Source organism: Halalkalibacter kiskunsagensis, assembly GCF_037027555.1.
Classification (GTDB): domain Bacteria; phylum Bacillota; class Bacilli; order Bacillales; family Bacillaceae_D; genus Halalkalibacter; species Halalkalibacter kiskunsagensis.
On record NZ_JAXBLX010000037.1, the window covers coordinates 1 to 45,561 of the forward strand.

48 protein-coding genes, 2 pseudogenes and 1 other annotated feature are annotated in these 45,561 nt (G+C 38.0%); of the genes and pseudogenes, 34 read left to right on the plus strand and 16 right to left on the minus strand.

The features are described 5' to 3' along the window. The first annotated feature begins 186 nt into the window (after nucleotides 1-186). From SLH51_RS18240 to SLH51_RS18330, 19 genes are all read left to right on the plus strand, one after another. Nucleotides 187-1,347: a cysteine desulfurase family protein gene (locus SLH51_RS18240; RefSeq protein ID WP_335962892.1), complete on the plus strand. Its 1,161-nt coding sequence runs from the start codon at nucleotides 187-189 to the stop codon at nucleotides 1,345-1,347. 69 nt (nucleotides 1,348-1,416) lie between these two features. Next, a complete protein-coding gene (gene mnmA, locus SLH51_RS18245) occupies nucleotides 1,417-2,520 on the plus strand; it encodes a tRNA 2-thiouridine(34) synthase MnmA (protein WP_335962893.1) in 1,104 nt (367 codons plus the stop codon). A 61-nt stretch (nucleotides 2,521-2,581) separates the two neighbouring features. After that, on the plus strand, nucleotides 2,582-3,235 hold the full coding sequence (locus SLH51_RS18250) for a tetratricopeptide repeat protein (protein ID WP_335962894.1): 654 nt from the start codon (nucleotides 2,582-2,584) through the stop codon (nucleotides 3,233-3,235). Between the two features lie 27 nt (nucleotides 3,236-3,262). Further along, complete coding sequence (recD2, locus tag SLH51_RS18255; protein ID WP_335962934.1) at nucleotides 3,263-5,551, plus strand: SF1B family DNA helicase RecD2; 2,289 nt, start codon at nucleotides 3,263-3,265, stop codon at nucleotides 5,549-5,551. Nucleotides 5,552-5,590: 39 nt separating this feature from the next. Next, the gene (locus tag SLH51_RS18260; protein WP_335962895.1) at nucleotides 5,591-6,076 is read left to right on the plus strand and encodes a PRC-barrel domain-containing protein; all 486 of its coding nucleotides are present in this window, start codon (nucleotides 5,591-5,593) and stop codon (nucleotides 6,074-6,076) included. A 15-nt stretch (nucleotides 6,077-6,091) separates the two neighbouring features. Continuing rightward, on the plus strand, nucleotides 6,092-6,280 hold the full coding sequence (locus SLH51_RS18265) for a hypothetical protein (RefSeq protein WP_332690687.1): 189 nt from the start codon (nucleotides 6,092-6,094) through the stop codon (nucleotides 6,278-6,280). 264 nt (nucleotides 6,281-6,544) lie between these two features. Further along, nucleotides 6,545-7,609, plus strand: a complete 1,065-nt coding sequence (locus SLH51_RS18270; RefSeq protein WP_335962896.1) for an AI-2E family transporter — start codon at nucleotides 6,545-6,547, stop codon at nucleotides 7,607-7,609. A 57-nt stretch (nucleotides 7,610-7,666) separates the two neighbouring features. Further along, nucleotides 7,667-7,873 (plus strand) — a binding site (T-box leader). Nucleotides 7,874-7,980: 107 nt separating this feature from the next. Beyond that, entirely contained in the window at nucleotides 7,981-10,620 is a 2,640-nt protein-coding gene (gene alaS / locus SLH51_RS18275) for an alanine--tRNA ligase (RefSeq protein ID WP_335962897.1), read from the plus strand. A 71-nt stretch (nucleotides 10,621-10,691) separates the two neighbouring features. After that, nucleotides 10,692-10,964 carry an IreB family regulatory phosphoprotein gene (locus SLH51_RS18280; protein WP_335962899.1) on the plus strand — a complete coding sequence of 91 codons (273 nt, stop codon included), beginning with the start codon at nucleotides 10,692-10,694 and terminating at the stop codon, nucleotides 10,962-10,964. Further along, nucleotides 10,961-11,380 (plus strand): Holliday junction resolvase RuvX, encoded by a 420-nt coding sequence (gene ruvX / locus SLH51_RS18285; protein WP_335962900.1) that lies wholly within the window; start codon nucleotides 10,961-10,963, stop codon nucleotides 11,378-11,380. Before SLH51_RS18280 ends, ruvX begins: the two co-directional genes overlap by 4 nt. A 132-nt stretch (nucleotides 11,381-11,512) precedes the next feature. Continuing rightward, entirely contained in the window at nucleotides 11,513-11,806 is a 294-nt protein-coding gene (locus SLH51_RS18290; protein ID WP_335962901.1) for a DUF1292 domain-containing protein, read from the plus strand. Between the two features lie 127 nt (nucleotides 11,807-11,933). Then, entirely contained in the window at nucleotides 11,934-13,088 is a 1,155-nt protein-coding gene (mltG, locus tag SLH51_RS18295; protein WP_335962902.1) for an endolytic transglycosylase MltG, read from the plus strand. Nucleotides 13,089-13,161: 73 nt separating this feature from the next. Further along, complete coding sequence (locus SLH51_RS18300; protein ID WP_335962935.1) at nucleotides 13,162-13,806, plus strand: O-methyltransferase; 645 nt, start codon at nucleotides 13,162-13,164, stop codon at nucleotides 13,804-13,806. 15 nt (nucleotides 13,807-13,821) lie between these two features. Continuing rightward, entirely contained in the window at nucleotides 13,822-14,754 is a 933-nt protein-coding gene (locus SLH51_RS18305; protein WP_335962903.1) for a peptidase U32 family protein, read from the plus strand. 16 nt (nucleotides 14,755-14,770) lie between these two features. After that, a complete protein-coding gene (locus SLH51_RS18310) occupies nucleotides 14,771-16,033 on the plus strand; it encodes a peptidase U32 family protein (RefSeq protein ID WP_335962904.1) in 1,263 nt (420 codons plus the stop codon). After that, complete coding sequence (gene udk / locus SLH51_RS18315) at nucleotides 16,033-16,668, plus strand: uridine kinase (RefSeq protein ID WP_335962905.1); 636 nt, start codon at nucleotides 16,033-16,035, stop codon at nucleotides 16,666-16,668. Before SLH51_RS18310 ends, udk begins: the two co-directional genes overlap by 1 nt. A 136-nt stretch (nucleotides 16,669-16,804) precedes the next feature. Beyond that, nucleotides 16,805-17,281: a transcription elongation factor GreA gene (gene greA / locus SLH51_RS18320; protein ID WP_335962906.1), complete on the plus strand. Its 477-nt coding sequence runs from the start codon at nucleotides 16,805-16,807 to the stop codon at nucleotides 17,279-17,281. Nucleotides 17,282-17,473: 192 nt separating this feature from the next. Continuing rightward, nucleotides 17,474-18,052 (plus strand): YrrS family protein, encoded by a 579-nt coding sequence (locus SLH51_RS18325; protein WP_335962907.1) that lies wholly within the window; start codon nucleotides 17,474-17,476, stop codon nucleotides 18,050-18,052. Between the two features lie 143 nt (nucleotides 18,053-18,195). Then, nucleotides 18,196-19,488: an amidohydrolase family protein gene (locus SLH51_RS18330; RefSeq protein WP_335962908.1), complete on the plus strand. Its 1,293-nt coding sequence runs from the start codon at nucleotides 18,196-18,198 to the stop codon at nucleotides 19,486-19,488. A 305-nt stretch (nucleotides 19,489-19,793) separates the two neighbouring features. Here the strand turns inward: SLH51_RS18330 and SLH51_RS18335 are convergent, their stop codons facing one another. Then, nucleotides 19,794-21,044 (minus strand): adenosylhomocysteinase, encoded by a 1,251-nt coding sequence (locus SLH51_RS18335; RefSeq protein WP_335962909.1) that lies wholly within the window; start codon nucleotides 21,042-21,044, stop codon nucleotides 19,794-19,796. A gap of 195 nt (nucleotides 21,045-21,239) precedes the next feature. Here SLH51_RS18335 and SLH51_RS18340 point away from each other — a divergent pair, with 195 nt between their 5' ends. Both SLH51_RS18340 and SLH51_RS18345 read left to right on the plus strand, forming a co-directional pair. Then, the gene (locus tag SLH51_RS18340; RefSeq protein ID WP_335962910.1) at nucleotides 21,240-21,482 is read left to right on the plus strand and encodes a YrhC family protein; all 243 of its coding nucleotides are present in this window, start codon (nucleotides 21,240-21,242) and stop codon (nucleotides 21,480-21,482) included. A 220-nt stretch (nucleotides 21,483-21,702) separates the two neighbouring features. Then, the gene (locus SLH51_RS18345; RefSeq protein WP_335962912.1) at nucleotides 21,703-23,217 is read left to right on the plus strand and encodes an MDR family MFS transporter; all 1,515 of its coding nucleotides are present in this window, start codon (nucleotides 21,703-21,705) and stop codon (nucleotides 23,215-23,217) included. Between the two features lies 1 nt (nucleotide 23,218). Here SLH51_RS18345 and SLH51_RS18350 read toward each other — a convergent pair whose 3' ends face one another. After that, entirely contained in the window at nucleotides 23,219-23,839 is a 621-nt protein-coding gene (locus tag SLH51_RS18350; RefSeq protein WP_335962913.1) for an NUDIX hydrolase, read from the minus strand. A gap of 415 nt (nucleotides 23,840-24,254) precedes the next feature. Between SLH51_RS18350 and SLH51_RS18355 the strand changes: the two genes are divergently transcribed. Beyond that, on the plus strand, nucleotides 24,255-25,394 hold the full coding sequence (locus SLH51_RS18355) for a M20 family metallopeptidase (protein WP_335962914.1): 1,140 nt from the start codon (nucleotides 24,255-24,257) through the stop codon (nucleotides 25,392-25,394). 227 nt (nucleotides 25,395-25,621) lie between these two features. Continuing rightward, entirely contained in the window at nucleotides 25,622-26,329 is a 708-nt protein-coding gene (gene sigK, locus SLH51_RS18360) for an RNA polymerase sporulation sigma factor SigK (RefSeq protein ID WP_335962915.1), read from the plus strand. 100 nt (nucleotides 26,330-26,429) lie between these two features. Here sigK and SLH51_RS18365 read toward each other — a convergent pair whose 3' ends face one another. Next, nucleotides 26,430-27,560, minus strand: a complete 1,131-nt coding sequence (locus tag SLH51_RS18365) for a histidine kinase N-terminal domain-containing protein (RefSeq protein ID WP_335962916.1) — start codon at nucleotides 27,558-27,560, stop codon at nucleotides 26,430-26,432. Between the two features lie 209 nt (nucleotides 27,561-27,769). Then, the gene (locus SLH51_RS18370; protein ID WP_335962917.1) at nucleotides 27,770-28,648 is read right to left on the minus strand and encodes an SDR family oxidoreductase; all 879 of its coding nucleotides are present in this window, start codon (nucleotides 28,646-28,648) and stop codon (nucleotides 27,770-27,772) included. Between the two features lie 200 nt (nucleotides 28,649-28,848). Between SLH51_RS18370 and SLH51_RS18375 the strand changes: the two genes are divergently transcribed. Further along, entirely contained in the window at nucleotides 28,849-29,301 is a 453-nt protein-coding gene (locus SLH51_RS18375) for a DUF2269 family protein (protein ID WP_335962918.1), read from the plus strand. A 55-nt stretch (nucleotides 29,302-29,356) separates the two neighbouring features. Here SLH51_RS18375 and SLH51_RS18380 read toward each other — a convergent pair whose 3' ends face one another. From SLH51_RS18380 to pssA, 4 genes are all read right to left on the minus strand, one after another. After that, nucleotides 29,357-30,796, minus strand: coding sequence for a carbon starvation CstA family protein (locus SLH51_RS18380; protein ID WP_335962919.1), 1,440 nt, complete (start codon nucleotides 30,794-30,796; stop codon nucleotides 29,357-29,359). A 244-nt stretch (nucleotides 30,797-31,040) separates the two neighbouring features. Continuing rightward, the gene (locus SLH51_RS18385; RefSeq protein WP_390184060.1) at nucleotides 31,041-31,844 is read right to left on the minus strand and encodes a DUF2935 domain-containing protein; all 804 of its coding nucleotides are present in this window, start codon (nucleotides 31,842-31,844) and stop codon (nucleotides 31,041-31,043) included. A gap of 120 nt (nucleotides 31,845-31,964) precedes the next feature. Then, nucleotides 31,965-32,240, minus strand: coding sequence for an HU family DNA-binding protein (locus tag SLH51_RS18390; protein WP_034625140.1), 276 nt, complete (start codon nucleotides 32,238-32,240; stop codon nucleotides 31,965-31,967). A 275-nt stretch (nucleotides 32,241-32,515) separates the two neighbouring features. Next, the gene (gene pssA / locus SLH51_RS18395; protein ID WP_335962921.1) at nucleotides 32,516-33,055 is read right to left on the minus strand and encodes a CDP-diacylglycerol--serine O-phosphatidyltransferase; all 540 of its coding nucleotides are present in this window, start codon (nucleotides 33,053-33,055) and stop codon (nucleotides 32,516-32,518) included. Between the two features lie 139 nt (nucleotides 33,056-33,194). On the opposite strand from pssA, the gene SLH51_RS18400 reads away from it, so the two are divergent. From SLH51_RS18400 to SLH51_RS18430, 8 genes and pseudogenes are all read left to right on the plus strand, one after another. Continuing rightward, nucleotides 33,195-33,989 carry a phosphatidylserine decarboxylase gene (locus SLH51_RS18400; RefSeq protein WP_335962922.1) on the plus strand — a complete coding sequence of 265 codons (795 nt, stop codon included), beginning with the start codon at nucleotides 33,195-33,197 and terminating at the stop codon, nucleotides 33,987-33,989. Then, on the plus strand, nucleotides 33,986-34,444 hold the full coding sequence (locus tag SLH51_RS18405) for a sugar diacid recognition domain-containing protein (RefSeq protein WP_335962923.1): 459 nt from the start codon (nucleotides 33,986-33,988) through the stop codon (nucleotides 34,442-34,444). The genes SLH51_RS18400 and SLH51_RS18405 overlap by 4 nt, the downstream gene beginning before the upstream one ends. Before the next feature lie 2 nt (nucleotides 34,445-34,446). Beyond that, on the plus strand, nucleotides 34,447-34,632 hold the full coding sequence (locus SLH51_RS18410; protein WP_335962937.1) for a hypothetical protein: 186 nt from the start codon (nucleotides 34,447-34,449) through the stop codon (nucleotides 34,630-34,632). Nucleotides 34,633-34,656: 24 nt separating this feature from the next. Beyond that, on the plus strand, nucleotides 34,657-34,881 hold the full coding sequence (locus tag SLH51_RS18415) for a CdaR family protein (RefSeq protein WP_335962924.1): 225 nt from the start codon (nucleotides 34,657-34,659) through the stop codon (nucleotides 34,879-34,881). Continuing rightward, nucleotides 34,878-35,114: a PucR family transcriptional regulator gene (locus SLH51_RS18420; protein ID WP_335962925.1), complete on the plus strand. Its 237-nt coding sequence runs from the start codon at nucleotides 34,878-34,880 to the stop codon at nucleotides 35,112-35,114. Before SLH51_RS18415 ends, SLH51_RS18420 begins: the two co-directional genes overlap by 4 nt. 229 nt (nucleotides 35,115-35,343) lie before the next feature. After that, nucleotides 35,344-35,466, plus strand: a complete 123-nt coding sequence (locus SLH51_RS24510) for an FAD-binding protein (protein ID WP_418770266.1) — start codon at nucleotides 35,344-35,346, stop codon at nucleotides 35,464-35,466. Then, a pseudogene (locus tag SLH51_RS18425) lies at nucleotides 35,459-35,953 on the plus strand (FAD-linked oxidase C-terminal domain-containing protein); the annotation flags it as partial. The gene SLH51_RS24510 and the pseudogene SLH51_RS18425, both read left to right, overlap by 8 nt. Then, a pseudogene (locus SLH51_RS18430) lies at nucleotides 35,922-36,878 on the plus strand ((Fe-S)-binding protein); the annotation flags it as partial. The pseudogenes SLH51_RS18425 and SLH51_RS18430, both read left to right, overlap by 32 nt. Before the next feature lie 69 nt (nucleotides 36,879-36,947). Here SLH51_RS18430 and mnhG read toward each other — a convergent pair. From mnhG to SLH51_RS18465, 7 genes are read right to left on the minus strand one after another with little or no spacing between them, the layout of a single operon-like run. Beyond that, a complete protein-coding gene (gene mnhG / locus SLH51_RS18435) occupies nucleotides 36,948-37,307 on the minus strand; it encodes a monovalent cation/H(+) antiporter subunit G (RefSeq protein ID WP_335962927.1) in 360 nt (119 codons plus the stop codon). Next, on the minus strand, nucleotides 37,294-37,569 hold the full coding sequence (locus tag SLH51_RS18440; RefSeq protein WP_335962928.1) for a Na(+)/H(+) antiporter subunit F1: 276 nt from the start codon (nucleotides 37,567-37,569) through the stop codon (nucleotides 37,294-37,296). Before SLH51_RS18440 ends, mnhG begins: the two co-directional genes overlap by 14 nt. Beyond that, entirely contained in the window at nucleotides 37,569-38,045 is a 477-nt protein-coding gene (locus SLH51_RS18445) for a Na+/H+ antiporter subunit E (RefSeq protein ID WP_335962929.1), read from the minus strand. The genes SLH51_RS18440 and SLH51_RS18445 overlap by 1 nt, the downstream gene beginning before the upstream one ends. A 5-nt stretch (nucleotides 38,046-38,050) precedes the next feature. Continuing rightward, on the minus strand, nucleotides 38,051-39,532 hold the full coding sequence (locus tag SLH51_RS18450) for a Na+/H+ antiporter subunit D (protein WP_335962930.1): 1,482 nt from the start codon (nucleotides 39,530-39,532) through the stop codon (nucleotides 38,051-38,053). Further along, the gene (locus SLH51_RS18455) at nucleotides 39,525-39,863 is read right to left on the minus strand and encodes a Na(+)/H(+) antiporter subunit C (protein ID WP_332690789.1); all 339 of its coding nucleotides are present in this window, start codon (nucleotides 39,861-39,863) and stop codon (nucleotides 39,525-39,527) included. The genes SLH51_RS18450 and SLH51_RS18455 overlap by 8 nt, the downstream gene beginning before the upstream one ends. After that, complete coding sequence (locus SLH51_RS18460; protein ID WP_390184058.1) at nucleotides 39,863-40,300, minus strand: Na(+)/H(+) antiporter subunit B; 438 nt, start codon at nucleotides 40,298-40,300, stop codon at nucleotides 39,863-39,865. Before SLH51_RS18460 ends, SLH51_RS18455 begins: the two co-directional genes overlap by 1 nt. After that, on the minus strand, nucleotides 40,297-42,714 hold the full coding sequence (locus SLH51_RS18465) for a Na+/H+ antiporter subunit A (protein WP_335962931.1): 2,418 nt from the start codon (nucleotides 42,712-42,714) through the stop codon (nucleotides 40,297-40,299). The genes SLH51_RS18460 and SLH51_RS18465 overlap by 4 nt, the downstream gene beginning before the upstream one ends. A 343-nt stretch (nucleotides 42,715-43,057) precedes the next feature. On the opposite strand from SLH51_RS18465, the gene SLH51_RS18470 reads away from it, so the two are divergent. Beyond that, on the plus strand, nucleotides 43,058-43,279 hold the full coding sequence (locus SLH51_RS18470) for a hypothetical protein (protein ID WP_335962932.1): 222 nt from the start codon (nucleotides 43,058-43,060) through the stop codon (nucleotides 43,277-43,279). 103 nt (nucleotides 43,280-43,382) lie between these two features. Here the strand turns inward: SLH51_RS18470 and SLH51_RS18475 are convergent, their stop codons facing one another. Beyond that, on the minus strand, nucleotides 43,383-43,523 hold the full coding sequence (locus SLH51_RS18475) for a sporulation histidine kinase inhibitor Sda (protein WP_332691367.1): 141 nt from the start codon (nucleotides 43,521-43,523) through the stop codon (nucleotides 43,383-43,385). A 709-nt stretch (nucleotides 43,524-44,232) separates the two neighbouring features. Here SLH51_RS18475 and yqeH point away from each other — a divergent pair. After that, nucleotides 44,233-45,342, plus strand: coding sequence for a ribosome biogenesis GTPase YqeH (yqeH, locus tag SLH51_RS18480; RefSeq protein WP_335962933.1), 1,110 nt, complete (start codon nucleotides 44,233-44,235; stop codon nucleotides 45,340-45,342). Nucleotides 45,343-45,561 lie beyond the last annotated feature (219 nt).

The window sequence follows — 45,561 nt, forward strand, 5'->3', positions numbered from 1 at the left end:
TCTCGAAGCAATCAGCGGAGCCACTGCCATCTTTTAAGCCCTTTATGAGTGGGTTTCTCATAAAGGGTGCGCAGTGAAGGAAGCGATTGCCTTCCAAGAGTTACAGAAGAAGCTTGTAAGAAAAAAGGTTGAACTTTACCTTTTTTCTTATTCTCGATAACAAAGCAAAAAAGAAGGTGTGCAAAATTGGAGATCATTTACGTCGATCATGCTGCTACGTCTCCGCTTCATCCAGAAGTACTTGATGCGATGCTGCCTTATTTTGAATCTCATTTTGGGAATCCATCAAGTATTCATCAAATTGGAAGACAGGCGAGGCATGCTCTTGATCAAGCAAGGAAGAGTATTGCAGAGTCGCTTCGTGTTAGTGAGCAAACCGTTGTTTTTACAAGCGGAGGGACAGAAGCTGATAATATGGCGATTATTGGATATGCACTTGAACATGAAAACAAAGGTAAACATATCATTACATCGAAGGTCGAGCATCATGCCGTATTACATGCCTGCCAAGAACTTGAGAAGCGTGGTTTTGAAGTGACCTATCTTCCAGTAGATGAAACAGGAAGAGTAAAGCTAAATGATGTACAAGCGGTGCTGCGTGATGATACAATCCTTGTTACGTTGATGTTTGGAAATAATGAGGTAGGAACGATTCAACCTATTAAGGAAATTGGAGAGCTCCTCTACAAACATCAGGCAGTTTTTCATACTGATGCAGTTCAAGCTTGTGGGGCAGTTAACTTGAATCTGGCTGAACTCCCGGTCGATATGCTATCGATTTCTGCTCATAAAATTAATGGCCCTAAAGGAATTGGATTACTTTACGTTCGTGAAGAAATCAAGTTACGACCTGTACTTTACGGGGGGGAACAAGAACGCAAGCGCCGTGCTGGGACAGAGAATGTTGCAGCCATTGTTGGATTTGCAAAAGCAATCCATTTAGCAGCGCAAACACTCTCAGAACGACAGGAGCGTTACCATCAATTTGCTCAAGTTCTAATAGATACTTGGATGAGGGAAGAAGTTGAATTCTACCTAAATGGTCATCAGACGAAAAGGTTGCCTCACGTACTAAATGTAAGTTTTCCTGGTGTGAATATAGAGTCATTATTAATGAATTTAGATATAGTTGGTGTTGCAGCATCTAGTGGATCAGCTTGTACAGCTGGTTCAATTGAACCGTCGCACGTCCTTGTCGCAATGTTTGATCAAGCCAAGGAACGAATTCAGACTGCCATTCGGTTTAGTTTTGGGCTAGGGAATACAGTGGAACAAATAGAGCGGGTAGCAATTGAAACAGCTAAAGTTGTAAAAAGGCTCAAGCAACAGGAAGAATTTATCAACTAGAAGAGGTGGTTATAAAAGGGTAATTTCCCCTTTTTTGACTAACCTCGAAGGATCGAAGGTGGTGAAAAAATGAAAAAGCGACCAGAAGACACAAGAGTTGTTGTCGGAATGTCTGGTGGTGTAGATTCATCCGTTACTGCTTTGCTTCTAAAAGAACAAGGTTATGACGTGATCGGAATATTTATGAAAAATTGGGATGATTCCGATGAGAGTGGCTTTTGTACAGCGACAGAGGATTATGAAGATGTCATCCGAGTTTGTAATCAAATTGGAATTCCTTATTATGCGGTTAACTTTGAAAAACAATATTGGGACAAGGTTTTTACGTACTTTTTAGAGGAGTACAAAGCTGGTCGTACACCAAATCCTGATGTAATGTGTAACAAAGAGATTAAATTTAAAGCTTTTTTAAATCATGCGATGTCACTTGGTGCTGATTATGTAGCTACAGGACATTATGCGCGTGTTGAGGAAAAAGAAGGACAATATCTCTTGCTACGTGGTGTTGACGATAACAAAGATCAAACGTATTTTTTGAATGCCTTATCGCAGAAGCAGTTGTCTAAAACAATGTTTCCAATTGGACATTTGCCGAAAAAAGAGGTCCGTGAGCGTGCTCTTGCGGCTGATTTGGCAACTGCTAAAAAGAAAGATAGTACAGGGATCTGTTTTATCGGCGAGAGAAATTTCAAAGAATTTTTAAGTGAATTCTTACCTGCACAGCCTGGTGACATGCAAACAGTCGATGGAGAAGTGAAAGGGCAACATGATGGATTGATGTACTATACATTAGGGCAACGACAAGGTCTTGGTATTGGTGGGGCTGGTGAGCCGTGGTTTGTCATTGGAAAAGATCTAGAATTCAATGTTCTAATTGTTGGTCAAGGGTTTCATCATGAAGGTCTTTATTCAGAAGGGTTAGATGCAATCGGTATGAATTGGATTGTATCACTTCCTGGAACGAAGGAATTCACTTGCAATGCTAAACTGCGCTATCGTCAATCAGATCAAGCTGTTACCGTATATCCAGGAGAAAATGGCACGACTCGTGTTTTCTTTCATGAACCACAACGTGCTGTAACACCTGGGCAAGCGGTTGTTTTCTATGATGGAGATGTTTGTCTTGGCGGAGGAACAATTGATCATGTCATTAAAAAGTGGGAAAATGCCTAATCGGTATTTTCCTTTTTCCGTTATAATTATATTAGTAGATACAATGTGAGGAGGCATATTGATGTTTAATGAAAAAGGTATAGAATTTATGAATGAGCAAAAATACGAAGAAGCTGCAAAGATGTTTAATGATGCAATAGAAGAGAATCCAAAAGATCCAACTGGTTTTATTAACTTTGGTAATCTGCTCGGTGTTTTGGGAGACTATGACAGAGCTTTGACGTTTTTTGATAAGGCAATTGGTCTCGATGAGCATGCTGCTACGGCCTATTATGGCGCTGGAACGATTTATTATAAGCAAGATCAATTTGAAGAAGCAGTAAAAATGTTTAAGAAAGCGCTCATTGAGAAATTAGACGAATCGGATGTACATTTTATGCTAGGTATGAGTTATTACCAATTAGGAGCACTTCCGCACGCACTGGCATCTTTTAAACGAACGGTAGAACTTCATCCAAATGATATTGACGGTAGATTTCATCATGGATTATGCTTAGCACAACTAGAGCAAATTGATGATGCAATAATTGAATTAGAAAAAGTGGTTGAATTAGATGAACAGCATGCTGATGCTTTCTTTAATTTAGGTGTTGCGTATGCTTATAAAGAGCGTGCTCATGATGCGTTATCTGCTTTTCAACAAGCACTTGCGATACAGCCGGATCATGCACTAGCTGCAAACGGAAAGAAAACAATTGAACTAGCCATCAAGTAAGGGTGATGACATGTGAAGGAACAATCGATGTTGCCTGAAGACGAAACAACAATTGACCGTGGATACATAAAAGGAAATGTGATTCACATTGTTTTTCGTAACGAGGAGAATTTTTATACGGTGGCGCTAGTTCGTGTCGCACAGACAAATGAGGAATTAAAGGAGAAAAAGGTAACAGTTGTTGGAATGCTACCAAAGTTAGAGCAAGATGAAACCTTTTTGTTTTTTGGTCGTTTAATTGATCATCCAAAATTTGGCGTTCAGTATCAAGTAGAACAATTCAGAAGGGACTTACCCCAGACAAAGCATGGGATTGTTCACTATTTATCCAGTGGACGTTTTCCAGGAATCGGGGTAAAGACGGCTGAAACGATTGTAGAGGTACTTGGTGAACGAGCGATTACAAAAATTGTGGAGCATCGATCTGTTTTAAATGAGGTTCCAAAGCTTTCACAGGAAAAAGCGGACATGTTGTATGAACAACTCGTTGATCAGCAAGGTGTAGAACAAGTTTTAATGACCTTGTCCAAACACGGATTTGGTGTGGAGTTATCCATGAAAGTGTATCAAGCTTATGGGCTTCAAGCTCTTGATATCATACAGTCGAATCCATATCAATTAATTGCTGATGTAGAAGGAATTGGGTTTAGGAGAGCAGACCTCTTAGGTGCTGCAATTGGAATTACGGGGAATCACCCTGACCGAATTCGTGCTGGGTGTTTATTCCTTATTCAAGAATTGTGTCTTCAAGAAGGACATGTTTACCTTGAGAAAGCAACGCTTACCCCTCATGTTATTTCATTATTGTCTTCTTACGATTGTCAAATTGAGCAACAGCAAGTGGAAGAACAATTCCTTCTTATGCAGGAAGAGGATACTATTTATATTGAAGATGACCGTGTATATATGAAGACACTCTATTTTGCAGAAAAAGGAATTGTGACAAGTGTTCGCCGACTGTTAAGTGAAGAAATAGAAGACGAGTTCCCGGAAGCTGAGTTCTTAAAAGCATTAGGGAAACTCGAGGAAGAACTGAAAATGGAATATGCTCCTTCGCAAAAGGAAGCTATTCAAACGGCGCTATCGTCTCCGTTAATGATCTTAACAGGTGGGCCTGGAACAGGAAAGACAACCGTTATTAAAGGAATAGTGGAACTATATGCACGTTTACATGGACTAGCATTAGATGAAAAAACTTATACAAAAAGCAATCCATTTCCAATTTTGCTTGTCGCACCAACAGGAAGAGCGGCTAAGCGAATGAGTGAAGCAACAGAATTACCAGCGACAACAATCCATCGCCTTTTAGGTTGGAAAGGTGGAACGGGCGGGTTTGAAAAAGGTGATCATGAGCCGCTCGAAGGGGAGCTTTTAATTGTCGATGAAAGTTCAATGGTGGACATTTGGTTAATGAATCAACTGTTAAAATCAGTGCCAAAAGGAATGCAAGTGGTGCTAGTAGGTGATCAAGATCAGTTGCCTTCTGTCGGACCGGGTCAAGTACTTCGCGATTTCCTTGAATCGACGGTGATACCGACTGTCCCATTAGTTGACATCTATCGCCAAGCTGAAGGTTCATCAATTATTGAGTTAGCTCATGCGATGAAGCAAGGAACAATGCCAGCTAATTTACCTGAACCGCAGGCAGATCGACGCTTTTTCCCGTGTCAAGTCGATCATGTCGGACAAGTCGTTTCACAAATTTGCGAAAATGCAATGAAAAAAGGATATACAGCAAAAGAAATTCAAGTGCTTGCCCCGATGTACAAAGGGAGTGCAGGAATTACAGAATTAAATAATATGCTTCAAAATTTGTTTAATCCGAAAACAGAGCAAAGGCGCGAAATTGGATTCGGGGATGTGGTCTACCGGACAGGTGATATAGTTTTGCAGCTTGTGAATAATCCAGATGAAAACGTCTATAACGGAGACCGCGGAGAGATTGTCGCGATTTTTTATGCGAAAGAAAATCAAGAACGACAAGATCAATTAGTCATTTCGTTTGATGGAACAGAAGTGGTCTACTTAAAAAAAGATTTAAATCAAATTACCCATGCTTATTGTTGCTCGATTCATAAAGCTCAAGGTAGTGAATTTCCCATTGTTGTTATGCCCATCGTGCGCAATTATGCAAGGATGCTTAGAAGGAATTTATTATATACCGGCATCACACGGGCTAAACAGTATTTATTATTATGCGGTGATCTTAAAGCTTTCCACACTGCAATTACACAAAAAGAAGAATTAATTAGAAATTCGAAGTTACAGGAAAAGTTACAATTAATCACAACCAATGGGAACAGCCAACCAACATAATTCAATAAGAATCACCACACACTAAAAATGTTCGGAGGGGTGGCGATTTCTTTGCGAACTTTTTCAACAGTAGAAGGATTACCGGTAATTTCACTATCTACTGCTAAGGAATGTGGACATGTCTTAGATTTGTTGTATGAGAATGGATCTGTAACAGGGTTTATTATTGACCCTAAAGGTTGGTTCCAAAAGCACTTATTTTTGCCGGTCTCTTATGTAGCAAGCATTGGTAGCGACGGAGTCATGATAGAGGACACAAATATGCTTAAACCCTATTCTGCTAAAGAAAAAGAAGCCTTTCCGCTAAAAAATGGGAAGCGTCGTCTGCAAGGAATTGCGTTGTTAACAGCAGAAGGAGAAAAATTAGGGTTGCTTGAGGACGTATATTTTTTGGAAGAGATGGGCACGATTGTAGGGTATGAAGTCACGGAAGGATTGGTAGCTGACTTAGTAGAGGGACGAAGAGTTGTCAAGTGCAATTCTAAGTTAACAATCGCTGGAGGTCGTGCCATCCTCACGGAATAGAAGGGAGCCTTTATCATGCGTTGTCCAAATTGCCAGAGCAAAGATATCGGAAAGATCGGAACGAACCAATACTATTGCTGGAATTGTTTTGTAGAAATGAGTTTGTTGAAAGGAAGGCTATCCATGCATCAAGTTGAGGAAGACGGTTCACTTAGCTCATTGGATGATTTGTTTGAGGATGAGGACCTTCAAATTGGAATGTAAACTGAAATAATGGTTCGACATTGAATAGGATAAGTTGTCTATAGAAATTGCTTTTGCTTATTCTAGTGGTGCATGGGATATTTGAATGATTTTCCACAAGAAAGTCTTCATGAAAACGAAGAGAGTGACGGTCATTCTAACTTTATGTTAGATGAAATGTCTCTCTCTTTTTTTTAGCGAATACTAAAAGGTTCAGTAACGCATGTGCTCAACTTGTATGGATATGGAATCTGTGCACACACTATAGATTGGGAGGTGTGTAATATGGACAAAGGAATGCAGCAAAAATGGTTGAATAGACTTGTATTTACCCTGCTTACATTACTAATTATCTTTATGATTATTCAGCTAGCGCCATTGTTCTCTCCTATAGGAGCTGTATTTAGAGCATTGGCTTTACCAGTAGGGATTGCTGCCCTTTTGACCTATTTGCTCCATCCATTAGTTGAAAAAATGCACGATTCTGGGTTAGCACGTCCTATTGCCGTTCTTTTAATCTTTTTGTTGATCGTATTTGTGTTTGGGTTCCTTCTAACCATTGGTTTACCTGCATTTATTAAGCAAATACAGCACGCTTTTGAGACGATTCCAGCTCAAATTAATGAAATAGAGAAAGAAACGGCTCGAATCGAAAGGTATATAGATACTCTTCCTGCACCAATGCAAACACAAACTCAAGAGTGGAGAGTACAGCTTGAAGAAATGGGTGAGGGCGTTTTTGACCAAGTAGAAGCGGTAGCCTTGTTTCTGATTAAGTCGCTTTTTTCATTTATTGTTATTCCTTTTCTTGTTTTCTTTTTGTTAAAAGATCATGAGCTCATAAGAAAATTGTCTTGGTATTTAACTCCGCGGAGATGGAGAGATCCATTAAAGCGTTATATAAAAGATGTCGACCATACTTTTGGAAGCTATATTCGAGGGCAATTGCTTGTTTCCTTGTCTGTCTTTATTATTTCTACAATTGGTTTATGGCTACTTGGTGTCCCTTATCCAATCTTACTCGGATTATTTATGGGAGCAATGGACTTAATTCCTTATTTTGGGCCATTTATTGGAGCGGTACCGGCTGTCATAATTGCTTTTTTGCAATCATGGCAATTAGGGATTGCCACAATTATTCTTATTTTTGTTATTCAACAGATTGAAGGGAACATTCTTTCACCTGTTATCGTTGGGAAGACGCTCCATTTGCATCCTGCACTAATTATTCTTGCTTTGTTGGTTGGAGTGGAGGTAGGCGGGTTTATTGGAATGCTTATCGCTGTCCCTGTTTTAGCGATTGGAAAAGTAACACTAGTGCACCTTCGTTTGCATTTCATGAAAGATTGACATTTGAATCATGGATTTCTATAATATATGTGTGTTCAAAAAGATGAATAAAGTAATTTAAAAGCGTTGAAGGAACGAGTATGAAACAGTCCGTTTAAAGAGAGGTGTACCATAAGCTGAAAAGTACACTAAGCGAAGGGTTTCAGAAAGCTACTCCCGAGTGCAGATAATCTCTGACGTTAAGTCGCGTTAAGACTTTTAAGTGATAGGCAAATTATTGTCTATAATTAGGGTGGTACCGCGTGATAAACTCTCGTCCCTTTTAGGGATTTGAGGGTTTTTTTATTTTGCTCAGTAGCGTGTTTAAAAAGGAAAAACCAACCTTATGGAACAAACTCAGTACTAAGTTTACATAATAAGGAGAGATGAAAATGAAAAAACTTACATCTGCACAAGTTAGACAAATGTATTTAGACTTTTTTAAAGAAAAAGGACATGATATTGAACCAAGCGCATCTTTGGTTCCACATGAAGACCCAACGCTGCTCTGGATTAATAGTGGGGTAGCAACCTTAAAGAAATACTTTGATGGACGTGTTATCCCAGAAAACCCTCGTATTACAAATGCTCAAAAATCAATTCGGACAAATGATATTGAAAATGTTGGAAAGACAGCTCGTCATCATACGTTTTTTGAGATGCTTGGGAACTTTTCCATTGGTGATTATTTTAAAGAAGAAGCAATTGAATGGGCTTGGGAGTTTTTAACGAGTGAGAAATGGGTTGGATTTGATCCAGAGAAGTTATCGGTAACTGTTCATCCTGAAGATGATGAAGCATATGCCTACTGGCAAAAAAAAATCGGAGTTCCAGAAGAACGTATTATTCGTTTAGAAGGAAACTTTTGGGATATAGGAGAAGGCCCAAGTGGACCGAATACAGAAATCTTCTATGACCGCGGCCCTAGTTATGGAAGTGATGAAAAAGATCCAGAACTTTATCCAGGTGGTGAAAATGAACGGTACTTAGAGGTGTGGAATCTTGTCTTTTCTCAATTTAATCATAATCCAGATGGCAGCTATACACCGCTGCCAAAGAAGAATATTGATACAGGTATGGGTCTCGAACGAATGGTTTCAGTTATCCAAGATACTCCAACTAATTTTGAAACGGACTTATTTATGCCAATTATTAAAGCAACAGAAGAAATTTCTGGTGTGAAATATGGGGAAAAGAAAGAAACTGATGTAGCGTTTAAAGTAATTGCCGATCATGTACGAACAGTAACGTTTGCTGTTACTGACAGGGCTCTACCTTCGAATGAAGGGCGTGGGTATGTCCTGCGAAGATTATTACGTCGTGCAGTACGCTATGCAAAGTTAATTAATATACACCGTCCTTTTATGTATGAGTTAGTTCCGGTTGTTGGGGAGATTATGGTAGACTTCTATCCGGAAGTGAAAGAAAAAACAGAATTTGTACAAAAAGTTATGAAAAATGAAGAAGAGCGTTTCCACGAAACATTACATGAAGGATTAGCGATTCTTGAAAAAATACTAGCTGATGCAGAAGCATTAGGAAAAAAGATAATCGATGGTGCTGATGTGTTCCGTTTGTATGACACATACGGATTTCCAGTCGATTTAACGGAAGAATATATACAAGAAAAAGGCTTAGACATTGACCGGGCAGGCTTTGAACGTGAAATGGAAGGGCAACGCGCGCGTGCTCGTTCTGCTCGTCAGGAATCAGGATCCATGCAAGTGCAAGATGAAGTACTTGGACAAATTACAACAGAAAGTACATTTGTAGGGTATGATCGTCTAACAACAGATGCAAAAGTGGAAGTACTTATTTCTGATAAAGAGCTTACGGATAGCGTGCAAGCAGGTAATACTGCTCAAGTGATTTTAAATGAAACACCATTTTATGCTGAAAGTGGTGGGCAAGTTTCTGACGCAGGAACGCTTCGAGGTGAAAATCTAGTGGCTGACGTTACAGGTGTTAGCAAAGCACCGAATGGACAGCACCTCCATACAATTGTTGTAAAAGAAGGCGTGCTTGAAAAAGGAACAACGGTTACGTGTGTTGTGGAAGAAACGGAACGAATTTCAATTGTAAAAAACCATACGGCTACCCACCTTTTGCACCAAGCACTTAAAGATGTTCTTGGAGCGCATGTAAATCAGGCAGGTTCATTAGTTTCTGAGGAACGATTGCGTTTTGACTTTTCTCATTTTGGTCAAGTAACAACAGAAGAATTGACAAAGGTAGAAGAGATTGTAAATGAACAGATTTGGAATGCACTTCAAGTAGATATTTCTTTGAAGAAGCTTGATGAAGCAAAAGAAATGGGCGCAATGGCGCTGTTCGGAGAGAAATATGGAGAGACGGTCCGTGTTGTAAAAGTAGGCGACTATAGTTTAGAGTTATGCGGCGGTTGTCACGTGCGTAACACAGCTGAAATTGGCCTATTTAAACTTGTTTCTGAATCAGGGATTGGTGCAGGTGTACGCCGTATTGAAGCAGTGACGGGCAAAGCGGCTTATGAACATATGAATAGTCAGATTCAATTGCTAAAAGATGTGGCAACTAATTTAAAAGTCAAACGTGTGCAAGACGTCCCGGCTAGAATTGATGCTACGCAGCAACAAATTCGTGAATTACAACGAGAAAATGAATCATTAACGGCGAAGTTGGGCAATATGGAAGCTGGGAATCTTGTTAATGAAGCCATAAAGGTAAATGGTGTTACCGTGTTATCGAAAAAAGTAGATGCAGCTGATATGGATGGACTTCGTGGAATAGTGGATACATTAAAACAAGATTTATCGTCTGGAATTATTGTATTAGGGGCTGTTTCCGGTGAGAAAGTAAACATAGTTGCTGGTGTAACGAAGGATTTACTTGATCAAGGCTTCCATGCAGGAAAGCTTGTGAAGGAAGTTGCTACTCGTTGCGGCGGCGGTGGCGGCGGTCGTCCTGATATGGCCCAAGCTGGCGGGAAAAATCCGGCAGAATTAGAAAAAGCTCTTGCTTTTGTAGAAGAGTATGTAAATACGATTTCCTAATTGAACTTTTTTGGTGTACAATGGAAATAAGACAAGCTGTTAGACAGCAATGAATGAAAGAGGTGTTTGTGATGAGCTCTATGGACAAAACGATGCAATTTAACTTTCCTGATGACACGGTTGAAGTTGATGTCCAAGAGGTGCTCCTTTCTGTATATGAGTCACTTGAGGAGAAAGGCTATAACCCCATTAACCAAATTGTTGGCTATTTACTGTCAGGAGACCCTGCGTACATTCCGCGTCATAAAGATGCGCGTACACTCATTCGTAAGCTAGAACGTGACGAACTAATTGAAGAGTTAGTAAAATCATATTTATCACAGCACCGTAAGGAGAATGAATGAGAGCACTTGGATTAGATGTCGGTACGAAAACAATTGGTATAGCACTAAGTGATGAGCTTGGCTGGACGGCACAAGGTTTAACGACACTTAAGCGTGAAGAAAGTGATGAAGAAAAAGACTTTAAAGCGATTGCCAGCCTTGTTGAAGAACATGGTGTAGATTCGATTGTTATTGGTCTACCTAAAAATATGAATGGAACGATCGGACCTAGTGGTGAGCGTAGCCAAGTTTTTGCGGATACATTAAGTCAGTATGTTTCGTGCACGATAAAGATGTGGGATGAGCGTTTAACGACCGTCGCTGCGGAGAAAATGCTTATTTCGGCTGATGTTAGTCGCAAAAAAAGAAAAAAGGTCATCGATAAGATGGCTGCGGTCATGATATTGCAAGGATATCTTGATCATAAAGGAAACTAATCGTACTAAAAAAGGTCAATTTTCCCTTTTTATAGCACGATAAAGCAATGAGTGAAGCCACTGCCATTATTGTGCAGCATTGCTCCTTGTTTACCAAACTAATCTAACATTACTACAAAGAGGTGCAATCAAATGACTGAACAAGAAAAAGAGCGTATTGTGATCCCTGATGAAAATGGGGATGAGCATCTTTTTGATGAATTATTCAGATTCCATGTTGATGCAACAGAAAAGTCATATATCTTAGTGACTCCTGTTGGAGCAGATGAAGATGATGAGGAAGAAGAAGTGGAAGTATTTGCTTTCCGTTACGAAGATCGTGAAGGTGAAGAAGACGACATTGCTTTATTCCCAGTTGAAACTGACGAAGAGTGGGAAATGGTTGAGGAAATGTTAAATACATTCCAACCGGAAGAAGAGGAGTAAGTTAGTCCTTTTAGCTACCAAAAGCAGCTAGCCTCCGGAGGAAAAACAGCTACCAAAAACAGGTAGCTGTTTTTTTTTCTTTATCTTTAGTCGAAATGTAGTATAATATAACGGTGGAAGGAGGAGAATGATGTCTAATTCCAGCGAAAAACCACGAAATGCATTGTATGAAGAGCGAGTTTCTCAGGCGAGGGTTGTGAGGAAAATCGTCTTTTTTAGTGTTATTGGATTATTTGTTATTGGTATCATTTTTTCTATTAGCGCTTATTTTTATGTGAAGAATACATTAGGACCAGTTGATGTAGACAATCCGGAAGAAGTCGAAGTAACAATTCCGATTGGTTCAACTGCCAATCATATTGGAACGATACTAGAGGACGAGGGACTTGTACGAAATGGTACGATGTTTCGTTATTATGTTCGTTACAAAAATGAATCAGGATTTCAAGCAGGTGATTACGCTCTTTCAACTTCGATGACCATGGATGAAATCATTCAAGAATTGAAAGAGGGAAAAGTGTTGCAAGAACCAGAACTAGTTTTTACTGTACCTGAAGGTAGATGGCTTGAAGATATTGCGGGAATTATTGCAACTGAAACGGATCATAGTGAAGAAGAAGTGATGGACATGTTAACAAATGAGGAGTATATAGAAAGTTTAATTGATCAATACTCAATGTTAACAGATGATATTTTAGATAATGATATTCGTTATGCATTAGAAGGATATTTATTTCCAGCACGTTATGATTTTATGGAAGAGCAGCCATCGATTGAAACGATCGTTGAGGCGATGCTGAATGGGACGCAAGCGGTATTAAATGAGTTTACTTCGGAGATCGATGAAAGTGAATATACTATCCATGAATTACTCACGCTAGCTTCGATCATTGAAAGAGAAGCTCAAAAAACAGAAGATCGCTATCTTATTTCTGGGGTACTTTATAATCGGTTAGAGAGAGGAATGAGACTTCAAGTCGACCCAACAGTTTCTTATGCAATTGGTGAGCACCGTTATATGACAACTTATGCAGATACGGAAGTTGATTCACCATATAACACTTATCGATATGCAGGGATCCCAATTGGACCAATAGCAAGTCCGGGGAAAGATTCAATTAAAGCAGCATTACAACCAGAAGCGACAGATGCACTTTACTTTTACGCTCGTTACAATGGTGAAGTAATTTACAATGAAACGTATGAGGAGCACAATCGTACACATCAAGAGTATCGCAATGAATGGGTTGAAGCTCAAAGTCAAGAGGTTGAAGATGATTAGTAAGTAGTAAGGGGGATGTGTTACTATAAAACACGCCCTCTTTTCTATGTTCTTAGTAGAATGGAGTGGTATGATGATAAAGAGACAAGTAGAGGACTATTTAAAGTCCCTTGTACCCACTCGTGAAAAAAGAGTGGAAGAAATAGAAGAATATGCTATCGTGCATCAAGTTCCTATTATGGATTTAGTAGGGATGGAAAGTCTCCTGCAGCAGTTAAAATTACATGAGCCTAAGCGGATACTAGAGATTGGAACGGCCATTGGTTATTCAGCCATTCGAATGGCTCAAGCCTTACCAAATGCTAGTATTGTAACGATTGAACGTGATGAAGTGCGGTATGAGGAAGCGAAAAAGAACATATCTTCTTTAGGCTTAGCGAACCGTATTGATGTTAGATTTGGTGATGCTTTGGATTTGGCTCAAACACTTGAATCAGAACCCCTTTTTGATGTATTATTTATTGATGCCGCAAAAGGACAGTACAAACGTTTTCTTAATATATACGGTCAATTTATTAAACATGGCGGTGTGATCTATTCAGATAATGTGTTGTTCCGTGGGTTAGTGGCGGAAGAGGACATAGAAAATAAACGCTTGCGACAGATCGCAAATAAAATAAAAAGCTATAACGAATGGCTAATGAATCATCCAGAATATGAGACGAGAATCTTGCCAGTAGGAGATGGATTAGCTGTTAGTATTAAACGGAAAATGTAAGAGGAGGATAACAAAATGGGAAAGAAGCCGGAATTACTAGTGACCCCAAAAGATATAGATGCTGTGAATAGACTGTTTAAGGCGGGGGCAGATGCGATTGTCATTGGTGAACAACGTTACGGTTTGCGTCTAGCTGGTGAATTTACACGAGACGAAGTGAAGGAAGCAGTGAATATTGCTCACGAACAATCGAAAAAAGTATACGTTGCTATGAATGCTCTTTTTCACAATGACAAAGTAGATGAATTAGCAGATTATGTGAAATTTTTACGCGAAGCAAATGTTGATGGAATTACATTCGGAGACCCTGCTGTATTAATGACGGTTCGTGAGGTAGCTCCCGATCTGAAGTTGCACTGGAACACGGAACAAACAGTTACCAATTGGTTCACTGCGAATTATTGGGGGCGAAAAGGTGCAACTCGTGCGGTTTTAGCTCGTGAAATTAATATGGATGCGATTGTTGAAATTAAGGAAAATGCAGAGGTTGAAGTCGAAGTTCAAGTTCATGGAATGACAAGTATGTTCCAATCAAAGAGAACATTAATTGGCAACTATATGCAGTTCCAAGGGAAGAACTTAGAAGTTGAGAAGCGTGATAAGGAGCGTAATCTGCATTTGTTTGATCCAGAGCGTGATGCTAGGTATCCGATTTTTGAAGATGAGAATGGAACTCACATTATGAGTCCAAATGATATTTGTATTATTGATGAACTAGAAGAGATGATCGATGCTGAAATTGATAGCTTTAAAATCGATGGCCTGCTAAAGTCGACAGAATATATGGAAATAGCAACAGCTTTGTATCGAGAAGCCATTGACTTTTGTGCTGATGCTCGAGATGAATATGAAGAGCGTAAAGAAAATTATTTAGCGAAATTAGAAGAAATTCAACCAGAAAACCGCAAGTTAGATACAGGATTTTTCTTCAAAGAAACGGTCTATTAAGAAAGGAGGATATGCTATGACGACTATTGCTGAACGTACGAATGAGGGGAAACGAATCATTACAAAAAAGCCAGAATTATTAGCTCCTGCAGGTAGCTTAGAGAAGTTAAAAATAGCTGTTCACTATGGTGCAGATGCGGTGTTTATTGGCGGACGTGAATTTGGCCTTCGCTCAAATGCTGATAATTTCTCTCTTGAGGAAATGAGAGAAGGAGTAGAATTTGCAAATAAATATGGTGCGAAAATCTATGTCACGACAAATATTTTTGCTCATAATGAAAATATGGATGGTCTAGAAGAGTATTTAGAATCTCTTCAAGAAGTTGGCGTGACAGGGATTATTGTTGCAGACCCATTAATTATTGAAACGTGCAAGCGTGTTGCTCCTAAGGTAGAAGTCCATCTTAGTACTCAACAATCGTTAAGTAACTGGCTTTCTGTGAAGTACTGGAAAGAAGAGGGACTTCATCGTGTTGTATTAGCTAGAGAAGTTGGTCTTGAGGAAATGCTTGAAATGAAAAAGAAAGTAGACATAGAAATTGAAGCATTCATTCACGGTGCAATGTGTATTTCTTACTCTGGACGTTGTGTACTAAGTAACCATATGACAGCGCGTGATTCGAATCGTGGTGGTTGCTGTCAGTCCTGTCGATGGGAATATGATTTATATGAAACGAATGAAAACGGCGAAAAGGCTCTTTTTGAAGAAGGCGATGCTCAGTATACGATGAGCCCGAAAGATTTAAACCTTGTACAAGCGATTCCAAAGATGATCGAAGCTGGAATTGATAGTCTAAAGGTTGAAGGACGGATGAAGTCAATTCATTACGTTGCGACGGTTACAAGTGTATATCGTAAGGTCATTGATGCCTATTGTGCAGATCCAGACAATTTCAAAATAGATAAAGCTTGGTTGGACGAGTTAGAGAAATGTGCCAATCGTGATTTTGCCCCACAATTTTTCGAAGGGCAACCAACATTTGAAGAGCAAATGTACGGGAAAACTGCGAAACGTACAAAGTATGATTTTGCAGGATTAGTACTTGAATATGACGTGGAAACATCAATGGTAACTTTGCAACAACGTAATCACTTTAAGCCTGGAGATGAAATTGAATTTTTTGGTCCGGAAATTGCAAACTTTGTTCAAAAGGTCGAAACGATTTGGGATGAAGAAGGCAATGAGATCGATGCAGCAAGACATCCATTACAAGTTGTTCGTTTTAAAGTAGATAAGCCGGTTTATCCTCAAAACATGATGCGTAAAGAGGTAAGATAATGTCTAAAAAACCTATTGTTATCGGTGTAGCCGGTGGAACAGGATCTGGTAAAACAACGGTAGCTAAAGAAATTTTTTATCAATTTAATGAACAATCAATTGTATTAATTGAACAAGATGCATATTATAAGGATCAAAGTCACTTAAGTTTTGAAGAACGATTGCAAACCAATTATGATCATCCATTAGCATTTGACAATGATTTATTGCTTGAGCATTTGCAATTGCTGTCAGCGGGCAAAGGAGTCGAAAAGCCTGTGTATGATTATAAAGCTCATACAAGGTCAAGTGATGTTATTGTGATTGACCCGAAGGATGTTATTATTGTTGAAGGTATTTTAATTCTTGAAGATGAGCGTCTTAGAGAGATGATGGATATTAAGTTATTTGTTGATGCTGATGCTGATATACGAATTATTAGAAGGTTAGTGAGAGATATTGAGGATAGGGGTCGGTCAATTGAGTCTGTAATTGATCAATATACTTCCGTTGTAAGACCGATGCACTTGCAATTTATTGAACCAACAAAGCGTTATGCGGATGTAATTGTACCAGAAGGCGGGCAGAATCGTGTCGCTATTGATCTAATGGTGACAAAAATTCGCACAATTATTGAAGAGAAAGCGATTTTGTAATAGCATAAGGAGTAGGTTTACTTAAACCTTGCTTGTAAGGATTTTATAAACTCGGATTTACCGAGTTTTTAGTCTACATAGTATTATATTTATCGCATTTATTTTATTTGATTGTAGCAGATGAGGAGTGAAAGACATGGCAGAAGAGAAAAAGCATTATATGACAATGGATGGAAAGAAAAAGTTAGAAGAGGAAGTAGAATATTTAAAGACGGAACGACGCAAAGAAGTCGTTGAACGTATAAAGATTGCACGTAGTTTTGGTGACCTATCAGAGAACTCTGAATATGATTCTGCAAAAGAAGAGCAAGCGTTTGTTGAAGGACGTATTGCTCAACTTGAGAAGATGATTCGTAATGCGGTCATGATTGAAGAAGAAGAGGGTGCAGCAAATGTTGTGTCTCTCGGTAAGACGGTTAAGTTTATTGAACTTCCAGATGGTGATGAAGAAGAGTACACGATTGTTGGAAGCGCAGAATCAGACCCCGCAGAAGGAAAGATTTCAAATGATTCTCCAATGGCTCAAAGTTTACTTGGACGAGGTATTAATGATAAAGTGTCTGTTAATACCCCAGGTGGAGAAATGGAAATTCAAATTACCGATATTCGTTAATGTTTACGTAGGATGCTTGAAAAGGGAAAGATCAACCTTTTCAAGCATCCTTTTTTAAAAGGCTAGGTGTACCTCCTGTTTGACAAGAGGTGATCTCTCTAAAATTATGTAAGATCTTGTATGAAGCCTTTCTCGCGCTTTTAAAAAAGATCTTGTATAATAACGAAAGAGAATTAGAAAGGGAGTGGAGAAATGCAAGGATATCGTTATGAGCAACGGAAGAAGAAACGTGTGAATCGTATTTTAAATGTGGCGATTGGTATAGTAACCATTCTTATCATAGTATTTGCTGTACAAATTTTCTTTAGTTCGACTTCAAGTGAAGAAGTACTCACAGAAGTTGACCAAAACGGGGAAATAGAGGAGAATGAACCTGAATCAATAGCTGATCCAGTAGAGAAGAATAAAGAGAATAACCAGAGTGAAGCAGTAGAAGAAAATGAGCACGAATCGACTGAGGAACAACTTGATGAAGAAGAGCTAGAGCCAGTTCCAGACGGAGAGTGGGAACCAGTTGGTACGTCACAAACGGGTGAATTCACACCTGACTTCAATGAAGGAAGCACAAACTGGAATGAAATGGTCAAAGCCCTCCAATATGCTACTGGAATTGATGACATGATAGTTTGGTGGATTGGAAACGGTGGTTCTGCTACAAGAGCACGTGGAGAAGTTGCTCCTAGAGGAAATCCAAATGAAAAATATGAAGTGTATATTGAATGGATTGATGGCCAAGGCTGGATGCCAGTAGAGAAAAATAAACTTAATTAATCAAATGGGTGAGAGGCTGTCCCAAAAGCCATAAAAAGAGCGGCAGCGGCTCAGCTAATTGCTTAGAGGTTGTTTCGAAAGGTCAAAAAGCAACCTTTTGAGACAACCTCTACTAATGTATGAACAGAAAGGAATTTAAAAGAATGTCAAATACGATTCTCGTTAACGGAACGATCATTACAATGGACGCTAAACAGCAGGTATTCAAGAAAGGAGCCATTGCTTTTGAAAACGAAAAAATTACATATGTAGGGGAGGTTCCTAGTGACCTATCGATTTACGATGAAGTTGTCGATGTGAAAGGTGATTATATTTTGCCGGGTTTAGTTAATACACATGGGCATGCATCGATGTCATTACTAAGAGGCTATGCGGATGATCTTCCTTTGCAGCAGTGGTTAGAAGAAAAGATGTGGCCGATTGAGGCAACATATACGAAAGACCATGCAAAATGGGGAACATATTTATCTATTATTGAAATGCTACGTACTGGAACAACGACGTTTGTTGATATGTACGACAATATGGATGAGGTGGCTATGGCCGTTGACGCATCAGGTGCTAGAGCTAGACTTTGTAGAGGAATGATTGGATTTGGTTCTGAAGAACTTCGCCAAAGCAAGTTAGAAGAAGCATCGAACTTTGCGAGAAACTGGAACAATCAAGCGAATGGACGAATTACGACGATGATGTCACCTCATTCTCCATATACTTGTACACCTCAATTTATTGAGCAAATTGTTTCAAAAGCTGTTGAACTCAATTCCCCAATTCATATTCATATGTCAGAAACTCGTTCTGAAGTTGAGTTGAATGTAAGTGAGTATGGAGAACGACCGGTTAAACATCTTGAGAAATTAGGTATGTTCGAGCAACCTACATTAGTTGCTCATGCTGTCCATCTAGAAGAATGGGAACTTGATATCTTAGCCAAATACGATGTCAAAGTTTCAAATAACATCATAAGCAACCTGAAGTTAGCAAGTGGAATTGCACCTGTACCTGCGATGTTAGAAAAGGGAATCACCGTTTCCCTTGGAACAGACAGTTCTGCTTCTAACAACAATTTAGATTTATTTGGAGAGTTAAACCAAGTGGCTCTTCTTTATAAAGGTGTTCACAATGATGCTACGTTGATTCCGGCAGAAAAAGCATTGCAAATGGCGACGATACATGGGGCAGAGGCAATATGGTTAGAAGATCAAGTGGGGAGTCTTGAAGTAGGCAAAGAAGCGGATCTGATCGTGTTAAATACGAAGCAAGCATTTTATCAACCAGCACACAATCCTATTTCTCATATTGTCTACTCTGGAAGTGGAAGAGATGTGAAAGATGTGTTCGTCCAAGGGAAACAGGTTGTGAAAAATGGTGAGTGCTTAACGGTTGACGAAGAGAAAGTAATTTTTGAAGTGAATCGTTTAAGTGAAAAGTTCTAAATGATAGTGGAGGCTATCTTAATTGGGTTTTAACCCTTGAGAGATAGCTTTTTTCTTTTGATAAAAGTGTCCTTAGTGCCTTTTTCACGGTTTACACAACCACATGGCGACCTCTAAACGGGCGGAAATCAAGAAGAGGGATTCAACCGGGCTCAATGATGTCCTAAAAGGTTGCAGAGAAAGAGGGATAAAAAGGAGCTCAATGATGTTGAAAATACGAAAAGAGTAAGAGACCAAATGATGATTTGGTCTCTTACTTTTTTAAGTTCATTTGGTTTTTACAGGCTATATAAAATCAAGTGATTCTAGTCGATCTTCCAGCTTTCAAGATAGACTTTTTGCTCGTCTGTTAACGAGTCAATGCCGACACCAAGTGCCTCTAACTTTAATTGGGCTACTTTTTGATCTAATTCATAAGGAACTGTAATAATACGGTTACCTATTTCACTATATTTTTCATTCACATACGCAAGAGAAACGGCCTGAAGGGCAAATGTCATGTCCATAATTTCAGCAGGATGACCATCACCAGCTCCAAGGTTAACTAAACGCCCCTCTGCTAGTAAGTAGAGCTTGCGACCATCTTCTAAGACATATTCCTCAATATTTTTACGTACTTCTCGTTTGGACGTCGATAAAGCTTCAAGATCATGCTTATTAACCTCTACATCAAAGTGACCAGCATTAGCAAGGATCGCACCATCCTTCATATTTTCAAGGTGCTCACGACGAATAACGTATTGATTTCCTGTAACAGCGATAAAGTAATCACCTCTTTTTGCTGCTTCCTTAAGTGGCATCACTTCAAATCCGTCCATATATGCTTCAATAGCTTTAATGCTATCGACTTCAGTCACGATGACCTTTGCTCCAAGTCCCTTAGCACGTAGCGCCACACCACGTCCACACCAACCATATCCAACGACAACGACCGTCTTACCAGCAACTACTAAATTGGTTGTTCGATTAATGCTATCCCAAACAGATTGTCCGGTTCCATATCGATTGTCAAATAAATGTTTACAATATCCATCATTGACAGCAATCATCGGGAAAGGAAGATCCCCGGATTTCTCCAAAGCTTTATCTCGTATGACACCTGTAGTTGTTTCTTCACAGCCACCACGGATGTTCTTAATTAAATCAGGGCGTTCGGAGTGAAGAAGAGTCGTGAAGTCTCCACCGTCATCAATAATTAAGTCAGGTTCAACCTCTAAGGTCATAATCAAATGTTGTTTAAACTCTTCTGGATCAGGCTTATGTTTTGCAAAAACGGTAATTCCGTCTTCGACTAGAGCAGCACAAACATCATCTTGAGTGGAGAGAGGATTGCTTCCCGCAATAAACACTTCTGCTCCTGCAGCTTTGACCACTTTCGCTAAGTATGCTGTTTTAGCCTCTAGATGAAGACAGATAGCAACTTTCAATCCTTTGAATGGTTGAGTTTGTTCAAATTCCTGACGAATTTGATTTAAGACAGGCATATGCTCTTTTACCCAATCAATCTTTAAATGACCTTCTTTTGCAAGGTTCATATCACGTACAATACTTTTCATGTTCTTTAGTGCCTCCAATATATGTAGTCTCGACTATGATCATAATGATAACTTATTATGGACGAAGATGGAAGCTAGTTGGAGCGTTCTGACCATCCTTGGAAAAATTGGATTGGCCTTCCTTAATTAACGGAGATTGCATCAACTATTCTTGAAAAAAGATGATAGAATGTAAGAAGAGTAGGAGGAAGATAAATGGAAGAGAAAAGAATAAAACAACTAGAAGCGAAAGTTGCTGATTACAAACAATATGGGTTTATTTTATTGTCTTTGAGTATCTTTCTATTTATCGGATTAGTCATTCCAACAGAAAATACCGTTGTCATAATTCCAGGCCTATTTATTGGTGGCGTATTTGTCACCCTTGCATTCGCTGTATTATTTCACCGGCTTGCTATGAGAGCTCAGAGACAATTATACGAAGATAATCATAACTAATGTAATATAGGTAAAGAGAAACTGGCATAGTAGGTGAATAAACCTACTATGCCAGTTTTTTTTTGAGGTTTGAGATGAGAGAGTTTTTCTATTGTCTTATTTGAGTTCGTACAGAATACATATAAAATAAAAAAGTACAGACAAGTCTATCTATAATAGAATGTATACAAGGACAATAGAGTACAGAAAAAAGAGATGTGTCACAAGGGGAGAGTAGAAAATGAAAAACAATCAAAAAACAAAAAGGCCTCTCGTTCTTGCTGCTGTTATGCTGGCCATGTTTATGGCAGCAGTAGAAGCAACCATTGTTGCTACAGCGATGCCAGGTATTGTAGCGGATTTAGGAGGTTTCTCTTTATTCAGCTGGGTTTTTTCCTCTTATTTATTAATGCAGGTGGTTATGATTCCTTTATATGGCAAGCTAGCTGATTTATATGGTAGGAAATTGATCTTTTCAATAGGTATTGGAATCTTTTTAATTGGATCGATTTTATGTGGGTTTTCTTGGTCAATGGAGATGTTAATCTTCAGTCGAATTCTTCAAGGAATTGGGGCAGGAGCTGTTCAACCGATTGCAACAACGATTGTAGGAGATATGTACACAAAAGAGGAACGAGCAAATATTCAAGGCTATCTTGCAAGTATTTGGGGTGTTTCTGCGATTATCGGTCCTATTTTAGGAGCGTTATTTATCCAATATGCTAACTGGTCATGGATATTTTGGATGAATATCCCATTTGGGATTCTTTCAGCCTGTATCGTTATTTTCTTCCTACATGAGAAAGTTGAAAAGAAGAAGAAGCAAGTTGACTATATAGGTGCAATCCTTCTATTTGTTTCACTTTTAACATTTATGTTTGTTCTTATTCAAATAGATGAGGGGCTATTCTTATCAAATCTACAGCTTTTACTTATCATTTGTGTATCTATTATAAGCATGATCTCGTTTATTTCACATGAGAGAAAAACGAAAGAACCAATGATCACCCTTTCTTTATGGAAGAAAAAAGAAATTCGATATGCCAATTTAGCATCTTTTATGTCAGGTGTGATGTTACTAGCCGTATCAGGTTATCTCCCTACGTATGTCCAAGGTGTATTAGGTCAATCACCTCTTGTAGCAGGATTGACACTGACCGTTATTTCGATTGGTTGGCCGATTTCATCAACAATTGCAGGAAAAATGATGCTAAAAACAGGATTCCGCGTAACCGCTGTAATTGGTGGGGTAGCGCTCGTAATAAGTAGTCTTTGTTTCTTAACGCTTCCCTATTTCGCACATTTTTTGTGGGCAGGTTTAGGTTCGTTTTTATTAGGAGTAGGAATGGGTTTTTCAACGACCACTTTTATCGTATCAATTCAATCTAGTGTAGAATGGAAAGTTAGAGGCGAGGCTACTGCGATGAATATGTTTATGCGATTATTAGGAGGGGCAGTTGGAGTTGCCTTGTTAGGAGGAATATTAAACAGACAATTAAGAGCGTCTTTTGAACAAGTGGGTCAATCCTTGTCAATTGAGCCGACTATTGATGCAGTTAATGTTTTGCTAGAGGCCGAACAAAGAGCAAATCTTTCTTTAGGAGAACAACAGCAATTGCAAACAATCCTAGCGAGTAGTTTATCTGCAGTTTTTATGTCACTATTCATCGTAGCAATCATTGGATTTGTTTTCATTAGTTTACTTCCAAAGGATTCTACAAAAACGAATAAATCCAAAACCAAGATATTAAACTAGGTTATCTTGGTTTTGTTAATTCAATAAAATGAGTGAGGATGCGAGCCGTTAATCCCCATATCACATAGTTGTGATAGTAATAAAAGTATTCTTGTATTTCATGATAACGTTTAGAATAATTTTCTTTATTGGCAATCACTTTTATCGGAAAGTCATCACTTGGTTCAAACCACATTTTCATTGTATGACGTTTAGGTTCGTAGTTATATAAATAGGAAACTGGGACAGTGAAAGTGTGGTCGACTTCATGGTGGTTAATGGATACATCATTCAAATTGCTTAGCACCCCAACAAAGGGGTAGATAATACCTCGAAATGGAGTAACTAGAATATCAAGTGAAGCAATTACATCAATATTTTTTTCATGAATACCGACTTCTTCTGATAATTCCCGGATAGCAGCAGCTTCAGGTGATGAATCGGTAGGGTCGATTTTCCCTCCAGGAAAACAAATCTCTCCTGGTTGTTTGTTTAACTGTTTAGAACGTACTTCAAAAAGAATAGATAATTCATTGTCTACATAAATCAAAGGTACAATAACAGCTGATTTCATTGATGTCGAACCAAGAATGTTACTAGTTCGATTTGTAAGTTGTTGTTGAATATGCATTAAGTCATTCATCTTCTCACCTCCTAAAGAATTAGAGTGAACTATTTGTTTCAAAGTATATCATATGAATCAAATGATACTTGAAAACACCATGTCTAGCACGGGGAAAACTCATTCGATTGGACAAAAAAAAAGCTTGAAGTTCTCTGTCAGAATATGTAACAAAAATGCTGTAATGAGGGGGAGAGTACGGTACATTATTAACAGGAAAGGTCATTGACCTAGCTTCCAAAATGTTCTCTCTACTCTCCCCCATTGCGAGCGATTCAATTTCAGAATCGCTCATTTTTTTTGTCTTTTTTAATAAACATTGAATATATATATAAAGAAAGAATTGGTAACAAGTGAAACTGACTTGCAAAAGTGATGGAAATACATGAAAATAAATATAATTAGACAGGCATAGAGAGGTAAGGGGAAGGGCAAGATGGACGTTCAGTCAAAAGAAACAGAGATGCTCGATTTATTAGAAAGATTAGTTAATATAGATAGTGGTTCGAATTATAAGGTTGGAGTCGATCAAGTTGGCAGTGAATTAATCCCTTATTTTCAGAAAATGGGTTATGAGATAACGAAGATGAAACAAGATGAAGCGGGAGATCACCTCGTTATTACACATCCAGCAAAAAAGAAAGCTTCTATCCTCATAGTCGCACATATGGATACGGTGTTTGAAGAGGGGACGGCTGCTAAGCGTCCTTTTTCAGTTCGTGAAGGACGGGCTTATGGACCAGGAGTTATTGATATGAAAGCAAGTCTTGTATCTGTCATTTATGCACTCCGCTACCTTCAAGAAATCGGTTCCACCGCGTACCAAGATTTACAGGTTATTTTAAATAGTGATGAGGAGATTGGTTCATTGACCTCTCGTCCGATTATAGAAAAAGAAGCGATTGGGAAATCGTATGCTCTAATAATGGAACCTGCAAGGCGAGATGGGTCGGTTGTAACAGAACGACGGGGAAGTGGGAGATTCACAATTGAAGTGCACGGGAAGGCTGCTCATTCTGGAATTGAACCTGAAAAAGGCAGAAGTGCCATCGAAGAACTCGCACATAAAATTGTAAAGTTGCATGAACTTAATGATCATGAACATGGAATTTCGGTGAATGTTGGAATGATTGAAGGTGGGAATGCAGTAAATACGATCTCTGCGACAGCAATAGGGCACCTAGATGTGAGGGTTGCAACACTCAAGCAAGCAGAAGAAGTGGAACATAAGATTGAAGAGGTCTGTGCATCATCAGACGTTACGGGAACGGAAATTGAGCTTTCTGGTGATATGAGACGTCCGCCGATGTTAAAAAATAAAAAAATTGAAAAACTTTTTCATATCGTCAAACATGTAGGAGCAGAATTAGGAATTGACATAAAAGATACGAAAACAGGTGGAGGTTCTGACGCTTCCTTTACATCAGCTATGGGAATCCCAACAATTGATGGACTCGGACCAATTGGGGGCAATGCTCATAGTGACAAAGAATATCTGGAAATCTCTTCTTTAACGGAACGAACATTGTTGCTAGCCAAAGTGATAGAACGCCTCGTGGAAAAAGAAAATAAGTAAAAGAAATATAGAAGTATTTTATGAAAAAGAAAATAATGTTTGTAAAAAAGTGACTTATTATCAGTCTTCTCTTTTGGAGTACGAGATATAGAGTCACTTTTTTCTTTCGTCTAAGGGGAAATCATAAGCAAGTCATGAAAGGTTAGCGGATTTTTTTTAATGGTACAGACACGTCCAAGCCCATTTTTACATAGTGTTGTAGTAACACACATTTTGGGGGTGATCTCATGTCAGCTATAATTGCAGCGATTTCCTACTTGTTTAAGGAAGTAGTCGTCTTTGTATCATACGTTAAGAACAACGCCTTCCCACAGCCGCTGAAAAAAGAGGAGGAACGAAAATACTTAAAGCTAATGGCCGAGGGTGATGAGCATGCACGTGACCTTCTAATTGAACATAATTTACGACTTGTTGCACATATCGTCAAGAAATTTGAAAATACGCGTGAAGATACCGAGGATTTAATCTCGATTGGAACAATTGGGTTAATTAAAGCAATAGAAAGTTATTCTGATGGAAAAGGGACAAAGCTAGCAACCTATGCAGCTCGTTGTATTGAAAATGAAATTCTCATGCATCTACGCGCATTGAAAAAAGTTAAAAAAGATGTCTCACTTCATGACCCAATTGGAACAGATAAGGAAGGGAATGAAATCACACTAATAGATGTTCTCCAAGAAGAAGGCGAGGATATCGTTGATGTAATCCAAACAAATATGGAAAAGACCCAAATCTACAAATTTATTCACGTATTAGATGATCGTGAAAAAGAGGTAATTGTAGGTCGCTTTGGATTAAATTTAGAAGAAGAAAGAACACAAAGAGAAATTGCAAAAGAGTTAGGCATTTCTCGGAGTTATGTCTCTCGAATAGAAAAGCGCGCGTTAATGAAGCTATTTCATGAATTTTATAAACAGAGCCAAGGAAAGGGATAAGAAAAGGGCTGTAGGAGCAGGAATGAACTCTTACAGCCCTTTTCTGGTGTAAAATGAAAGAGAATACTAATATGCTTTTCTAACGTGTATCGAGGTAGCCTTACACAGTCAAGGGCAAATGAATACGGAAAGTAGTTAGTGTCTCATCGGATTCACATGTCATATAACCAGCGTGTTTCTCAATAATGTTTTTACATACATATAAGCCTATGCCTGTCCCAAGATCTTTCGTTGTATAAAACGGCTCAAAGATTGTTTCTTTTACTTCTTGCGGGATTGCAGGTCCATTATTTGAAACTTCGATAATGACTTGATCGATTTCTTTAAAACATCGTACGTTGATTTCCCTAGGTCTTTTTCGTTGTTGTACGGCATCAATTGAATTAAATAATACATTAAGAAATACTTGTTTTAATTCGTCTTTATAGGCCTCGATCATAATCGATGAATCGATATCAGCTGAGACTAAGACATCGGAATCAACAATACTTGGATATAGAAAACTCAAAATATTGTCTAATAAATTTTTTATTGTGACATTTTCTTTAGGATTGTCAATTAAGTCCATTTTTGATGTGTGAAGGAACTGTGTGATTCTAAATTTTAGTTGGTCTAATTCTAGTTCGATAATATCCAAATATTTAAGGTTTGGATATTCGACTCGTAGTAATTTGTTGAAGCCAATTATAGAAGTTAATGGATTTCTAAATTCATGGACAAAGCTAGAAGACATTTGACCGAGAATGGCAAGCTTATCTTTGTGACTTTGATTAATGTAGACATTCTTTTGGTTTAACTCGTGATTCTTTATCTCAGTATAATTTGTTACTGCGTGAAAACAAAATTGATCAAAAAGTTGATTAATTATATCGATGATGGAAGGCAGATCGCAAGAAGTGAGGTCTGATTGGAGTATATATTTAATAATAATACTTCTGCCAATGTTGACATTGTAGACAAAATCACCAATATTAATATTTGATTCAACGCATTCTTTTGCTACTTTGTAAGCAAGTTGTTTAACATCATCCACATTCATTGAGTAAAGTAACGTGTGTTTCACTAAGTTATACATGAGATGCCCGTTAACATTCACTTTATCTTTATTAATGTCGATTTCATTAATTAAAATTTGGTCCTGCCACAAGTCTAAAAAGCTAGATTCATTGTCTTCTAGAAATTCAATAACTATTTCTGTATTTGCTCTTACTTGATGTGAATAGGATGACATTGGGTATTCACCACTTTCATGAAGGATGTAAAATCCGGTCCGGTAATGATAGTATCTTAAACTATTAGACAATGTCCAAGGTAACTCCTTCAATATTTTTATTTTTCTTAGGAAATCTCATTGATGACAAACGAAGAAAACCCATCCTTATTTTCGAATGGATTTTCTAAGCAATGTACTATTCTTGAAAATAACACATCATATCTTGATTATCCGTTAATAATTTCCCCACCATTTATATGGATGACTTGCCCTGTTACGTACGATGAATCGTCGGAAGCAAGATATACGTAACTTGGAGCTAACTCAGCAGGTTGCCCCGGTCTTCCCATCGGAGTATTTGTACCAAATGTTGCCACTTGGTCTGCAGGAAACGAGGCGGGAATTAAGGGGGTCCAAATCGGACCTGGAGCAACAGCATTCACTCGTATCCCTTTTTTGACAATGCTTTGCGACAAGGATCTAGTAAGAGCAATCATGGCCCCTTTTGTTGAAGCATAATCCATTAGGACTGGATTCCCTTTGTATGCAACGATGGAAGCTGTATTTATTATAGAGCTACCTTGTTTTAAGTGAGGCATACTTGCTTTGATAAAGTGAAAGCATGAAAAGATATTGGTCTTAAATGTTCGTTCCATTTGTTCGACGCTTATATCTTCAATGTTCTCCTGATAATGTTGTTCAGCAGCATTATTAATTAAGCAATCTAAACTTCCAAATGTTGAAACCGTTTCTTCAACAGCTGTCTGACAAAATGACTCATCTCCTATATCACCAGAAAGTAATAAACATTCTCCCCCATACTTTTCAACTTCAGTTTTGGTTTGATTGGCATCATCATGCTCATCAAGATACACGATGGAGAGCTTTGCCCCTTCTTTAGCAAAAGCAATAGCAACAGCACGTCCAATGCCACTGTCCCCACCTGTAATAAGAACAACTTTATTTGCTAGTTTGCCGCTGCCACTATAATTTGGATCGTCGTATACTGGTAGGGGGCTCATTTGACTTTCTGTTCCTGGTTGATGATTTTGAGATTGGGAAGGTTGCCCATTTGTTTGCTTTGATTGAATATCACTATACTTCATGATTAATCACTCCTTAAGAAATTCACATGTCTAAACAAGACTCCTTTTAAGATTCCTTATTTTGAGGTGATTTAAACCATCAATTTAGGATTAACAACTATCGTGTGATTACTTTAGTATTATTTATATTTTGGGGAGTTAGTTCTAACCTAGCGTTCAAGTAAATAAGATGAAATGACTATAATAAAGGGAGAGAAAAGATGACGCTATATGAGATTTTTGTATTAATTCATGTTATTAGTGCAGTTGTTGGATTAGGAGCATCATTTGCATTACCATCGATAATAAATTCTCCCCAAACAGCCAAAGATGCAAGGTACTCATTGTTATTAAATGCTAAGGTTGATGTGTTTGCAAAAGTAGGGAGTATTACGTTGCTTGTGACAGGAATGATATTAGGTGTGTTAAACACGACTCTTTTTACAACTGGATGGTATTTAACATCGATTGCAATTTACATTGGAGTACAGTTTATCGTTGCTGGTGTGATGCCACGAACAATCAAATCAATGGAGCGCTCCTTAATAGATTATAATGATGAGGATTTACCAGCAGGGTATGCAAAAGGAGTCTCGAAATTAAAACCATATACAGCGATTGTACATGCAGCAGCCGTCATTTTAATTATTTTGATGGTCATTAAACCATTTTAGAAACAAAAAAAGGAGTCTCAAGGTCGGTACTAAAACCATTTGAGACTCCTTATCCTTAGGCGATGTTTTGAGAAGCTGCACCGTTGGTAACTTGCAGGTGGGCTTTACGGATTTTGTATACATACCAAACTGCTACAAGAAGGGTTATGCCTCCTCCAATTGCTAATGATCGCTCATAAGCCAAGGAGAAGCCTTCTGGAGCATATAAAAAGTAAGTAGACACGACACCGGTCATAAACAAGGCTGGGATGCCACAAATCCAGTGGAATTTTCGTGATTCAAGCAAATACATAGCTGCAGTCCATAACATGACAGTAGCAACTAGTTGATTTGTTCCTCCAACATACCTCCATAAAAACGTATAATCAATAGTAGCGAGCCAAATAGTTGGAATTGTAACAGGAATCGTTGCAAGTAACACTCCTTTTAGACCACGTACTTTGAAAAATTTCTCAACTAATTCTGACACCATCATACGAGAGGAACGCAAAGCTGTGTCACCAGTTGTAATAGGTAAGATAATAACACCTAGTATTGCTAGTATACCTCCAAGTGCTCCAAGAAACGATGTTGAAATTTCATTAACAACTCCTGCGGGACCACCAACTGCTAATGCTTCTTGTAAACCCCCTGTACTTCCGAAGAATGTCATTCCTGCTGCCGCCCAAATAAGAGCAATAATTCCTTCAGCAACCATAGCACCATAAAATACCTTTCTACCATCAGATTCACGTTTGATCGTACGCGCTAAAATCGGGCTTTGTGTACTATGAAAGCCAGAAATGGCGCCGCATGAAATAGTAACCATTAATAGAGGCCAAATTGGTAATTCTCCAGGATGTAAGTTTTCTAAAGTTAAGTTCGGAATTGGGTTTTCTGTAAAAAGTAAAGCCACTCCAATTGAAACAGCCATAAAAATTAAAATGGCACCAAAAATGGGATAAATTCGCCCGATAATACGATTAACAGGTAACACAGCAGCCACTAGAAAATAAACAAAAATAAGTGCTAATGCAAATGAAAAGGATAGCGGCGTAAGACTAGCGATTAATTGAGCCGGACCAGCAGTAAAGGCAGCGGCCACTAAAATCATTAATACAATTGAAACAAAGTTAATTACGATCTTCATATTGTTTCCAAGATAGCGACCAACTAAGCTTGGAAATTGGGCACCGTTGTGACGAAGTGATAGCATCCCAGAAAAGTAATCATGAACCGCTCCTGCGATAAGACAACCAACTACAATCCATATAAATGCAACAGGACCATACAATGCACCAGCTACAGCCCCAAAAATGGGCCCAAGACCAGCAATATTCAAAAGCTGAATTAAGCTTGCTTTCCACCAAGGCATTGGTGAATAGTCTATTCCTTCTTTATTTGTGTATGCAGGTGTTTTATTTTGATCATTAATCCCAAAGATGTGTTCTACGACTTTAGAATAAACGAAATAGCCGATAATTAGTACGGCTATGGAAATTAAAAATGTAAACATATTGAATCCTCCAATTGTCTGAAAAATCTGTATGATAAGTATTGTAACGATATCTGACATACGAATCAATATATTTTTCTGAAAAAACATTACATTCTTAAAATAAAAACGGTTACAAAAAAGATCAATGGTCTTAATGGGAATAACAAGAAATTTTAGCTTGATTCATAATGAAAAAAGGTAACTCAAGAAAACTTGCATAAGCAATTTTTTTTGAGTTACCTTTTAATTTTTATATGCGTTATTATTCAGATCGAGGTTTGGTGGGGTCACAATTTGGGTGATCTAATTCAGACGCTTGTGTTAGTTTGATTAAGTAATAGCATTCTTCTCTTGCCATATGATCAGCCATTAATTGCTTGAGTGTACCAAGCAGTCGATTTGTCATTTCTAATTCTTCAAGTTCATTTAGAAAGGTTTTAAATAGAAGAAGCTCTAATTTTACATTTTCATTAAAACGAGAAAGTGCAGGAAACTCCTCAATATTTGTACGCAAATAACCAGCCATTTCTACGGCTTTAATATAAAACTGTTCAAAGCGCTCTGTAAAGGCTTCACTTTTACTTTGTAATTGTTTTTCTACTAAGTCTAAGGAATCTGTAATCCCACCAGCATGACCTGCTGCATCGAGGAGCCAAACGAGATGATGGTGCAGAGGATGGCAAATCAGTGGTTCCTCATTTTTTAATAAGGAAGGCAAGATTCGTAAATACTCGTCCACTTCATTTACCATATGGTTTAAAAAGGTTGGAGAAAGTCCAATTGTTACATCTCCGATCAGGTGCTCACGAATAATGTCTAGCTTAAACGATCTAATGGCTCGTGCTTGTTCACTTGCTTGTTCGGTTAGCTGTTGTAACTGAGCACCTGTGACGTTTTGTCGACTTGTTTCTAGAAGAGAGTCAAATGTATAAATAAATTGAATAGCTGTATTTACCAAATCAGTTTCTATAGGAGAAAGTGTATCTCGAATGAACCTTGCATGATCCCCAAGAATTTGAAGCCAAAAACGGTGTTCAAATAGCGCTTGATCATAAAATGTATTCACTATATCCCCTCCTCAATTTTTTCCCTCCATCCAATTTATGTTAGGGAAATGATCAATATGTTGTGAGATTAGTATATAAGTAAAAAAAGCGATGAGACCGTATCTCATCGCTTTTTAATCTTATTCGTTTACAGCGTCTTTAAGTTGCTTACCTGGCTTGAATGCTGGGTTTTTTGTAGCAGGGATTTCAATTTCTTGTCCTGTTTGAGGATTACGACCTTTACGAGCAGAGCGCTCACGTACTTCGAAGCTACCGAAACCAACAAGTTGAACTTTGCCACCTTCAACAAGTGCTGTTGTGATACTGTCGAATACTGCGTCTACTGCTTTTGACGCATCCTTTTTAGAAAGGTCTGCTTGCTCAGATACTGCGTTGATTAAATCTGTTTTGTTCATGAAAAATAACTCCCTTTCATACCTTGTTTTGAAAAACGCTTCATCAAAATGATGGATTTGTGTATTCTCCATTTTTGCATAACTTGTCCTTTCGACAAGCTAAAAATAAAGCCGCAACTTAATTTAATAATGAAACCCTAGTGGTGTCAAGACTTACGGCGGAAATTAAAGCATAATAACCCATATTTTTCTCATTTTTTGACAAGAACGCGTCATTTTTTGTAATCTTAATGCGATTTTTGTAAAAAAATAAGAAGAAAGCATATTCTTTCATCTTACATTTTCCGAACGGTAAAAGTTGAAATCATAAAAATAGCAAGAAGAAGTGTAATAAGCATGAAGTAAAAAGCTGGAATAAAAGGAACCAAAAGAAGTTGAAGTGTTAATATACATCCAGCTGCCGTAATGGGTAGTCCAACAAAAAAACCGGTACTTTCTGAAATATTGAAGCGAGCTAAACGGATAGCACCACAAGCAATGAAAAAAATTGTGACAAACATACCAGGTAAACCAAAAACAAACAGGATTGCCTGATATAATAAAAATGCAGGAGCGACACCAAATGAAATAATATCACTTAAGGAGTCTAATTGCTTACCGAATTCTGATGTACTATTAAAGCGTCTTGCGGCAGCTCCATCTAGACGATCTGTTAATGCTGCAATCGTAATGAAAAGAAGACCTAAACGTAATTCATTTTGTAAAATAAACATAATGGCAAAAGCACCTAGTCCTAAGTTTAAAAGGGTCAATGCATTCGCAATTTGCCCTTTTAGCTTTTTGACGGTATGATCCAATTGATGTAAAAGGAACATGTCATCGACTCCTTGACGATTTGCGCATTGCACATATCGAATATTTTTATTGTTCTTAAATAATAATCATACCATAGGTTTTTAAAATCGACTAGATCACAAAATACGCATCAACGCACATATATTGGGGGAGTTATTTTTGAAAACAATGCTTTTTCGTTCTTGCATAGAATTAACCAATCATCGTCTAACATCAGCCATGTTAAGGCGGTTTTCAAGATCTAAACTGAGCAAGCCTTTTATAAAACCATTTGCAACTACATTCAAATTAAAACAATCAGAGATGGGCAAGCCCTTGAGCGCATACGAACATCTTCATGATTTATTTACAAGAGAGTTAAAACCTGGAGTACGTGTAATTGATAAAAATCATCAAAGTATGGTAAGTCCTGTAGACGGTATCATGGCGCAATCTGGAAACCTTGATAATGAAACTTTATTCCATGTCAAAGGTCAAACGTATAACATCGTAGAAATGCTTGGGTCACAAGAAGCAGCAAAGCCGTATCATAATGGCTATTATTTTATTCTATACTTAAGTCCAAGTCATTATCACAGAATTCATAGTCCAGTTGATGGAACGATTATAAGACAATGGAAGCTAGGCGGCCAATCTTATCCGGTAAATAATATGGGACTGCAATATGGTAAAAGACCTTTATCAAGAAATTACCGTGTTATAACTGAAGTAGAGGTTGATAGAAAACAGCTTGCTATAGTAAAAGTAGGAGCAATGAATATAAACACAATCGAACTTACTCACAAAGGAAGCAGTCTTCAAAAAGGAGAAGAGATGGCTTATTTTTCATTTGGATCAACCGTTGTGCTGTTAGTAGAACATGAATTAGTTTCAGACATTGATGTTTTAGAAAACATGGAAGTGGTGGTCGGACAAAAGTTGGCTAATTTCACGCGGAAGGAAGCAACTCCTTGAGATTGCTTACACATGTAGCGCAACGAATTGTAAATGAGGTTTCTCAGGTCATAGTTGAGGAAGTGATCGCGATTAATTCTGATGGCACTATCATTGCAAGTAGTGATAAAAGCCGTGTAGGACAATATCACGAAGGAGGCGTAGAAGTCATTCAATCGAAAGAAAAGCGAATGATTACGTTGGATGATGTGGAACGATTGAAAGGAGTTAAGGTCGGTTTGAATTTGCCGATCAGTTTTCAACAACAGATTATTGATGTTATTGGGATAACAGGATCGCAGCCTGATACAGTTAGGTACGGGGAGTTGATTCAGAAGATGACGGAACTTATCATTCAAGAATCATATGCAGCTGAGCAATTAGATGCCAAATTAAGAGGGATAGAGACGTATGTATCTGAATGGTTACACTCTGAAGTATTGACTAGGAGTTCATTGAACGTGGTGAAATTTTAGGAATTGACTTAAACGGTGAGCGTTACTGTGTACTCATTCAAGTTGAGCAGAAAGGACAAGAGCCGATAGAAATGGTGTTGGATCAAGATGTGATTCAACGATTTCGCAAATGGTTTTCAAATGAAGAGAAAGACCTTATTGTAAGGTGGGGAAATGGTCGGTTTGTTATGCTTATTTCAGCTGAATAATATTCGGAGAAAGCGATTATATATATGTTAGAAGCACTAAATGACTCTTTAGAAAAGTCACATCGGATAAGCCTTCGAGCAGGAATAAGCCGGAAACAGAAAGACCCTTCCAAACTCCAAATATCTTATCATGAGGCAAAACAAGCGGCTAAATGTAAAAAGCTTACCGAACAAGTTGTTGCTTATGATTCATTATTATTAGAAATTGCCTTATCTGAAGTTCAACTGCAACAAGAGAGGAAATCGTGACTCAAACACTTGCTAAATTAATGGATGAGCCTGATTTACTCTCGACACTTCAGGCATATTTTGATCATCAGCTATCAATCAAAGCAACAGCGTCTTCTCTTCATATACATATAAATACATTGCATTACCGATTAAAGCGTGTCCAAGAATTATCAGGTTGTTCTATTAAAGAAACGAAAGGTTTGGTCACTCTTTTTATCGTGCTATGGTATTATCATGATTCAATTAGATGAATAACTAATAAGATTGGCAGAAAACGCTTTTATTTTGTGTGTTTAAACATAGAATAAAAGGGTTCTTTTTTTTATACTTAATAGAACAAGTAGAGTAGGAGAGTGTACCATTATGCTAGATAATGAAGTTAAGGCAAAACTAATCTCGATTGTTGGTAGCACGAATGTTCTTGATTCAGAAGAAAACTTAGTAGTTTATTCATACGACGCGACACCGAATTTTCAAGCGATGCCAGATGCCGTTATAAAGCCTAGAACGACAAAAGAGGTCCAAGAAATCGTTAAGATATGTGGAGAGTATCGCGTTCCAATTGTCCCAAGAGGCTTAGGAACCAATGGTAGAGATTTGTGAGCAAACTGATGCAATCTCCATTCAAGTAGCCAAAACAATAGAAGAGGGGTTAGCGCTAACTACAGCTCGTAGGTCAGCTTTATCAGCTCTTGCTAGAAAGAAACCAACAACGATCCTAGAAGATGCTACGGTACCACGCTCAAAAATTGCTGAGATGGTCTTAGCAATTGACGACATAGCAAAGAAATACAAAGTTGAAATATGTACATTTGGTCATGCCGGTGATGGAAACCTACACCCTACATGTATGACAGATGCCAGAAATCAAGACGAGATGCATCGAGTAGAAGAAGCGTTCTCCGAAATATTTGCCAAAGGGATTGAGTTAGGTGGAACGATTACAGGAGAACATGGCGTTGGCGTAATGAAATCTCCTTACTTAGCTTGGAAGCTTGGAGAGGAAGGGGTACATGCTATGAAAACACTTAAATTGGCCTTTGATCCTCATAATATAACCTTATCAACAGCGAATGAGAACTTTGAATGAAATGCTGTGGCTTTATCAGAAGTCAGGTTTACAGAAAGTCGTTCAAAGGTCAAGGATTCTGAACGTTGTACCAGGAAATCTGGCTACGATGGAAAAAGTGATTCCTAACGTTTCGTCACCAAAGGAAATGAGAAATCGTCCTAGACATATTAAACCAAAAGAGAGTGTAAAGAAAAGAGTTGCCTTTTTCTCGGGATGTTTGATGGATACGATGTTCATGAAAACAAATGATTCCACTTTTTTTCTGCTTGAGAAAGTAGGTTGTGAAATTATCATCCCTGAGTCACAAAATTGTTGTGGTGCTCTTCATGCTCACTCTGGAGAAAAGGATAAAGCTCGTCATTTAGCTAAAATGAACATTCTCGCCTTTGAAAAGTTAGACGTGGATTATATTATTTCAAACGCAGGTGGATGCGGTGCTTTGTTAGTGGAGTATGATCACTTATTAAAAGACGAGCCTGATTGGTATAGACGTGCCAAAGCATTTTCTAATAAAGTAAAGGATATCTCTGCCGTGTTACTCGAAATTGGTTTACCCAAGATGAAATTGCCAGAACAGATTATCACGTATCAAGATTCGTGTCACCTTCGCAATGTAATGAACGTTTGCGAGCAACCACGTAAGCTATTGCGAATAATTGAAGGAGTTACGTATGAGGAAATGAAGGAATCTGATCGTTGTTGCGGGTCTGCAGGAGTGTATAATCTTATTCAACCAGAAATGTCGACACAAATTATTGATCACAAAATGGTGCATGTTAAAGCATCAAAAGCTGCGACGATCGTGACTGCCAACCCAGGTTGCCTCTTACAAATGAAGCTAGGGGTAGAACGTGAAGGACTATCACATACTGTTCGATCCGTTCATATCGTTGATCTGTTAGCTGAAGCTGTTCACTTCGCAGATGGAGAAACTAGTGAATAAAGAAAAGGCGAGGCCACTGAAATGGTAAAAAGCAACCTTTTTCAATGGCCTCCCCAATCGGCCCTTTTCTTATTGTGGTTTATTTAATTTTTTTCCGTACATTTTCTTTAAATCATCTTGCCCGCTTTTTTCCCAAAGAGGGACACCAGTGCGGTACGCAGCTCTAGCTACCATCAAAGCGGCAACTGGTGCTGTTAAGAAAACAAATAAGATAGAAAGCAAGACCTTTCCAACAAAGATTCCTTCGACAAGAAGAAAGAAAAGGAAAGTTGCAATCATAATCGAAATTACGCCGAGTGTTGCACTCTTCGTTGCAGCATGTGTGCGTCCATACACGTCTGGAAAACGAATTAACCCAATCGAACCAAGAAGACTAAGAAAAGCCCCCATCAGAATAAAAATACTTAAAATGATTTCAATCGCGGTCAAATACAACACCCCTTTCGATGAACTTTGATAAAGCAATCGTACCGATAAATGCTAGAATGCTGATGACAAGAATAACCTCTGAATAGGCGACTGTTTCTTGCACAATCATCAAAATGCCGATAAATCCAATGAGGTTAATTCCAAAAGAATCAAGAGCAACGATTCGATCAGGCATCGATGGTCCAATCACTGTGCGAATAAAGCAGACGAATAATGAGATCGACATCACTGCAAGAACTGCCATTAAGAGCGTATGAAACATTATTTCGTCACCTCCAAAATCGCACGTTCAAATGTGTTATGGATTTGACGAATCATCTCTTCTTTATCAGGAACATGAATCGAATGAATATAGATGTATTTATTGTCATCTGAGAAATCCATCGACAGTGTCCCTGGTGTTAAAGAAATAAGAGATGCCAGCAATGTTAATTCCCATTCAGTTTCAAGCTTTGTTGGTACTTCTATAATCCCTGGCTGTATATCTAACTTAGGACTTAGTACAATTTTTATGACATCGACATTAGCAAGTATAAGCTCTTTACAGAAAAGCAAAGTTAATTTGATCACTGCCCATACACGACGAAAGTAGAAATCAAATTTCAAAAAGCGTCGTAATACAAAGAGAATGAAAATCCCTATTACGTAACCAACTAGCAAGTCAACACCAGTATAGCTGTTTTGTAGGAAGGCCCAAATGAGCGCAATGACAATGTTTAATAAGATTTGAAAGGCCATAGCAACTACTCCTTAAGAACAGATTCGATATAAATCGATGGGTCTAGGATTTGTTCTGCCACTTGTAATGAATATTGGAAGACAGGTTCTGCTGCAAAACCTAAGATAATTGTCAACGCAACAAGTGGAACGATCGGTAAAAGAAGCTTTCCAGCTTTAAAGTTTGCTTGCTTCTCTGTATGTTTTTGTTCCCCCCAGAATGCATAGATGAAAATCTTCATCATTGAAAATAAGGTTAATAGTCCGACTGCAAGAGCAACAGCTGCTATTACATAATTTCCTTCTTCAAAACCAGCTAAAATAATTGGAAACTTACTAAAGAAACCACTTAATGGCGGGATCCCAGCTAGCGAGATGGCTGATATGAAGAACATCCATGCTAGATATGGATGAGTTTTAAGCAAGCCACCCATCTTCTTAAGATCTGTTGTTCCAGTTATCCGCTGAGTAGCACCAGCAAAGAGGAACAAAGCAGATTTTACAATAATATGGTGAGCGATGTAATAAATAGCTCCTGCAACAGCAAGTTGTGAGTAAATACCAAGACCCATCACCATGTATCCTACCTGACTAATAATGTGATAGGACAGGATACGTTTAAAGTCAAATTGAGACACGGCTCCAAGCACTCCAAAAATCATCGTAAACCCAGCAATTGTTACAATGAGGTAATGAGTAAAACCAGGATCATGTGTGAAAATGAGTGTGAAAGAACGGATAATCGCATAGATTCCAACTTTCGTTAATAACCCACCGAACAAAGCAGCAATCGCTGCAGGTGGACCATAATATGAACGAGGGAGCCAGAAATACAGTGGAAATAATCCACCCTTCATTGCAAAGACAACAAAGAAAAGGACGGCGATAACGTTCAATACACCTACTTGTTCAAGTTCAGCAACGCGTTCAGCAATTTGAGCCATATTAAGCGTACCAGTTACAGCATAAATGTAAGCAACACCAACGATAAATAAAATTGACGCAAACACGTTAATTACTACATATTTTAAAGACTCACGTAACTGGTATTTTGTTCCTCCCATTACAATGAGAATATAGGAAGAGATCAACATAACTTCAAAAAATACAAACAGATTGAATAAGTCACCTGTTAAAAACGCACCGTTTACACCTGCAAGTAGGAAAAAGTAGAACGGGTAGAAAAAGAATTTTTCACGTTCTGATGAAATCGTTTGAAAGGCAAAAAACAAACAAACGACCCCAACGATACTACATAAAATCACCATCATTGTTGCAAACATATCTGCAACGAGCACAATTCCAAATGGAGCAGGCCAATTCCCTAACTCAAGAACTGTGATGCCATTCTGATAGACAAAAACTGCAATATAGATAGATAGGATTAGCATACCAATTGCTGTAATTCCACTAACAACACGTTGAATGGTATGATGCTTTGCAAATAAGATTAAGATTGTTCCAATAATAAACGGGATTAGAACCGGTAAGATTATTAAGTTATTCATCAGCAGATCCCCTCAATTGGTCTAAATCATCTGTCTTATGTTCTTTGTATGTTCGGTAAGCTAGAACAAGTAAGAAAGATGTGACCCCAAAACTAATTACAATTGCTGTTAGGATAAGGGCCTGTGGTAGCGGATCACTATAGGCATCTGATCCTAAGCTTAACAGCGGTGGCGTTCCTCTCTGTAAGCCAGCCATTGTTAAAAGCAACATATGAGCTCCATGTGATAATAGGATTAGTCCTAAAATAACACGTAATAAGCTCTTTGTTAAAATCATATATGTCCCGACCATGAAGAGGATACCAACAGTTATGGACATGAGTATTTCCATTAAGCATCATCCTCCGCAATCGTTAAAATAATCGTTAAAGCAATGCCAACAACGACTAAGTAAACACCTAGGTCAAATGGCAATGCCGTTGTAAGTTCCGTTTCTCCTAAAATAGGTAGTTGATAATATTCAAAGAATTGAGTAAGAAATGGATATCCAAATAGCATACTCGAAACGCCTGTTGCAATCGCAATTAAAAGGCCAATCGCAATCATTGACGTGAAGTTAAACGGCAATGCCGATTTTATACTCTTCATATCAAACCCAAGATACATTAGAAGAAGTGCACTAGCTGTCATTAATCCTCCGATGAAACCTCCGCCGGGATTATTATGTCCGGCGAAGAATAGGTACACTGAGAAGGCGAGGATGATGAAGGTGACAACTCTAGTGATTGTATGAAGCATTAATTCATTTGATTTGATTTGTTTCTTCACACATCTTCCCTCCCTGTCATTCGTAACTTAATTAGAGCTACTACACCAAGTGCAGCAATACCTAGTACAAGTACTTCAAGAAGAGTATCAAGGCCACGGAAGTCAACAAGGATAACGTTAACCATATTGTAACCGCCTGCTAGCTCTTTTGAATTTTGAATAAAATACTCTGCAATTGATTCGTAGTTTGCTTCATTCCCAAGGGCAGCTGCACTAAAAGCAATGGCTGTTACAAGTCCCCCAACAGCAATCGAAATAATCAAGTTGACAATGTTGAAACGTGGTTTAAACGATTCTTTTCGTAACTCAGGTAAGTGATAGAACGCTAGCATAAAGAGAACAACAGTTACTGTTTCAACTAACAGCTGAGTTAACGCTAAGTCTGGTGCTCGGAAAACAACAAAGAACAAGGCTAGAAGAAATCCGATGACACCGACAACAATAATCGCTGTAATACGATGGTTGATAAATGGCATGACTACCGTTGCCCCAATAAACACAAGTGTTAAAATCCACATAAAAGGATCAATTCCTGTCACATTGACAGTATCAATTGCAAATGCATCGTAACGGAACATCGTATAGCCAAACAGTAAAATCATAAATACGCACATGTAGACAAAATAATCACGTAACAGTCCTGTCATTTGAATACGTGTGACAAACTGAGAACCGCTAATTAATCCAGACAAAGAATGGTCATAGAACCAATTGAGAGGGTCGCGCTCTTTTTGGTAAACCGCCATTTTTGCCCAATTTTTCATCATTAAAAAGATGAAGGTACCAAGCGCAATCACTCCTATTGTCATAAATAACTCTGTGTTAAATCCATGCCAATGATAAATGTTTACATAGAACCTATCATCAGGACCTAACAGATTTGGAAGAATAGAAGCCATAGCTGGTTCAATGAGTGTGTATGCAAGTAAATTTGGGAAGAAACCAAATATTACGACTAAGGAACCTAATATAATTGGACTAATTAACATTCCAATCGGGGCTTCATGCACGTGTTTGACATCATAGTTTTCTGGTTTGAACTTTCCAGTAAAGGTTCTAAAGAACATGACCATACAGTAAACAAATGTGAAAACACTAGCAATCCAAGCGAGGATCGGGAAAAGTATCCCTAAAGTCTGCATGTTGAAAATGTCAAGTTCTGTTGAGTTTAGAACACCTGTAAAAAACATTTCTTTACTAAGGAACCCATTAAATGGTGGCAAACCTGCCATGGAAGCTAAACCAATCAATGAAATGGTAAATGTAACAGGCATAATCGTCATTAATCCACCTAGTTTACGAATGTCACGAGTTCCAGTTTCGTGATCAATGATACCAGCTGTCATAAAGAGACTACCTTTAAATGTAGCATGATTGATCAGGTGAAAAACTGCAGCAAGAATAGCAGTTGTGTAAATGGTTTCTGTACCAGATCCGTAATAAAGAGAAGCAGACCCAAGACCAAGCAAACACATAATCAAACCGAGTTGACTGATAGTTGAAAAAGCAAGGATTGACTTAAGGTCTTTTTGGCGAACAGCAGAGATAGAGCCCCAGCATAGGGTTGTAACCCCAACTGCCGATAAAATCCAGAACCACTCAGCACCACCACCGAAAACGGGTGTTAGGCGAGCTACTAAATAAATTCCTGCTTTAACCATTGTTGCAGAGTGTAAGTATGCACTTACTGGTGTAGGAGCTTCCATCGCATCTGGTAACCAAATGTGAAATGGAAATTGTGCTGATTTTGTAAAAGCTCCAAGTAAAACGAGAAGCATAGCAGGTAAAAAGAGTGTACTCGTTGTAACTAAATCGACATTGGCAATGATTTCACGAATGCTAAATGTTCCCGTCATAACATAAAGAAGGCAAAAACCACCAAGCATCGATAAGCCACCAAACACAGTAATAAGCATTGATTTCTGTGCACCGTATGTAGATTTTTCACGATGGAACCAATAACTAATTAGTAAAGAAGAAGCTAAACTTGTTAATTCCCAAAACACGTAGAGGACAATTAAGTTATCGGATAAGACAACTCCTAGCATAGCCCCCATGAACATAAGTAAGTATACGTAAAAGTTATTAAGCTTTTCTGTTTTATTCGATAAATAGTAGATCGAATAAAGGATAACTAGTGTACCAATCCCCGTAATTAATAAAAGAAACAGTAAACTTAAACCGTCAAGATACACAGTAAAATTAATCCCTAGAGAAGGAACCCAAGGGACAGTATATTCTATAACGTCACCAGCAGAAGTTATAGGAATAAATCGAATAAAATAAATAAACAAGACAAGCGGGAGTACAAGGACGAACCACCCCGTATGTATTGGTCTTGCGTACTTATAGAGAAAAGGAATCAAAATGGCTAACAAAAATGGGGAGATTGTAGCCCAATGTAAAACCGTCAAAATGATATACCTCCTTCTTAATTGTAATCCAAGTTAAATTGTGCATTTTTATTCATTCCACCCTAATTATTATGCCTATCTCCTTACACAACTCGCATGCTAAATAGAAGTATAACCTAATTTTTTAACACGTGCATCCGAGACGCCTTTAGCATTAGCGGATTTTCTAAATATTATTAAATATGTAGAAATAAGATTAAAAACAGTAAAAAAAAATTTTTTAACGCGTTTGTTTTGTAGTGGTTTATGGAAGTATCGACAAAATTTGGCAATTGTATGTATATTTTTTTTTGTTATGTACCACTCTATAAAAAAGAAGGTTTCCCTAACAGGAGTGACAGCTATGACGAAAAAGAAAAAAGGACTAGTGTCAATTGGTATCTTTCTATTCCTCTTTGCTGGAGGTTGGTACGCCAATGAATTTAATAACCGAACAATCCATGAAAAAGGATTAGATTGGCCTAATTCAGTAAACGTCCAACAGTTAAATGAAGACGTTCCTACTACATTCCCTTTTCAACCACGAGAGTACATTCGAATTGGGAATCGCATGCCATTTGAGTGAGTGAACTTGCCAATTAAAAAAAGCAGCTATCGCACTTTTGTCGATAGCTGCTTATAAAGAGTGTTCTAAAGGGGAAATGACCTTTTGGAACACTCTTTTTCATTTAAGAGGATAATTTTATTTTGTCAGAGAGGGAACGTCTTGCTATTTCTACGCGAATTAATTCAATAAAATCATGATTTAAGTTTAATTCTACAGCCTTATAGTAAGTCTCAATAAGAAGCTCGTCCGAAAGGTTTTGCATATTGTTCCTGTCGAATGTAGACAGGTTCACCTCCTCTGGTATTGTTAATCTAAATTTTTTATAGGAATAGTCATTCATTATGTGAATATGATAGTAAGTTGTTCTTTGTGATTTCATCCTACCATGTCTTCCAAAATAGAACAACTGTTCTACTTATCCACACTTGATGGTGGATAAGTTGTTAGTTCCCTGTTTATTACCATTTAAAACCCTTTGTTTTAATGATGTATAACGTGTATAAAGTTATCCACAAGTGTTGATTGTTGCTTACCTTTGTCGAAAAGTTTTTAAAAATGATGAAAAAATTTACATTTTTTCTAATAATGTGTTGTACAAAAGTCAATTTTTGCATGGTTTAACTAACACTTAAGATAGGGAAGTGGCGTTATTTTTCAACTTGAGAGTAGTTTTTAAAGATCCCATACATAATTTATTGAAAAAGAAAGTGACTAAAGGTATAGTTAAAGTTTGGTAATGCCCGTTAAAAGAATGGTGGGTTGTTTCAAATGACCATCACACCTACTCGTTTTATACTGGAACAGGTATCCCTTGGAAAAGTAGGGTGGTAAAACAGATTGAGAATGCCGGATGAGAGGAAGAAATGTCTCTCATAATATAGAAAGAGGATGAAAAGAAAGTAAAACGATAGCTAAAGTTACGTAGCAATATTCAATTGATTGCTCAAGCAATGAAATTGGGAGGGTGAATAATGGAAGAAAGAAGTGTAATTTGTGCAGGCTGTGGTGTAAAGATTCAATCTGAAGCCAAAGATAAACTGGGTTATGCTCCGATGACAGCATTGGAAAGAGAGGTAATTATCTGCCAGCGGTGTTTCAGGTTAACACATTATAATGAGGTTCAAGATGTATCATTAACTGATGATGATTTCTTGAAAATCTTAAATGGCTTAGGCCAGAAAAAGGCGTTAATAGTAAAAGTTGTTGATATTTTTGATTTTACTGGTAGTTGGTTGCCGGGATTACATCGTTTTGTTGGAGGAAATGATGTATTGTTAGTTGGAAATAAAGTCGATTTATTGCCGAAATCCTTAAGTCACAATCGATTGATTAATTGGATGAAAAAATCGTCTAAAGAACTTGGACTAAAACCTATTGACGTAATGCTAATGAGTGCAGAAAAAGGAATTGGGATTGAAGAAGTAGCATCTGAAATTGATCGTCTTAGGAAAGGTCAAGATGTGTATGTTGTTGGTTGTACAAACGTTGGAAAATCAACATTTATTAATAAAATAATTGAAACATTCAGTGGGGATACAGAACAGTTAATTACAACATCACATTTTCCAGGTACAACATTAGATATGATTGATATTCCGCTTGATGATGGACGAGCCCTTTATGATACTCCAGGAATCATTAATCATCATCAAATGGCTCATTATATAGATAAGCAAGAATTAAAAGTGATTACGCCGAAAAAAGAGATTAAACCAATGGTTTATCAATTGAATGCAGGTCAAACGTTATTTTTTGGTGGACTTGGTCGTTTTGATTTTGTAAAAGGAGAGAGGACTTCTTTTACTTGTTATTGTTCAAATGAATTACACATTCATAGGACGAAACAAGAGAAAGCAGATGATCTATATCAAAATCACCTTGGAGAGTTATTAACACCACCCGGACCTAAAAGCAAAGAATCACTTCCTCCACTGATGAAGCATACATTTCATATTAAAGATAAAAAGGTGGACATTGTTTTCTCAGGACTTGGCTGGGTAACAGTAAACGGTACAAATATCGACGTTGAAGGCTATGCCCCAAAAGGAGTTAACGTAACAATCCGAGAATCAATTATATAAGAGAGGTTTTTCAAAAAGGTCGATTTTTACCTTTTTGAAAAACCTCGAAGCAATGAGCGGAACCGCTACAAGGTTTTAAGTATTCAAGGAGTGGGTTTCTCCTTGAATACGAGTAGCGAGAGAAGCCATTGCCGCTTCGAAGAAAAAGGTCGATTTTTACCTTTTTGAAAAACCTCGAAGCAATGAGCGGAACCGCTACAAGGTTTTAAGTATTCAAGG

Coding starts and splice junctions, on each gene's coding strand:
- SLH51_RS18365 (WP_335962916.1), bottom strand. CDS start 27,560: ATGTCATCCTATTCACATCAAGTAAGAGCAAATACAGAAATAGTTATT.
- SLH51_RS18280 (WP_335962899.1), top strand. CDS start 10,692: ATGAGCTCTATGGACAAAACGATGCAATTTAACTTTCCTGATGACACG.
- SLH51_RS24510 (WP_418770266.1), top strand. CDS start 35,344: ATGCCAGATGCCGTTATAAAGCCTAGAACGACAAAAGAGGTCCAAGAA.
- SLH51_RS18380 (WP_335962919.1), bottom strand. CDS start 30,796: ATGTTTACATTTTTAATTTCCATAGCCGTACTAATTATCGGCTATTTC.
- SLH51_RS18475 (WP_332691367.1), bottom strand. CDS start 43,523: ATGCAAAACCTTTCGGACGAGCTTCTTATTGAGACTTACTATAAGGCT.
- SLH51_RS18455 (WP_332690789.1), bottom strand. CDS start 39,863: ATGGAAATACTCATGTCCATAACTGTTGGTATCCTCTTCATGGTCGGG.
- SLH51_RS18440 (WP_335962928.1), bottom strand. CDS start 37,569: ATGTTTCATACGCTCTTAATGGCAGTTCTTGCAGTGATGTCGATCTCA.
- sigK (WP_335962915.1), top strand. CDS start 25,622: ATGTCAGCTATAATTGCAGCGATTTCCTACTTGTTTAAGGAAGTAGTC.
- SLH51_RS18310 (WP_335962904.1), top strand. CDS start 14,771: ATGACGACTATTGCTGAACGTACGAATGAGGGGAAACGAATCATTACA.
- SLH51_RS18345 (WP_335962912.1), top strand. CDS start 21,703: ATGAAAAACAATCAAAAAACAAAAAGGCCTCTCGTTCTTGCTGCTGTT.
- SLH51_RS18265 (WP_332690687.1), top strand. CDS start 6,092: ATGCGTTGTCCAAATTGCCAGAGCAAAGATATCGGAAAGATCGGAACG.
- SLH51_RS18270 (WP_335962896.1), top strand. CDS start 6,545: ATGGACAAAGGAATGCAGCAAAAATGGTTGAATAGACTTGTATTTACC.
- SLH51_RS18415 (WP_335962924.1), top strand. CDS start 34,657: ATGTTAGAAGCACTAAATGACTCTTTAGAAAAGTCACATCGGATAAGC.
- mltG (WP_335962902.1), top strand. CDS start 11,934: ATGATGTCTAATTCCAGCGAAAAACCACGAAATGCATTGTATGAAGAG.
- greA (WP_335962906.1), top strand. CDS start 16,805: ATGGCAGAAGAGAAAAAGCATTATATGACAATGGATGGAAAGAAAAAG.
- udk (WP_335962905.1), top strand. CDS start 16,033: ATGTCTAAAAAACCTATTGTTATCGGTGTAGCCGGTGGAACAGGATCT.
- recD2 (WP_335962934.1), top strand. CDS start 3,263: ATGTTGCCTGAAGACGAAACAACAATTGACCGTGGATACATAAAAGGA.
- SLH51_RS18450 (WP_335962930.1), bottom strand. CDS start 39,532: ATGAATAACTTAATAATCTTACCGGTTCTAATCCCGTTTATTATTGGA.
- SLH51_RS18355 (WP_335962914.1), top strand. CDS start 24,255: ATGGACGTTCAGTCAAAAGAAACAGAGATGCTCGATTTATTAGAAAGA.
- SLH51_RS18370 (WP_335962917.1), bottom strand. CDS start 28,648: ATGAAGTATAGTGATATTCAATCAAAGCAAACAAATGGGCAACCTTCC.
- SLH51_RS18305 (WP_335962903.1), top strand. CDS start 13,822: ATGGGAAAGAAGCCGGAATTACTAGTGACCCCAAAAGATATAGATGCT.
- SLH51_RS18250 (WP_335962894.1), top strand. CDS start 2,582: ATGTTTAATGAAAAAGGTATAGAATTTATGAATGAGCAAAAATACGAA.
- mnmA (WP_335962893.1), top strand. CDS start 1,417: ATGAAAAAGCGACCAGAAGACACAAGAGTTGTTGTCGGAATGTCTGGT.
- SLH51_RS18375 (WP_335962918.1), top strand. CDS start 28,849: ATGACGCTATATGAGATTTTTGTATTAATTCATGTTATTAGTGCAGTT.
- SLH51_RS18340 (WP_335962910.1), top strand. CDS start 21,240: ATGGAAGAGAAAAGAATAAAACAACTAGAAGCGAAAGTTGCTGATTAC.
- SLH51_RS18470 (WP_335962932.1), top strand. CDS start 43,058: ATGACGAAAAAGAAAAAAGGACTAGTGTCAATTGGTATCTTTCTATTC.
- ruvX (WP_335962900.1), top strand. CDS start 10,961: ATGAGAGCACTTGGATTAGATGTCGGTACGAAAACAATTGGTATAGCA.
- yqeH (WP_335962933.1), top strand. CDS start 44,233: ATGGAAGAAAGAAGTGTAATTTGTGCAGGCTGTGGTGTAAAGATTCAA.
- SLH51_RS18350 (WP_335962913.1), bottom strand. CDS start 23,839: ATGAATGACTTAATGCATATTCAACAACAACTTACAAATCGAACTAGT.
- alaS (WP_335962897.1), top strand. CDS start 7,981: ATGAAAAAACTTACATCTGCACAAGTTAGACAAATGTATTTAGACTTT.
- SLH51_RS18335 (WP_335962909.1), bottom strand. CDS start 21,044: ATGAAAAGTATTGTACGTGATATGAACCTTGCAAAAGAAGGTCATTTA.
- SLH51_RS18325 (WP_335962907.1), top strand. CDS start 17,474: ATGCAAGGATATCGTTATGAGCAACGGAAGAAGAAACGTGTGAATCGT.
- SLH51_RS18290 (WP_335962901.1), top strand. CDS start 11,513: ATGACTGAACAAGAAAAAGAGCGTATTGTGATCCCTGATGAAAATGGG.
- SLH51_RS18390 (WP_034625140.1), bottom strand. CDS start 32,240: ATGAACAAAACAGATTTAATCAACGCAGTATCTGAGCAAGCAGACCTT.
- SLH51_RS18300 (WP_335962935.1), top strand. CDS start 13,162: ATGATAAAGAGACAAGTAGAGGACTATTTAAAGTCCCTTGTACCCACT.
- SLH51_RS18330 (WP_335962908.1), top strand. CDS start 18,196: ATGTCAAATACGATTCTCGTTAACGGAACGATCATTACAATGGACGCT.
- SLH51_RS18445 (WP_335962929.1), bottom strand. CDS start 38,045: ATGGCCTTTCAAATCTTATTAAACATTGTCATTGCGCTCATTTGGGCC.
- pssA (WP_335962921.1), bottom strand. CDS start 33,055: ATGTTCCTTTTACATCAATTGGATCATACCGTCAAAAAGCTAAAAGGG.